General features: G+C 52.8%; 56 protein-coding genes (1 of these 56 running past the window's edge). 16 read left to right on the top strand and 40 right to left on the bottom strand.

The features are described 5' to 3' along the window. From nuoC to lrhA, 4 genes are all read right to left on the bottom strand, one after another. On the bottom strand, positions 1-1,171 hold the 5' portion of the coding sequence (gene nuoC, locus HII27_RS04655; RefSeq protein ID WP_115073849.1) for an NADH-quinone oxidoreductase subunit C/D. Its footprint begins 635 nt before the window's first position; only the first 1,171 of its 1,806 coding nucleotides appear in the window; its start codon is at positions 1,169-1,171; the stop codon falls past the left edge of the window. A gap of 93 nt (positions 1,172-1,264) precedes the next feature. Then, positions 1,265-1,939, bottom strand: coding sequence for an NADH-quinone oxidoreductase subunit NuoB (nuoB, locus tag HII27_RS04650; protein WP_002913178.1), 675 nt, complete (start codon positions 1,937-1,939; stop codon positions 1,265-1,267). A gap of 15 nt (positions 1,940-1,954) precedes the next feature. Next, entirely contained in the window at positions 1,955-2,401 is a 447-nt protein-coding gene (gene nuoA, locus HII27_RS04645) for an NADH-quinone oxidoreductase subunit NuoA (RefSeq protein WP_185666810.1), read from the bottom strand. Between the two features lie 626 nt (positions 2,402-3,027). After that, positions 3,028-3,969 carry a transcriptional regulator LrhA gene (gene lrhA, locus HII27_RS04640; protein WP_185666809.1) on the bottom strand — a complete coding sequence of 314 codons (942 nt, stop codon included), beginning with the start codon at positions 3,967-3,969 and terminating at the stop codon, positions 3,028-3,030. A gap of 907 nt (positions 3,970-4,876) precedes the next feature. On the opposite strand from lrhA, the gene alaA reads away from it, so the two are divergent. Further along, entirely contained in the window at positions 4,877-6,094 is a 1,218-nt protein-coding gene (gene alaA, locus HII27_RS04635) for an alanine transaminase AlaA (protein ID WP_185666808.1), read from the top strand. 84 nt (positions 6,095-6,178) lie between these two features. Further along, positions 6,179-6,778, top strand: coding sequence for a 5'-deoxynucleotidase (yfbR, locus tag HII27_RS04630; protein WP_185666807.1), 600 nt, complete (start codon positions 6,179-6,181; stop codon positions 6,776-6,778). A gap of 84 nt (positions 6,779-6,862) precedes the next feature. Here the strand turns inward: yfbR and HII27_RS04625 are convergent, their stop codons facing one another. From HII27_RS04625 to yfbV, 4 genes are all read right to left on the bottom strand, one after another. Further along, positions 6,863-8,695, bottom strand: a complete 1,833-nt coding sequence (locus tag HII27_RS04625) for an SLC13 family permease (RefSeq protein ID WP_185666806.1) — start codon at positions 8,693-8,695, stop codon at positions 6,863-6,865. A gap of 101 nt (positions 8,696-8,796) precedes the next feature. After that, positions 8,797-9,456, bottom strand: a complete 660-nt coding sequence (locus HII27_RS04620; protein WP_185666805.1) for a sugar phosphatase — start codon at positions 9,454-9,456, stop codon at positions 8,797-8,799. Between the two features lie 11 nt (positions 9,457-9,467). Next, positions 9,468-9,962: a YfbU family protein gene (locus HII27_RS04615; RefSeq protein WP_185666804.1), complete on the bottom strand. Its 495-nt coding sequence runs from the start codon at positions 9,960-9,962 to the stop codon at positions 9,468-9,470. Positions 9,963-10,043: 81 nt separating this feature from the next. Next, on the bottom strand, positions 10,044-10,499 hold the full coding sequence (gene yfbV, locus HII27_RS04610) for a terminus macrodomain insulation protein YfbV (protein ID WP_185666803.1): 456 nt from the start codon (positions 10,497-10,499) through the stop codon (positions 10,044-10,046). 336 nt (positions 10,500-10,835) lie between these two features. On the opposite strand from yfbV, the gene ackA reads away from it, so the two are divergent. Together ackA and pta are read left to right on the top strand one after the other, a co-directional pair. Beyond that, positions 10,836-12,038 carry an acetate kinase gene (ackA, locus tag HII27_RS04605; RefSeq protein WP_035892493.1) on the top strand — a complete coding sequence of 401 codons (1,203 nt, stop codon included), beginning with the start codon at positions 10,836-10,838 and terminating at the stop codon, positions 12,036-12,038. A 76-nt stretch (positions 12,039-12,114) separates the two neighbouring features. Continuing rightward, positions 12,115-14,259 carry a phosphate acetyltransferase gene (pta, locus tag HII27_RS04600; protein WP_185666802.1) on the top strand — a complete coding sequence of 715 codons (2,145 nt, stop codon included), beginning with the start codon at positions 12,115-12,117 and terminating at the stop codon, positions 14,257-14,259. A 95-nt stretch (positions 14,260-14,354) separates the two neighbouring features. Here pta and yfcD read toward each other — a convergent pair whose 3' ends face one another. The 4 genes from yfcD to HII27_RS04580 form a co-directional block, all read right to left on the bottom strand. Further along, positions 14,355-14,900 carry an NUDIX hydrolase YfcD gene (gene yfcD, locus HII27_RS04595; protein WP_185666801.1) on the bottom strand — a complete coding sequence of 182 codons (546 nt, stop codon included), beginning with the start codon at positions 14,898-14,900 and terminating at the stop codon, positions 14,355-14,357. 56 nt (positions 14,901-14,956) lie between these two features. Continuing rightward, positions 14,957-15,508 (bottom strand): phosphodiesterase, encoded by a 552-nt coding sequence (gene yfcE / locus HII27_RS04590; protein ID WP_185666800.1) that lies wholly within the window; start codon positions 15,506-15,508, stop codon positions 14,957-14,959. 55 nt (positions 15,509-15,563) lie between these two features. Beyond that, complete coding sequence (yfcF, locus tag HII27_RS04585) at positions 15,564-16,208, bottom strand: glutathione transferase (protein ID WP_185666799.1); 645 nt, start codon at positions 16,206-16,208, stop codon at positions 15,564-15,566. 124 nt (positions 16,209-16,332) lie between these two features. Then, entirely contained in the window at positions 16,333-17,751 is a 1,419-nt protein-coding gene (locus tag HII27_RS04580; RefSeq protein WP_185666798.1) for an aldehyde dehydrogenase family protein, read from the bottom strand. 103 nt (positions 17,752-17,854) lie between these two features. Between HII27_RS04580 and HII27_RS04575 the strand changes: the two genes are divergently transcribed. The 6 genes from HII27_RS04575 to HII27_RS04550 all read left to right on the top strand — a co-directional run bounded on the left by HII27_RS04575 (position 17,855) and on the right by HII27_RS04550 (position 21,705). Then, positions 17,855-18,763: a LysR family transcriptional regulator gene (locus tag HII27_RS04575; protein WP_185666797.1), complete on the top strand. Its 909-nt coding sequence runs from the start codon at positions 17,855-17,857 to the stop codon at positions 18,761-18,763. 54 nt (positions 18,764-18,817) lie between these two features. Then, positions 18,818-19,180: a dihydroneopterin triphosphate 2'-epimerase gene (folX, locus tag HII27_RS04570; RefSeq protein WP_185666796.1), complete on the top strand. Its 363-nt coding sequence runs from the start codon at positions 18,818-18,820 to the stop codon at positions 19,178-19,180. Positions 19,181-19,201: 21 nt separating this feature from the next. After that, positions 19,202-20,098 (top strand): TIGR01777 family oxidoreductase, encoded by an 897-nt coding sequence (locus HII27_RS04565; RefSeq protein ID WP_185666795.1) that lies wholly within the window; start codon positions 19,202-19,204, stop codon positions 20,096-20,098. A 221-nt stretch (positions 20,099-20,319) separates the two neighbouring features. Further along, the gene (locus HII27_RS04560; RefSeq protein ID WP_185666794.1) at positions 20,320-20,550 is read left to right on the top strand and encodes a hypothetical protein; all 231 of its coding nucleotides are present in this window, start codon (positions 20,320-20,322) and stop codon (positions 20,548-20,550) included. Between the two features lie 17 nt (positions 20,551-20,567). Continuing rightward, the gene (locus HII27_RS04555; RefSeq protein WP_185666793.1) at positions 20,568-21,125 is read left to right on the top strand and encodes a helix-turn-helix transcriptional regulator; all 558 of its coding nucleotides are present in this window, start codon (positions 20,568-20,570) and stop codon (positions 21,123-21,125) included. Positions 21,126-21,192: 67 nt separating this feature from the next. Next, positions 21,193-21,705, top strand: coding sequence for a GNAT family N-acetyltransferase (locus HII27_RS04550; protein WP_185666792.1), 513 nt, complete (start codon positions 21,193-21,195; stop codon positions 21,703-21,705). A gap of 13 nt (positions 21,706-21,718) precedes the next feature. Here the strand turns inward: HII27_RS04550 and hisP are convergent, their stop codons facing one another. The 7 genes from hisP to HII27_RS04515 all read right to left on the bottom strand — a co-directional run bounded on the left by hisP (position 21,719) and on the right by HII27_RS04515 (position 27,667). After that, on the bottom strand, positions 21,719-22,492 hold the full coding sequence (gene hisP, locus HII27_RS04545) for a histidine ABC transporter ATP-binding protein HisP (RefSeq protein WP_185666791.1): 774 nt from the start codon (positions 22,490-22,492) through the stop codon (positions 21,719-21,721). A 7-nt stretch (positions 22,493-22,499) separates the two neighbouring features. Continuing rightward, positions 22,500-23,216, bottom strand: a complete 717-nt coding sequence (locus HII27_RS04540; protein WP_185666790.1) for an ABC transporter permease — start codon at positions 23,214-23,216, stop codon at positions 22,500-22,502. Further along, positions 23,213-23,899, bottom strand: coding sequence for a histidine ABC transporter permease HisQ (locus HII27_RS04535; protein WP_185666789.1), 687 nt, complete (start codon positions 23,897-23,899; stop codon positions 23,213-23,215). Before HII27_RS04535 ends, HII27_RS04540 begins: the two co-directional genes overlap by 4 nt. Before the next feature lie 64 nt (positions 23,900-23,963). After that, on the bottom strand, positions 23,964-24,746 hold the full coding sequence (hisJ, locus tag HII27_RS04530; RefSeq protein ID WP_035892515.1) for a histidine ABC transporter substrate-binding protein HisJ: 783 nt from the start codon (positions 24,744-24,746) through the stop codon (positions 23,964-23,966). A 221-nt stretch (positions 24,747-24,967) separates the two neighbouring features. Continuing rightward, a complete protein-coding gene (argT, locus tag HII27_RS04525; RefSeq protein WP_185666788.1) occupies positions 24,968-25,750 on the bottom strand; it encodes a lysine/arginine/ornithine ABC transporter substrate-binding protein ArgT in 783 nt (260 codons plus the stop codon). Positions 25,751-26,042: 292 nt separating this feature from the next. Further along, on the bottom strand, positions 26,043-26,612 hold the full coding sequence (locus tag HII27_RS04520) for a UbiX family flavin prenyltransferase (protein ID WP_185666787.1): 570 nt from the start codon (positions 26,610-26,612) through the stop codon (positions 26,043-26,045). A 41-nt stretch (positions 26,613-26,653) separates the two neighbouring features. Continuing rightward, a complete protein-coding gene (locus HII27_RS04515) occupies positions 26,654-27,667 on the bottom strand; it encodes a LacI family DNA-binding transcriptional regulator (protein ID WP_185666786.1) in 1,014 nt (337 codons plus the stop codon). A 345-nt stretch (positions 27,668-28,012) separates the two neighbouring features. Here HII27_RS04515 and HII27_RS04510 point away from each other — a divergent pair, with 345 nt between their 5' ends. Beyond that, a complete protein-coding gene (locus HII27_RS04510) occupies positions 28,013-29,416 on the top strand; it encodes an MFS transporter (RefSeq protein WP_185666785.1) in 1,404 nt (467 codons plus the stop codon). 7 nt (positions 29,417-29,423) lie between these two features. Then, on the top strand, positions 29,424-31,391 hold the full coding sequence (locus tag HII27_RS04505) for a glycoside hydrolase family 127 protein (protein WP_185666784.1): 1,968 nt from the start codon (positions 29,424-29,426) through the stop codon (positions 31,389-31,391). Between the two features lie 73 nt (positions 31,392-31,464). Here HII27_RS04505 and purF read toward each other — a convergent pair whose 3' ends face one another. The 9 genes from purF to pdxB form a co-directional block, all read right to left on the bottom strand. Then, positions 31,465-32,982, bottom strand: coding sequence for an amidophosphoribosyltransferase (gene purF / locus HII27_RS04500; protein WP_185666783.1), 1,518 nt, complete (start codon positions 32,980-32,982; stop codon positions 31,465-31,467). Positions 32,983-33,015: 33 nt separating this feature from the next. Further along, complete coding sequence (gene cvpA / locus HII27_RS04495; RefSeq protein WP_185666782.1) at positions 33,016-33,504, bottom strand: colicin V production protein; 489 nt, start codon at positions 33,502-33,504, stop codon at positions 33,016-33,018. 287 nt (positions 33,505-33,791) lie between these two features. After that, positions 33,792-34,469 carry a cell division protein DedD gene (gene dedD, locus HII27_RS04490; RefSeq protein WP_185666781.1) on the bottom strand — a complete coding sequence of 226 codons (678 nt, stop codon included), beginning with the start codon at positions 34,467-34,469 and terminating at the stop codon, positions 33,792-33,794. Beyond that, entirely contained in the window at positions 34,459-35,727 is a 1,269-nt protein-coding gene (gene folC, locus HII27_RS04485; RefSeq protein WP_185666780.1) for a bifunctional tetrahydrofolate synthase/dihydrofolate synthase, read from the bottom strand. Before folC ends, dedD begins: the two co-directional genes overlap by 11 nt. A gap of 80 nt (positions 35,728-35,807) precedes the next feature. Beyond that, positions 35,808-36,722 carry an acetyl-CoA carboxylase, carboxyltransferase subunit beta gene (gene accD, locus HII27_RS04480; RefSeq protein WP_185666779.1) on the bottom strand — a complete coding sequence of 305 codons (915 nt, stop codon included), beginning with the start codon at positions 36,720-36,722 and terminating at the stop codon, positions 35,808-35,810. Positions 36,723-36,917: 195 nt separating this feature from the next. After that, a complete protein-coding gene (locus HII27_RS04475) occupies positions 36,918-37,577 on the bottom strand; it encodes a DedA family protein (RefSeq protein ID WP_185666778.1) in 660 nt (219 codons plus the stop codon). Positions 37,578-37,602: 25 nt separating this feature from the next. After that, a complete protein-coding gene (gene truA, locus HII27_RS04470; RefSeq protein ID WP_185666777.1) occupies positions 37,603-38,415 on the bottom strand; it encodes a tRNA pseudouridine(38-40) synthase TruA in 813 nt (270 codons plus the stop codon). Beyond that, complete coding sequence (locus tag HII27_RS04465) at positions 38,415-39,428, bottom strand: aspartate-semialdehyde dehydrogenase (RefSeq protein WP_035892524.1); 1,014 nt, start codon at positions 39,426-39,428, stop codon at positions 38,415-38,417. Before HII27_RS04465 ends, truA begins: the two co-directional genes overlap by 1 nt. 63 nt (positions 39,429-39,491) lie before the next feature. Then, positions 39,492-40,619, bottom strand: a complete 1,128-nt coding sequence (gene pdxB / locus HII27_RS04460; RefSeq protein ID WP_185666776.1) for a 4-phosphoerythronate dehydrogenase PdxB — start codon at positions 40,617-40,619, stop codon at positions 39,492-39,494. A 109-nt stretch (positions 40,620-40,728) separates the two neighbouring features. Between pdxB and HII27_RS04455 the strand changes: the two genes are divergently transcribed. Next, the gene (locus tag HII27_RS04455; protein ID WP_185666775.1) at positions 40,729-41,838 is read left to right on the top strand and encodes a flagella biosynthesis regulator; all 1,110 of its coding nucleotides are present in this window, start codon (positions 40,729-40,731) and stop codon (positions 41,836-41,838) included. Here the strand turns inward: HII27_RS04455 and HII27_RS04450 are convergent. Continuing rightward, positions 41,818-42,627: an HAD family hydrolase gene (locus tag HII27_RS04450; protein ID WP_185666774.1), complete on the bottom strand. Its 810-nt coding sequence runs from the start codon at positions 42,625-42,627 to the stop codon at positions 41,818-41,820. The genes HII27_RS04455 and HII27_RS04450 overlap by 21 nt on opposite strands. 84 nt (positions 42,628-42,711) lie before the next feature. Beyond that, a complete protein-coding gene (locus HII27_RS04445; protein ID WP_185666773.1) occupies positions 42,712-44,043 on the bottom strand; it encodes a PTS sugar transporter subunit IIC in 1,332 nt (443 codons plus the stop codon). Between the two features lie 338 nt (positions 44,044-44,381). Between HII27_RS04445 and HII27_RS04440 the strand changes: the two genes are divergently transcribed. After that, complete coding sequence (locus HII27_RS04440) at positions 44,382-45,119, top strand: GntR family transcriptional regulator (RefSeq protein WP_185666772.1); 738 nt, start codon at positions 44,382-44,384, stop codon at positions 45,117-45,119. 3 nt (positions 45,120-45,122) lie between these two features. Here HII27_RS04440 and HII27_RS04435 read toward each other — a convergent pair whose 3' ends face one another. Both HII27_RS04435 and fabB read right to left on the bottom strand, forming a co-directional pair. Continuing rightward, on the bottom strand, positions 45,123-46,298 hold the full coding sequence (locus HII27_RS04435; protein WP_185666771.1) for an MFS transporter: 1,176 nt from the start codon (positions 46,296-46,298) through the stop codon (positions 45,123-45,125). A gap of 209 nt (positions 46,299-46,507) precedes the next feature. Further along, on the bottom strand, positions 46,508-47,719 hold the full coding sequence (gene fabB / locus HII27_RS04430; RefSeq protein WP_185666770.1) for a beta-ketoacyl-ACP synthase I: 1,212 nt from the start codon (positions 47,717-47,719) through the stop codon (positions 46,508-46,510). A gap of 160 nt (positions 47,720-47,879) precedes the next feature. Here fabB and mnmC point away from each other — a divergent pair, with 160 nt between their 5' ends. Next, entirely contained in the window at positions 47,880-49,889 is a 2,010-nt protein-coding gene (gene mnmC, locus HII27_RS04425) for a bifunctional tRNA (5-methylaminomethyl-2-thiouridine)(34)-methyltransferase MnmD/FAD-dependent 5-carboxymethylaminomethyl-2-thiouridine(34) oxidoreductase MnmC (protein ID WP_185666769.1), read from the top strand. Positions 49,890-49,931: 42 nt separating this feature from the next. Here mnmC and HII27_RS04420 read toward each other — a convergent pair whose 3' ends face one another. From HII27_RS04420 to HII27_RS04385, 8 genes are all read right to left on the bottom strand, one after another. Further along, positions 49,932-52,376 carry a sulfatase-like hydrolase/transferase gene (locus tag HII27_RS04420; protein WP_185666768.1) on the bottom strand — a complete coding sequence of 815 codons (2,445 nt, stop codon included), beginning with the start codon at positions 52,374-52,376 and terminating at the stop codon, positions 49,932-49,934. Between the two features lie 162 nt (positions 52,377-52,538). Further along, positions 52,539-52,901 carry a hypothetical protein gene (locus HII27_RS04415; protein WP_185666767.1) on the bottom strand — a complete coding sequence of 121 codons (363 nt, stop codon included), beginning with the start codon at positions 52,899-52,901 and terminating at the stop codon, positions 52,539-52,541. 37 nt (positions 52,902-52,938) lie between these two features. Continuing rightward, complete coding sequence (locus tag HII27_RS04410) at positions 52,939-53,472, bottom strand: GTP-binding protein (protein ID WP_185666766.1); 534 nt, start codon at positions 53,470-53,472, stop codon at positions 52,939-52,941. A gap of 268 nt (positions 53,473-53,740) precedes the next feature. Next, a complete protein-coding gene (locus tag HII27_RS04405; protein WP_185666765.1) occupies positions 53,741-54,391 on the bottom strand; it encodes a lytic transglycosylase domain-containing protein in 651 nt (216 codons plus the stop codon). Positions 54,392-54,405: 14 nt separating this feature from the next. Beyond that, positions 54,406-54,927, bottom strand: coding sequence for a vWA domain-containing protein (locus HII27_RS04400; protein ID WP_185666764.1), 522 nt, complete (start codon positions 54,925-54,927; stop codon positions 54,406-54,408). Positions 54,928-54,954: 27 nt separating this feature from the next. Next, positions 54,955-56,193: a TadE/TadG family type IV pilus assembly protein gene (locus HII27_RS04395; RefSeq protein ID WP_185666763.1), complete on the bottom strand. Its 1,239-nt coding sequence runs from the start codon at positions 56,191-56,193 to the stop codon at positions 54,955-54,957. Positions 56,194-56,225: 32 nt separating this feature from the next. Then, entirely contained in the window at positions 56,226-56,825 is a 600-nt protein-coding gene (tadF, locus tag HII27_RS04390; RefSeq protein ID WP_185666762.1) for a tight adherence pilus pseudopilin TadF, read from the bottom strand. Between the two features lie 24 nt (positions 56,826-56,849). Continuing rightward, positions 56,850-57,329, bottom strand: a complete 480-nt coding sequence (locus tag HII27_RS04385; protein WP_185666761.1) for a TadE/TadG family type IV pilus assembly protein — start codon at positions 57,327-57,329, stop codon at positions 56,850-56,852. 210 nt (positions 57,330-57,539) lie between these two features. Between HII27_RS04385 and HII27_RS04380 the strand changes: the two genes are divergently transcribed. Continuing rightward, positions 57,540-57,671 (top strand): IS1 family transposase (locus tag HII27_RS04380; RefSeq protein WP_001635776.1); only part of this gene is annotated, 132 nt, incomplete at its 3' end.

Here is a 57,671-nt window from a genome sequence, read left to right as displayed (position 1 = left end):
GCTTCGGCATCCACTCGAGGAATTCACGCAGCAGACGATCCCAGCCGCGAGGCAGGTCGTGCGCCACGCCGCCGATGCGGAACCAGGCCGGGTGCATACGGAAGCCGGTAATCGCTTCGACCAGGTCATAGATTTTCTGACGGTCGGTGAAGGCGAAGAAGACCGGCGTCATCGCGCCGACGTCCTGAATGAACGTCGAGATGTACAGCAGGTGGCTGTTGATGCGGAACAGTTCGGAGAGCATCACGCGAATCACGTTCACGCGGTCCGGCGTGGTGATACCCGCCAGTTTCTCTACCGCCAGCACGTACGGCATTTCGTTCACGCAGCCGCCGAGGTACTCGATACGGTCGGTATACGGAATGTAGCTGTGCCAGGATTGACGCTCGCCCATCTTCTCAGCGCCACGGTGGTGGTAGCCGATGTCAGGTACGCAGTCGACAATCTCTTCGCCATCAAGCTGCAGAATAATACGGAATGCACCGTGCGCAGACGGGTGGTTCGGGCCGAGGTTGAGGAACATGAAGTCCTCGTTTTCGGTCCCGCGCTTCATGCCCCACTCTTCCGGTTTGAAGGTCAGCGCTTCCATTTCCAGATCCTGCTTGGCTTTCGTCAGCTCAAACGGGTCGAATTCGGTGGCGCGCGCCGGGTAGTCTTTACGCAGCGGATGGCCTTCCCAGGTCGGCGGCATCATGATGCGGCGCAGGTTCGGGTGACCGTTAAAGGTAATGCCGAACATTTCCCAGGTTTCACGCTCATACCAGTTGGCGTTCGGGAAAAGTTTGGTGATGGTCGCGACGTTCAGGTCGTTTTCAGACAATGCCACCTTGAGCATGATATCGCGATTGCGGTCTATTGAGATCAGGTGGTAGAAAACGGAAAAGTCCGCGGCAGGTAAACCTTCGCGGTGCGTACGCAGACGTTCGTCCATGCCGTGGAGATCGAAAAGCATGACGTAAGGCTTTGGCAACCTCTTCAGGAAGTCGACAATTTCGAGCAGCTGTTCGCGCTTAACCCATACAACGGGTATCCCGGTGCGAGTGGCCTGAACGGTAAAAGCATCCGGCCCAAAACGGTTGCGCAGTTCGCCGATGACCGGATCATCAAGGTGATCGCGGGTTTGCCATGCGGCTGCGTCTTGCGCGGTTAAATCGGTCATATTGTTCACCATTGCAAAAGGTCCGTGGTGACTGCCGGGGGTGGCCTTCGCGCTGTTGTATATTGGTTTGCGAAGTCAAAAAGTGCCACCGCCCGCAGGCGCAAATTAAATCTCGTCCGGTGTCCGCAGATTCGTCACCGCAATGCGTTCGCCGCGTTTACGCTCGCGCTCCGACTGCATGTTGGCGCGGTAAACGCCCTGATCGCCAACAACCCACGACAGTGGGCGACGTTCTTTACCAATGGATTCCTGCAGCAGCATCAGCGCCTGCATGTAGGCTTCCGGGCGCGGAGGGCAGCCTGGAATATACACGTCGACAGGAATGAATTTATCCACGCCCTGCACCACGGAGTAGATGTCATACATACCACCGGAGTTTGCACAGGCGCCCATTGAGATAACCCATTTCGGTTCCAGCATCTGGTCGTACAGGCGCTGAATAACCGGAGCCATCTTGGTGAAGCAGGTACCGGCAACCACCATCAGGTCAGCCTGACGTGGGGACGCACGCAGTACTTCCGCACCAAAACGCGCAACGTCATGCACCGCAGTGAATGACGTCACCATTTCAACGTAGCAGCAAGAAAGGCCGAAGTTGTAAGGCCAGATTGAGTTCTTACGGCCCCAGTTGACCATGTCGTGAAGCGCGTGTTCGAGTTTCCCCATGTACACGCTTTTGTTCACCTCTTGCTCCAGGGGATCGGTAACAATCTCCTGTTTTTGCAGGGGGTAACGGTCGTTCTCACCGTTAGGATCTATGCGGGTGAGCGTATAATCCATCTTATTGCCTCGCTTTTACTGCGTATTACGGTTAGTGACGCTGTCGGTTTCTGGGTTAGCCAGCGTGCGGCGAGAACGCGCAGGCGTCCAATCAAGCGCGCCGATGCGAACGAGGTAAACCAGACCAGCCAGCAGCACAAATATGAAAATGGCGGCTTCGATAAAGCCAACCCAACCGCTCTCGCGAATGGACGTTGACCAGGCGTAGAGGTAGAGCGCTTCAACGTCGAAGATGACGAAGAACATGGCGACCAGATAAAACTTAGCCGACAGACGCAAACGAGCGGAGCCAACGGAGTCGATACCCGATTCAAACGGGGTGTTTTTGCTTCTTGCGCGTGCGCGACCACCAAGGTACCAGCCGCCGATTAACATCAGGCAGCACAGGCCAATGGCAATGATCAGAAAGATAGCGAATGCCCAGTGATGAGCGATGATTTCAGTGGATGTTGACATACGCATTGCTTAACCAAATAAGTAGCATTACCACCTCTGCTCTTACCGGCAGATGGACGCTACATCGATTCATGGGGAGGATTAAAAAACCAACAAACAGCCCAATTCGAAACATAGACCGCAAAATGTGGAGGTTTTTTACTCCTTTCTATAACCTTTTGTCAACTTTAACAAAAGTTTCCTCACATTAATTTACATCAAAAGCATTTCATTAACATTACGTGCCCTTTGATTTGATTCAGCTCAATAGACCCTGCGGTTTACCTGTTGTTGAATCGTGTCCGTTTTGTAGCGACAACAAGAATTACCCTTCTATTTTGACAGGATTTTCTAATGATTCCTCCCCCCAATGAGGAGTATTTTCTTGATCTAAGACACGCTTTTGTTAATTCGACCCGCAAAACGGCAACAATCTATCCGTTTTTTTAACATTAGCAGGTGATATGACTTTGCGTTTAATGGTAGGGCATTTGAAGAGGAAAATAATTCTAATTGCATGATTATTATCACATTATTAGATTTATTTTTTTTCTGGCTACGTAGAAGTACGAAAAAAGAACCGCAAACGGATTTTTCTTCGTCTACGATTCTTTTTTGCATTCACATTTTGTTACTACATTTTGAGCGAGTTGTTAATCAAAGTCCCTCTCATGAATAAGGGAATTATCTCCCCCTTCCGAGGTATAACTGCCAGCATTCGGCCACGGATCGTAACGCTGTTCCTGAGACTGGAAAATCATCTGCGCCAGCTCGTTTTCGCTCTCCACGTTGTAGCTGAGCATATATTCCGTTTCCGGTAGGTCTGGCATCCCCTCTCCTTTGCCGAGGGCGCGGAGATCCGGGCTCATCATCTCGGCCGGCCGACCGGTCACGCCAAGACCCGCTTTAACCGCAGCGCGAACGGCGGAGAGCGTTGAGGCAACGTATGCCAGACGCCACGCGATACCGGCGGCATCCAGCGTTTTGATAATCATATCGCGGAACGGACTTGGATCGTCGAGCAACACCAGCGGTACCGGCTCTTCCGGGCGCAGGGTGAAGTCCGCCGCACAATACCAAAGCGTAGGCGACGTACGTAAAATCGTCGACTCAAAACCTTCCAACGGATGCGTCGTCAGCGCCAGATCGACCTCTTTGCTTTTCAGCATCTCGGCCATCACGCAGTGACGTTTAACCCGCACATCCAGCGCCAGCTTCGGATAGGCAGAGCTAATGCGGTTCAACAGGAACGGGAGAATGGTATCAGAGGACTCATCTGATGAGCCGAGCGTTAGCTGCCCCTGCAGGGAGCTAAACATTAGCGACGTGCATGCTTCATCGTTGAAGCGCAGAATTTTTCGCGCATAGCCCAGCAGTTGGATGCCATGTTCGGTGAGGAGCTTATTACGCCCATGGCGGGCAAAGAGCTCTTTCCCCACCAGTTGTTCCAGGCGCTGCATTTGCTGGCTGACGGCAGATTGAGTGCGGCACACCGCCGCCGCCGCCGCCGCGAAGGTGCTCAGGTCGGCAACAGCAACAAAGGTTCTCAGCAGATCGAGATCGAGGTTCAGTATCGGACGATTGGCATTTATCATATTAATCCACTTACAGGTTCGGAGATCCGACCTGCCTAATTGATGCTGCACTCAAAAGTTCAGGCTAATCCTTTAAATCATCTTTCACCAATCATTGACGAATGACTGCCTGATGAGTGTCAGTATTAAATTTTCTGTTACTACCGTGAGTAACAGTTCCTTTTGCAATATATCCTTTGCCCTGAGGCTAATAATCCATTTCGTTCTGGGTTCACTCTCGCGTAAGAAGCTGTAGGGGTGCCACCGCGATAATGCATCAGAATGAAGATTGTATGTATAAAAGAAGCCAATAAATCCAATGAATAACATCAAGTTATGGAATCAGCCTTGATAATCATCAACAAAAACAGCTAATGAGAGTCTGGCGCTCATCCTCATATTAACCGAAAACCATAAGATTTATAAGCCTTAAATAAGTTCTATCTCAATAAAGAAAAAGGTTTAGATTCAAAACAATTTAAGAAATCTAACAATTCACAGGCATTACTTTTCAAAATATAAGAAAATATTAATTTTCATCATCAGTAATCCTTAACATCAACTTCACAAAAATGGGTATCACCCCTAATCCTTATTCGCCATTATTTAATTAAAAATTAAAAATATTGAAGAATGCTTAAAGTATATCGAGCAACCTTAGCACCTAAGCTAAATCATTTTCTTTTTACCAGGCATAAAATCCATACATCAACCAAACTTTAGTGATTTGCACTATTGAACAATAAATTAACAAAACATCCCACAACGATAGCCCTTATCAGACAGTAAAAAACAATGTACCAACAACGCAAGATGAACAAAATCTTCTACTGTTAACCCTTCAAAACCCCGGGGATGCGGAGTACATTGTTCCGTGCTGACTTCCACGGCAGGGAGTGGCAATAACAGCTAAAAAGGTCAACGATTCATGTCCCCCATTGAAAAATCCAGCAAGTTAGACAACGTATGTTACGACATTCGTGGCCCAGTTCTTAAAGAGGCGAAGCGTCTTGAAGAAGAAGGCAATAAGGTCCTTAAACTTAACATCGGTAACCCGGCACCTTTCGGGTTTGACGCGCCGGATGAGATTCTGGTTGACGTGATCCGTAACCTGCCTACCGCTCAGGGCTACTGTGACTCCAAGGGGCTGTACTCCGCCCGTAAAGCCATCATGCAGCACTACCAGGCGCGCGGCATGCGCGACGTGACGGTAGAAGATATTTATATCGGCAACGGCGTATCTGAGCTTATCGTTCAGGCGATGCAGGCACTGCTGAACAGCGGTGATGAGATGCTGGTTCCCGCGCCAGATTATCCGCTGTGGACCGCGGCCGTTTCGCTCTCCAGCGGTAAAGCAGTGCACTACCTGTGCGACGAATCTGCCGACTGGTTCCCGGATTTAGACGATATCCGCGCTAAGATCACGCCGCGCACCCGTGGGATTGTCATCATTAACCCCAACAACCCAACCGGCGCGGTCTATTCCAAAGAACTGCTGCTGGAGATTGTTGAGATCGCCCGCGAGCACAACCTGATCATCTTCGCCGATGAAATCTACGACAAGATCCTCTACGACGAAGCGCAGCACCATTCGATCGCCGCGCTGGCGCCGGATCTGCTGACCATTACCTTTAACGGTCTGTCCAAAACCTATCGCGTTGCCGGTTTCCGTCAGGGCTGGATGGTGCTGAACGGGCCGAAGAAACACGCCAAAGGCTATATTGAAGGGCTGGAAATGCTGGCTTCCATGCGCCTGTGCGCTAACGTTCCGGCGCAGCACGCTATTCAGACCGCGCTGGGCGGCTATCAGAGCATCAGCGAGTTCATCACACCAGGTGGTCGACTGTACGAACAGCGCAACCGCGCGTGGGAGCTTATCAACGAGATCCCAGGCGTCTCCTGCGTGAAGCCGAAAGGCGCGCTATATATGTTCCCGAAAATTGACGCTAAGCGCTTTAACATCCATGACGATCAGCGCATGGTGCTCGACTTCCTGCTGCAGGAGAAAGTGCTGCTGGTTCAGGGTACCGCCTTTAACTGGCCGTGGCCGGATCACGTGCGTATCGTGACTCTGCCGCGCGAAGATGACCTGGAGATGGCGATTACCCGCTTTGGTCGTTTCCTGTCGGGCTATCACCAGCTCTGATGCTACTTATGGCCGCTGGTATTTGCATCCAGCGGCCATCTCTGCGCACAATGCCTTTACTGTTGTTAACGCGTAAGGGTCGTTATGAATCAGAGTCATTTTTTTGCCCACCTCTCCCGCCTCAAGTTAATCAACCGCTGGCCGCTGATGCGCAACGTGCGCACCGAAAACGTCTCTGAACACAGTCTGCAGGTCGCGATGGTCGCCCACGCGCTCGCCGCCATTAAAAATCGTAAGTTCAACGGTCAGGTTAACGCCGAGCGTATTGCGCTGCTGGCGATGTATCACGACGCCTCTGAAGTCTTAACCGGAGATTTACCTACGCCGGTGAAGTATTTCAACTCGCAGATTGCGCAGGAATATAAAGCGATCGAGAAAATCGCCCAGCAGAAGCTTATCGATATGGTGCCGGAAGAGCTGCACGATATTTTTGCGCCGCTGATCGACGAACATCAGAGCAGCGATGAAGAAAAAGCGATTGTGAAACAGGCTGACGCGCTGTGCGCATACCTGAAATGCCTGGAGGAACTGTCGGCGGGAAACAATGAATTCCTGCTGGCGAAGGGCCGTCTGGAGAAGACGCTGGCCTCACGCCGCAGCGAAGAGATGGACTATTTTATGGAGGTGTTTGTGCCAAGCTTCCATCTTTCGCTTGATGAAATAAGCCAGGATTCGCCGCTGTAGCTGTCTGTATTCCCGGCGTCGCATTCGCTCGGCCGGGCTACGTTCAATGTGTAGCCCGACCGAGCGCAGCGACGCCGGGGAAAATCAGAACGGGAACAAAATCGGCACCAGCACCACGCAGACAATCATCACCAGGACGGTAAACGGCACGCCGATTTTCACAAAGTCGCTAAAGCTGTACTTCCCAGGCCCCAGCACCAGCGTATTCACCGGTGAAGAGACCGGCGTCATAAACGCAGCGGACGCCGCCATCGCCACTATCATCGCAAACGGATAGGGAGACACCCCCATCGATTTCGCCGTCGCCAGCGCAATTGGCGCCATCAGCACCGCCGTTGCGGTGTTGGAGATAAACAGGCCAATTGCCGCGCACATCACGAACAGGCAGCCCAGCATCAGATAAGGTCCCTGCCCGCCGCCGATGTCCATCAGCCCTTTCACCACCAGATCGACCCCGCCGGTTTTTTGCAGCGCCAGCGCGAACGGCATCATGCCGACAATCAAAATAATGCTCGGCCAGTGAATAGACTTGTAGGCGCTCTGGGCGTCGATACAGCGGAATTTCCCCATCAGCAGGCAGGCAATAATCGCCGCAATCGGGTTTGGAATTTCATCGGTCAGCATCAGCGCAACCATCAGCACCAGGCAGAAGATGGCGTGGGGAGCCTGGCTGTGCGCCGGTGAGGCATCGCTCACTTCTACCGGCAGATTCAGCACCACGAAGTCGCGGCCGTTTTGCGCCAGTTGGCTAATCAGCTTCCAGTTGCCTACCACCAGCACGATATCGCCCAACTGCAGCGGTTCATCCACCACCGAGCCGTCCAGCGCCTCGCCGTCGCGCTTCATGCCAACCACGTTCAGGCCGTAGCGGGTACGAAAGCCCATTTCACGCACGCTTTTTCCGAGCAGTTCAGATTCAGGGATCAGCGACACCTCAGCCATCCCCACGTCCAGCGCCTGGTCGGAGAAATACTCACCGCGCAGTACCATCGGCTCCAGCATCTGCTCGCTGCAGAACTGGCGCAGGTCAATTTCCGCCGCCGACATATCGATCAGCAACACATCGCGGGCGCGGAATTCCGACACCCCGTTCACGTTCACAATCACCCGACGAAAACGACGCCAGCGCTCAACGCCGATAATGTTCGCGCCGTAACGTTCGCGCAGCTTCATGTCGTCCAGACGCTGACCAATCATCGGCGAGCCGGGGCGAATCGCCAGACGACGGGCACGCCCGGTAAGGTGATAATCGCGGATAAGGTCACGGAAAGTGCTGCGTTTGCGGCCATCGCGCGACGTATTGCCGTCGTCACCTTTCAGCATAAAACGCATCACCAGCATGTAGAAGATGCCGAGCACCAGCACCACAAGGCCAATCGGCGTAACGCTGAAGAAACTAAAACCTTCCAGGCCTTCGCGAATCAGCTCACTGTTAATCACCAGGTTTGGCGGCGTGGCGACCAGCGTCATCATGCCGCTAATAAGCCCGGCGAAGCTGAGCGGCATCATCAGGCGAGAGGGAGAGATATTCATGCGCGCAGAGACGCTGAGCACCACCGGAATGAATATGGCCACGACCCCGGTGGAGCTCATAAACGCCCCCAACCCGGCCACCGTCAGCATCAGGAAAACCAGCATTTTGGTTTCACTGCTTCCCGCGGCCTGCACCAGCCAGGAGCCCATATTGGTTGCCACGCCGGTTCGCACCAGGCCATCGCCGATAATAAACAGCGCGGCAATCAGAATAACGTTAGGATCGCTAAAACCAGAAAACGCTTCGCTGAGCGTCAATGTACCGCTGAGAACAAAAGCGACAATAATGCCCAAAGCGATCGCATCCATGCGGACTTTGCCGGTGGCAAAAAGGACAACCGCAATCGCTAACAGACAGAGCACCCAAATCAGTTCACCGTTCACAACATTTCCTTGTCATCAATTAAGCGGTTAGAGAATCAACTAAAAGGCGTTCACCATAGTGACAGAAAAAAGCCCCAACGGTGTGGGGCTAAATCATAAGATCAGGCATTCTGCGTGACGTTGACCGTGCCATCCGGCAATTTCTCAACGCGTAGCGCCGAGAGCGTGGAGAGTACAAAATCAACCTCAAGCAGCTCCGGCGTTTCCGGCGGCATGTTAACAGCAGCCACGTGACAGCCAGCCGCGAGGCCAGACTGCACGCCCGCGGGCGCATCTTCCACCACCAGACATGCCTGCGGTGGTAGCGCCAACTGTTCAGCCCCTAGCAGATAGGCATCCGGCTGCGGTTTACCGCGCTTCACCTGTTCGGCGGTAACAAAGGCGTTCGGCTGCGGAAGCCCGGCGGCGCGGTGGCGCGCATAGGCCACCGGAATCGACCCCGAAGTCACAATTGCCCACGGAATCGCGTTGGCTTCCAGATGCTCCAGCAGTTCAACGGCGCCCGGCAGCGCGCGGATACCGTTAAGATCCCCCGCTTCTATCTGCTCCAGCCGTAAGAACTCCGCCTGAATTTCCGCTTCCGATTTTCCGGGCATAAAGTGGCGCAGCGTGGTGATCGCCTGTTTGCCGTGGATGTAGTCCAGCACCGCTTCCGGGTCAACGCCGTAGCTGTCGGCCCACAGACGCCAGGAGCGTTCAATCACCGCCAGCGAGTCCACCAGCGTGCCGTCTAAATCAAAGAGGAAACCTCGACACTGCACGGTAGCCTCCATCAGGCGTTGATGATTTGGTTAATTTCGTTGCTGCTCAGGTGATACTGGCGCGGGCAGCTATGCCAGACGTTCAGCATGCGCTGGTATTTATCCCACATTGGGGTTTGCGCGTTAAAGCCGTGGGTGCCGGCATCAAAGTGGGTGTAGCGGCCTTCAATGTTGACCATAAAGCGAACGTAGCCGAGGAATCGCGCTTCGGTAGCCGCATCAAAGCCGAGGAAGGTGACGCGGCGTTCGTCGATGGTGCTGGCGTCTTTCAGGTTGGTCCAGGAGACGTGCAGCGCGTGGTACATTTCCATGATGTCGATAACAATACGACAGGTCTCTTCTTTGAGTTCCCCAAATTCCCTATCCAGTTCACGCATCTGTAAACCATAACCACGTTCGATGATGGTCTGCAGGCGGCGGTAGCGCTCAGCGTTGTCGGGATCAAGCATAGTCATCATTTTGTATTGGTTAGACAAAATCAGACGTTGAGCATGGGTCATTTCCATTTTTCGACTCCTGTTGCGCTTTGCAGCATAAAAAAAGACACAATGATTGTGTCTTCTTTTATATGCGTTTTTCGCCCTCAATTACAAATCATCGAGGAAAGTTTTATCCAGTTGTTTGAAGGCGCGCTTAAGCGTGTCAGCCAACGCCTGGTAATCCGGCTTGCCTTCAACCGGCGCCAGCGCCTGCCCTGACTCCTGCAATTTACCGCGCACTTCATAAAACCACTGCAATATAGAAGGGGGCAACGGCGTCACCGAGCGTTTACCCAGCCACCATAGCCCCTGCATTGGCAGGCTCAGCGCAAACAGCGCGGTAGCAACCGCGGGACCAAGCTGGCCGCCAAGCGCGATTTGCCAGCACAGCGTAAAGATGGCCAGCGGCGGCATCAGACGGATGGCGTGGCGCGTTGCACGGATGACGCGGTTTTCAACAAACACCGGCGCGAGCCGTTTTTCCAGCGGCCACGTCTTTGCATAATACTGCCCCCGGCTAAACAAACTGAAGAAACTGACCGGGCGTTGCTCGGGTGTCGACATGGCTTACCTCAACTTCACATATAAAAATTAAAATATTTTTTAAAACAACAACTGACTATGACATCGTTCAAAAAATTTTGGCATAACACCTGCGATCGGGTATTCTGTGCCAGCCTGAGATAACCAGATTCTATCCGCTCCGGCATATCAAATTATCGCATATTCTGCCATCGGCGGAAAATTGTGCAAAATAGCTTAGAATCAATATGTATTTCTTAGATCATGCCTGAAAAGTGTCTCGGGCATGATGTTAATCATAAATGTCGGTGTCATCCTGCGCTACGCTTTATGACTCATTGACGTTTTTTTAGCCACGTATCATAAATAGGTACTTCCATGTCGAGTAAGTTAGTACTGGTTCTGAACTGCGGTAGCTCCTCCCTGAAATTTGCCATCATTGATGCAGTTAACGGTGAAGAATACCTCTCTGGTTTAGCCGAATGTTTCCATCTTCCAGAAGCACGTATCAAGTGGAAAATGGATGGCGGTAAACAAGAGGCCGCTTTAGGTGCAGGCGCCGCTCACAGTGAAGCGCTGAACTTCATCGTTAATACTATTCTGGCACAAAAACCAGAACTGTCCGCTCAGCTGACCGCTATCGGCCACCGTATCGTACACGGCGGCGAGAAGTACACTAGCTCCGTTGTGATCGACGATTCCGTAATCCAGGGCATCAAAGACTCTGCGTCCTTCGCACCGCTGCACAACCCGGCTCACCTGATCGGTATCGCTGAAGCGCTGAAATCCTTCCCTAACCTGAAAGACAAGAACGTTGCTGTGTTCGACACCGCGTTCCATCAGACCATGCCGGAAGAATCTTACCTTTATGCTCTGCCGTACAGCCTGTACAAAGAGCACGGCGTACGTCGCTACGGCGCACACGGCACCAGCCACTTCTATGTGACTCAGGAAGCCGCTAAAGTACTGAACAAGCCGGTTGAAGAAGTGAACATCATCACTTGTCACCTGGGCAACGGTGGTTCTGTTTCTGCTATCCGTAACGGTAAATGTGTTGATACCTCCATGGGTCTGACCCCACTGGAAGGTCTGGTAATGGGTACTCGCTCTGGCGACATCGACCCAGCCATCATTTTCCACCTGCATGACACTCTGGGCATGAGCATCGACCAGATCAACAAGATGCTGACCAAAGAGTCTGGCCTGCTGGGTCTGACCGAAGTGACCAGCGACTGCCGTTATGTAGAAGATAACTACAAAGAAAAAGCTGACGCTAAACGTGCAATGGACGTTTACTGCCACCGTCTGGCGAAATACATCGGTTCTTACACTGCGCTGATGGAAGGTCGTCTGGACGCAGTTATCTTCACCGGTGGTATCGGTGAAAACGCGGCAATGGTTCGTGAACTGTCCCTGGGCAAACTGGGCGTTCTGGGCTTCGAAGTTGATCACGAACGTAACCTGGCAGCCCGTTTCGGCAAGTCTGGCTTCATCAACAAAGAAGGCACCCGTCCTGCCATCGTTATCCCGACCAACGAAGAACTGGTCATCGCACAAGACGCGAGCCGTCTGACTGCCTAATATCACACCGCCAGCCTAGCTGGCGGTGCTGTTTTGTATCCCGCCTGAAACTGGCGGTAACGAAAGAGGATAAACCGTGTCCCGTATTATTATGCTGATCCCTACCGGAACCAGCGTCGGCCTGACCAGCGTCAGCCTTGGCGTTATCCGTGCTATGGAACGCAAAGGCGTTCGTCTGAGCGTCTTTAAGCCAATCGCTCAGCCACGCACCGGTGGCGATGCGCCTGACCAGACCACCACTATCGTTCGCGCGAACTCATCTACCACGACGGCAGCTGAACCGCTGAAGATGAGCCACGTAGAAGCCCTGCTCTCCAGCAATCAGAAAGATGTGCTGATGGAAGAGATCATCGCTAACTACCACGCGAACACCAAAGATGCTGAAGTGGTTCTGGTTGAAGGCCTGGTCCCAACCCGTAAACACCAGTTTGCTCAGTCTCTGAACTACGAAATCGCGAAAACGCTGAACGCGGAAATCGTCTTCGTTATGTCTCAGGGCACCGACACCCCAGAACAGCTGAACGAGCGTATTGAACTGACTCGTAACAGCTTCGGCGGCGCGAAAAACACCAACATCACCGGCGTTATCGTTAACAAACTGAACGCACCGGTTGATGAACAGGGCCGTACTCGCCCAGATCTGTCCGAGATCTTCGACGACTCTTCCAAAGCGAAAGTTGTTAAAATCGATGCCGACCAGCTGAAAACCTCCAGCACCCTGCCTGTTCTCGGCGCGGTACCATGGAGCTTCGATCTGATCGCCACTCGTGCTATCGATATGGCGCGCCACCTGAATGCGACCGTGATCAACGAAGGCGACATCAACACTCGTCGCGTGAAATCCGTCACCTTCTGCGCACGCAGTATCCCGCACATGCTGGAGCACTTCCGTGCAGGTTCCCTGCTGGTCACTTCCGCAGACCGTCCTGACGTTCTGGTTGCAGCGTGCCTCGCCGCAATGAACGGCGTGGAAATCGGTGCCCTGCTGCTGACCGGCGGCTACGAAATGGACGCGCGCATCACTAAGCTGTGCGAACGTGCATTCGAAACCGGACTGCCAGTATTCATGGTGAACACCAACACCTGGCAGACCTCTCTGAGCCTGCAGAGCTTCAACCTGGAAGTTCCGGTTGATGACCGCGAGCGCATCGAGAAAGTTCAGGAATACGTGGCGAACTTTATCAATCCAGAGTGGATCGATTCCCTGACCGCAACTTCCGAACACAGCCGTCGTCTGTCTCCACCAGCGTTCCGCTACCAGCTGACCGAGCTGGCGCGTAAAGCCGGCAAACGCGTTGTTCTGCCAGAAGGCGACGAACCACGTACCGTGAAAGCGGCTGCTATCTGTGCTGAACGCGGTATTGCAACCTGCGTACTGCTGGGTAACCCAGACGAAATCACCCGCGTTGCAGCGTCTCAGGGCGTTGAACTGGGCGCTGGCGTTGAAATCGTTGACCCAGAAGTGGTTCGCGAAAGCTACGTTGCTCGCCTGGTCGAACTGCGTAAGAACAAAGGCATGACCGAAACCGTTGCCCGCGAACAGCTGGAAGACAACGTGGTTCTCGGTACCCTGATGCTGGAACAGGACGACGTTGACGGTCTGGTTTCCGGTGCCGTTCACACCACTGCGAACACCATTCGTCCACCGCTGCAGCTTATTAAAACTGCTCCGGGCAGCTCTCTGGTGTCCTCCGTGTTCTTCATGCTGCTGCCAGAACAGGTTTATGTTTACGGCGACTGCGCGATCAACCCGGACCCAACTGCAGAGCAGCTGGCAGAAATCGCTATTCAGTCCGCTGAATCCGCGATTGCCTTCGGTATCGAACCACGCGTTGCGATGCTCTCCTACTCCACCGGTACCTCTGGTGCAGGTAGCGACGTAGAGAAAGTTCGCGAAGCAACTCGTCTGGCACAGGAAAAACGTCCTGACCTGATGATCGACGGCCCGCTGCAGTACGATGCTGCGGTAATGGCTGACGTAGCGAAATCCAAAGCGCCGAACTCTCCGGTTGCAGGTCGCGCTACCGTGTTCATCTTCCCGGATCTGAACACCGGTAACACCACCTACAAAGCGGTACAGCGTTCTGCCGACCTGATCTCCATCGGGCCGATGCTGCAGGGTATGCGCAAGCCGGTGAACGACCTGTCTCGTGGCGCGCTGGTAGACGATATCGTCTACACCATCGCTTTGACCGCGATCCAGTCTTCACAGCAGCAGTAATCCTTAGGCCACCCGTTCGCGGGTGGTTTAAAGGCAAAAAAAATCCGGAGACGGGAAACCGCTCCGGATTTTTTGTATCTGGTGTTTAGCCGCGCTTATTCCGCTTCCTCTTCAACGTGGGCTTCGTTGTTGGCATTGCGGGTCATCCACAGCGCCAGCGCCTTCAGCGAGTCGTCGGTAAACTCATCGCAGCGCGCGGTGATCTCTTCCGGCGTCATCCAGCGAACTTCGCTCACTTCTTCTTCCTGTAGCGCGAATGGCCCGTGAGAAACACAGCTGAACAGGCTTCCCCAAACGCGACAGTGCTTATCTTCAAAGTAGAACTGCCCGTGATCGGCAAACGGTACGCCAGCAATACCCAACTCTTCTTCCGCTTCGCGGCGAGCAGACTCCAGCAGCGGTTCATCAGCCTGAACAACACCCCCAGCGGTGGCATCCAGCTTACCCGGCTGATAGTCTTTCGTCTCCGTACGGCGCTGCACCAGAATGTTGCCCATACCGTCGTGGACGACGATATAGGTTGCCCGGTGCCGCAGACACTGCGCGCGCATCTGCTCACGGCTCGCTTGCGCGATGACCTCATTGTCTTCGTTGACAATATCGACCCATTCCGTGCTTGCCAAATGATTCTGCTCGACCATCCGTAAACCTTAAATTGAAAGCGCTCTTACGGCGCGTTTTATGATTGATGGGTAACTTACGGGTTAATGGCAACCTCTGCAATAACCTGTTGATCATTGAGTGCGAAAACCTGCAGCCTACCCTCGTCAAGCATCCCATAGCTTGCGGCAAAACCGCCTTTGGGAATGCTAACCGAACCGGGGTTAAATAAGAATATGTCGCCGCGTTTTTCTGCCACCGGCAGGTGGGTATGACCATACGCCAGTACATCTCCAGCCGACAGTGGCGGCAGATTATCAGGATGATAAAGATGGCCGTGGGTCAGAAATAGGCGCTGTGAATCGGTGAGCACCTGTTGCCAGGACGCAGTGATGGGAAACGAAAGCAGCATCTGGTCAACTTCGCTATCGCAGTTGCCGCGCACCGCAATAATACGATCGGCTATGGTGTTCAGTCGCTCTGCCACCTGCGCCGGGGCATAGCCTTCCGGTAGCGCATTGCGCGGCCCGTGGTTCAGCACATCACCCAGAATAATCAGCCAGCGCGCGCCGCTCTCGGCAAACCGCGCCAGCACGCGTTCGGTAGCCGGTAGCGAGCCGTGAATATCCGATGCAAACATCAGTTTCATGAGTCAATTCCCCACAATGATAACCTTGCCATCATAATGGATTTTCACACTTTTTTCAGCCTGTGCGTTTTGCCGAAAGAGCAACATAGCGCTGCACGGAAGCCCGCTGCCACTGGAACGTGGCGTAGTCGGCGAGACGTTCCGGAACATCGTCACCGTTCAGCACCAGACGATTAATCATTAGCGCCAGGTCAGTATCGGCAATACACCACTCGCCAAAAAGATTAGGCCGCTCATCAACCAGTAATGCGCTGGCGGTGTCAAACAGTTTAGCCGCGCTTTTGCGTCCTGCTTCGGTCAAAGGTGCTTTTTTCTCTCCGGCAAAAATCACCGCCGTAGATCGCTCCTCACGAATGGGCATCAGGTCGCTGCGCAGCCACGCCTGAATCTGGCGCGCACGGGCGCGTTTTTGCAGGTCGTGAGGATACAAACGCTCCCACTCTGGCGGCGCAAAGCGTTCATCAAGGTATTCGGTTATCGCGGAGGATTCGCTGAGCTCAAAGCCATCAACATCCAGCAGCGGCACGCGACGGGTAGCAGAGTAACCGCGCCAGCCCGGCTGGAGGTGTTCGCCAAGGCCGAGATTGACGGTTTTGAGGGTAAACGGCAGCCCCTTTTCCTGCAGGGCAACGTAGACGGACATCACGTAGGGCGAGAAAAAATCGGAATCAGACCAAAGCGTTATCACAGGCTGGCTCATAGCGTCCTCAATCACGGGCAGGAGATGCACGAACGATGGACGCAGAACGCGTCCATCTAACATGCTGTCAACATAGCCTGTCTGGCGGGCGATGTCACTTGCCCGCAACATGAGGATTTTGCAATCAGCCAACCACCAGCGTTTTCGGTTCCAGATAGGCCTGCATCCCCCATTTGCCCATCTCACGGCCCAGACCGGACTGTTTCACGCCGCCAAACGGCGCCAGCGGCTCATGTTCAAGCGTATTGACCATCACTCGGCCGGATTCAATCCGCAGCGCCAGCGCCTCACCGCGTTCGCGTGAGCCGCTCAGCACCATAGCGTTAAGCCCGTAGTCAGTATCGTTAGCAATCGCCAGCGCTTCCGCCTCGTCGTGATAAGGGATAATCACCAGAACCGGTCCAAAGATCTCTTCGCGGGCGATACGCATCTGGTTGTTCACATCGGTAAAAATGGTCGGCTTCACGTACCAGCCTTTTTGCTGACCCGCAATACGCCCCTCTCCGCCGACCAGAATTCGCGCCCCTTCCTGCTGGCCCAGTTGGATATAGCCCTGCACGCGCAGCCACTGTTTCTGGCTGACCATCGGGCCAATCACCGTCTGGCTGTCTCGTGGGTCGCCGGTGGTGAACCCGCTAACCGCCTCGATAAACGCCTGTTCGAACTCAGCCTGACGAGAAGCGGGAACCAGGATTCGAGTCCCGGCGATGCACGCCTGCCCGCTATTCATAAACCCGGCCTCCAGCGCCAGATGTACCGCCGTCTTCACGTCCGCATCATCGAGGATCACGGTCGGTGATTTGCCACCCAACTCCAGCGTGACGCGCTTAAGCGTGCGAGCACCGCTTTCTACAATGTGTTTTCCCACCGCCGTCGAACCGGTAAAGGAGATTTTGGCGATGTCGGGATGGTGATTGATGGTGTCGCCCACCACCTCGCCCCGCCCGGTGACAATGTTAAACACGCCCGCCGGAATCTGCGCGGCGTGCAGCGCTTCGGTGACAATCTGCGTCTGCCAGGCGCTCATTTCACTCGGTTTGATAACCGCAGTACAGCCAGAAGCCATCGCGGTCGCCAGCTTATTGCAGATAAATCCAGCATCGCTGTTCCACGGCGTAATCAGCCCAGCAACACCGACCGGCATCATCACCACTTTGGCGCGGCCTACCCGCTCTTCAAAGCTAAATTGTGTCAGCGCATCGATGGCGCAGCGAATGGTCTGCGCCGGCCAGGCCGCCATCCAGTGTGCGCGTGCCGATGGCGCGCCGTATTCGGTGATAAGCGCTTCCAGCAGGTCCGCTTCTCGCGCCTGTACCGCGAGGTACATTCTTTCCAGCACAGCAATACGTTCTTCACGCGTGGTCTGCGACCAGGCCGGGAACGCGGCTTTCGCGGCGGCAATGGCACGCAGGGTGTCCTCTTCATCCGCCAGCCGCACCTGGCCAATCACCGTTTCGGTTGCTGGGTTAAACAGGTCAAAAAGCTCGCTGCCGTGTGGGGTAACAAACTCGCCGTTGATATAAATCTGGTTGATGTGCAGCATGATTCGGTCCTTTCATCGTGGGATGTCGTGCAGTATAGGAGCCGCGCATCGTTACGATAAGAGGGTATAATATGGACGACCTGTCACGAAAATCGGAACAATCATGCACCGCAGCGGCCTTACCGAACTTGAAATCGTCCTTGCCGTCACCCGTCAGCAAAGCTTTCGCGCCGCCGCGCGCGAGTTGGGAATGTCGGCGACAGCCGTCAGCAACGCCGTCGCCGGGCTGGAGTCACGGCTTAACGTTCGGCTTTTTAACCGTACCACCCGCAGCGTCGCGCTAACGGAACAGGGCCAGCGCTACGTGGCGCGTATCGCTCCGGCACTGGCGGAAATACAACGTGCCGCCGAGGAGATTGCCACCGAGCCGGGAAATCCGACCGGGACGCTACGCATCAACGCCCCGCGTGAATGTGTGTCGTTGCTGTTCCGGCTGTTTGATACCTATCTGCAGCGCTACCCGCAGATGCGCCTGGATATCACCACCGAGTCACGGCTTATCGACATCGTGTCAGAGGGATTTGACGCGGGTATTCGTCTCGCCGAGTCCGTCCCGCAGGATATGATTGCCGTCGCCCTGACGCCAGACGCGCGGATGCTAATTGTCGGCTCGCCGGACTATTTCGCACGCTACGGCACACCGCGTTCACCTGACGACCTCCAGCAGCATCAGAGCATCGGCATGCGCATGTCACATGGCGGCGTTTACCACTGGGAACTGGAGCACCATCAGCAAAAATTTACCGTGAATATCCCACCACGGATCGTTGTCAGCGAGATGCAGGCCATCCATCGCGCGGCGCTGGCTGGACTGGGGCTGGCCTTTATTTCGGAATGGTTTATTCAGGACGAACTCCGCAGCGGCAAACTGGTCAGCGTCCTGGATGAATGGTGCCCAACCTTTGGCGGCCTGCGCCTTTATTATCCGGGGCACCGGCATGTGCTCCCGGCACTGCGCGCGTTTGTTGAACTGGCGCACGAACTGAACGCGCGCCAGACCCTGCCGCGATAAAGATGCTTTAGTGTATGATGCACAGGAAAACAAAAATTACGGAGAACACCTGCAATGTCTCAGTCTGACGCCATCATTCGCATCAAAAATTTACGCCTGCGTACGTTTATCGGCATTAAGGAAGAGGAGATTGCCAACCGCCAGGACGTGGTTATCAATCTTGAAATTCGCTACCCGGCGGAAAAGTCACGCAGCAGCGAAGATATTAACGACGCGCTGAACTATCGCACCATTACCAAGAGCATTATTCGTCACGTAGAGAATAACCGCTTCTCTTTACTGGAAAAATTAACTCAGGATGTGCTCGATATCGCACGCGAACATCACTGGGTCACTTATGCTGAAGTGGAAGTCGATAAAGTTCACGCGCTGCGCTACGCCGATTCGGTATCCATTACCCTGAGCTGGCAACGCTAAGCGCTCCCTTCGGGAGGTGGCATGAAAATTCTGATTACCGGCGGTACCGGGCTGATTGGCCGCCATTTAGTTGCGCGTTTACTGACGCTCGGGCACACGGTCTGCGTGGTGACCCGCTCCCCGGAAAAGGCCCGCCAGACGCTCGACCCACGCGTTGAGCTGTGGCCTGGGCTACAGAACATGTCATCGCTCGACGGCATTGACGCCGTTATCAATCTTGCCGGCGAACCCATCGCCGACAAACGCTGGACGGCGCAGCAAAAGCAGAAACTGTGCGACAGCCGCTGGGGCATCACCCAGCGAATCAGCGATTTGATTCAGGCGAGCGCGACGCCCCCTTCGGTGCTGATTTCTGGCTCGGCCACCGGCTATTACGGCGACCTCGGCGAGGTCGTGGTGACGGAAGAGGAGCCACCGCATAACGAGTTTACCCATAAACTGTGCGCGCGCTGGGAGCAGATAGCCTGCACGGCGCAGAGCGAACACACCCGCGTCTGTCTGCTGCGCACCGGCGTGGTTCTGGCGCCGAAAGGCGGCATCCTCGCTAAACTACTGCCACCTTTCAGACTCGGTCTCGGTGGCCCTATCGGCAACGGCCGACAGTACCTGGCATGGATCCATATCGATGATATGGTCAACGGCATTCTCTGGCTGCTGGATAACGATTTGCGCGGGCCTTTCAACATGGTTTCACCCTACCCAGTGCACAACGAGCAGTTTTCCCATGCGCTGGGTCAGGCGCTCAATCGCCCGGCCATTCTTCGCGTTCCCGCCACCGTGATACGCCTGCTGATGGGCGAATCCTCGGTGCTGGTGTTAGGCGGACAGCGCGCGCTCCCCAAACGGCTTGAAGCCGCCGGGTTCGCGTTTCGCTGGTACGATTTAGATGAGGCGTTGGGCGATATTCTCGCCCACTAAGTTCATACGACGGTGGTGGCGTCTGGCTATCACCGTGCTTTTCCCCACTTCTGGAATTCGCCACGCAATTCGGTCATCGAGCACATATCCCTCTGAAACAAACGTGAAGCCGATTCCAACGCGTTACCTCCCGCTTTGTCATAACAGCCCAATGCACATTATTACGTCAACTTACCGTTGACACTTGTCAACAAAATATCGATACTCTGCGGGAAACATTGATGAAGGAACATCCAGATAAGCATATCAGGGCGGCCATTGATTACGCGCTACAACGTGGTTGGTTGTTTATCACCAGCGGTAGAAGCGCCCATTGTTTTGGTCGGTTGCAGTGCGGCACGGCTGAGCATCGGGATCATATGATGAGCATATGGTCGACACCTGCCGTACCGCTGCATCACGCACGGCAAATCATGCGCATGGTCGATCGCTGCCAGCCCAAACATTCGTAGAGCAAGGGAGAAACGGAATGCCATTATTTAACTTCACGCTGACGCTATCGGGCGTCAGTCGCAGCACGCCAAATCTTGAAGAGGCGTTCTATCATGCACATTGCGATGATGCACTGATCTGCTTTTACGGGACGGCGGTCTATCTCGATTTTGACCGGGAAAGCGACACACTGGAGCAGGCCATTCTTTCCGCCATTCGCGACATCGAATCCGCCCCCTCACTCAATGCGCGGGTCGAATCGGTCGACTCGACCCTGGTCGGGCTTAGCGATATCGCCGAACTCACCGGCGTCTCCCGCCAGGCGATTTCACTGCTTAAAGACGGCGCTCGCGGCGGCGGTCAGTTTCCCGCACCCATTCAACGCGTCAAGGGTAACTCCCCGCTTTGGCGGTGGCAGACGGTCGTGCAATGGCTGGTGACGGAGGGTCGCATCGCCGAGACTTCACCAATGGTTGCGCATGCCCGCACGTTGGATAGCCTGAACCTGGCACTCCAGCTTCGCGCCTCTCAGGAGAGCAAAATGGTATTGCACTATTTCCAGCGTCTGGAACACACGACCGCCTTCAGTGGCTAATTCCGTACTATTCCATCATCTCGAGTGCTAAAGTACAGCCTCAGATTTGGCTTAATGGCATAGGAAAATGGTAACCCTCACCACCCGGCGACTACGGCTTTCTCCCTTTAATGACAGCGACTGGCCCTTCTTCCTTCAACTGCGACAAAATCATGAGGTAATGCAGTTTATGGGGGAAATGCTGGAGGAAGCAGCGATACGTGCAATTTTTGCCCTACGCTGCAACTCCCCCGCGATCTTTGTTATCCGCGATGAAAACGGTATGCCGCTTGGCGATATAGGGCTGCAGATCAGCAGTAAAAATCCCCACGAAGCGGACGTTGGCTACGCGCTATTGCCAGAGGCGCAAGGCAAAGGGTTTGCCAGCGAGGCGCTCCGTGCAATATGCGATTATGGCTTTCAACAACTTGGTCTATGGGCCATTAATGCCTGGGTACTGGGCGATAATCAAAGTTCGGCAAGGCTGCTGGAAAAGCACGGTTTTATCCGCACGCAGGTGCTGACAAAAGCCTATAGGCTGAACGGCAAAGATTACGATGACTGGGTCTATCGGCGGGAAAACGCCCCCACGCACGCGTGAGGGCGAGTGAAGCTTACTTTAATGCGCCGCTCAGGAACTGCTGCAGGCGTGGGCTTTTCGGATTACCAAACACCTCTTCTGGGTTGCCCTCTTCCTCAATTTTGCCCTGATGCAGGAAAATCACGTGCGATGACACATGGCGAGCAAAGCCCATTTCGTGGGTCACTACCACCATGGTTTTCCCCTCTTCCGCCAGCTTCTGCATAATGCGCAGCACCTCGCCCACCAGCTCAGGGTCAAGCGCTGAAGTGGGTTCATCAAACAGCAGCACTTCCGGCTCCATCGCCAGCGCACGGGCGATGGAAACGCGCTGCTGCTGGCCACCGGACAGGTGCACCGGGTATTTGCCCTGCTGGCGTTCATCAATACCGACTTTCGTCAGGTATTTCACCGCGCGATCGCGCGCTTCCTGCTTGCTCAGGCCCAGCACCTGAATCGGCGCTTCCATCACGTTTTCCAGCACCGTCATGTGGCTCCACAGGTTGAAGTGCTGAAACACCATCGTCAGGCGCGTACGCAGCAGGCGAAGCTGGTTTTTATCCGCCACCTTCAGTTGGCCGTCGTTATCACGCACCAGGCCAATATTCTCGCCATTGACGATAATGGTGCCTTCACTTGGCTTCTCAAGGAAGTTAATGCAGCGCAAAAAGGTACTCTTGCCGGAACCGGAAGAGCCGATGATGCTTATCACATCCCCGGCGTTAGCCTGCAGCGACACGCCCTTCAGCACCTCGTGCTCGCCATAGCGTTTGTGCAGGTCGATTACGTTTAGTTTTTTATCAGACATCATATTCTCAGTGCGTAGAAGACGGTTTCATGTGCTGTAGCCAGCGCTTTTCCGCTTTGCGGAACAGACTAATCAGTACATAAGAGATGGCCAGATAGAGCACCGCCGCAATGCCGAAGGCGGTAAAGGGTTGATAGGTCGCCGAGTTAATATCGCGCGCAATCTTCAGCAAGTCAGGCACGGTGGCGGTAAACGCCAGCGCCGTCGAATGCAGCATCAGGATAACTTCATTGCTGTAAGCTGGCAGCGCAATGCGCAGCGCCGATGGCAGAATGATGCAGCGATAAAGCTTAAACGACGAGAAACCATAGGCGCGCGCGGCTTCCACTTCTCCCGCCGGAACCGAGCGAATTGCCCCGGCAAAAATTTCGGTGGTATAGGCGCAGGTATTTAACGTTAAGGCCAGCACCGTACAGTTCAGGCCGCTGCGGAAGAAGGCGTTTAACAGCTCCGTGCCTTTGACGATTTCCAGCGTATACATGCCGGAATAGAACACCAGTAGCTGCACGTAGAGCGGCGTACCGCGGAAAATATAGGTAAACAGCCAGACCGGGAATTTGATGTATTTATTGCTGGAGACGCGAGCAATAGCCAGAAACAGCGCTAACACGCCGCCCATCACCACCGACAGCACCAGCAGCCATAGGGTAATCGCCACGCCGGTAAAACGATAACCGTCGGTCCACAGCAGCGCTTTCCAATACTCCTGAATGATCTCAATCACAGGTCAGCCCTCTTCACGCCCACGGAGTAGCGGCGTTCGAGCAGCAGCAACACGCCATTGGAAACGGTAGTAAACAGCAGATAAATCAAGCCACAGACGATAGCAAAGTAGAACGGTTCCCAGGTGCTTTTTCCGGCAAGTTGGGTCGCTTTAACCACATCTTCCAGACCCAGCAGCGAGACCAGCGCGGTCGCTTTGAGGATAACCTGCCAGTTATTGCCAATGCCCGGCAGCGCATAGCGCATCATCGCGGGAAACAGAATACGACGGAAGGTTTGTGCCCCGGTGAAGCCAAAAGCCGTCGCGGCTTCAATATGACCTTTTGGCACCGCCATAAACGCGCCGCGGAAGGTTTCGGTGAAATAAGCGCCGTAGATAAAACCAAGGGTGATGATACCGGCGATCATCGGGTCGATATCAAACTGCGCCAGCCCGAGCGCATCGGTCAGCACGTTGAGCGCCATCTGCAGCCCGTAGAAAATCAGCAGCATCAGCACCAAGTCTGGCACGCCACGAATCAGCGTGGTGTAGCCCTCAAAAATTAACGCCAGTACGCGATTTCGGGAGAGCTTCGCTCCCGCGCCTACCAGACCTATAAGCACGGCAAGAACCACTGAGCTGATAGCCAGCTCAAGGGTGACAAGAGCGCCCTGAAAAATTACCTGTGAAAACCCGTACAGCATGCTGCCAGTCCTGTCTTTACGCCCACCGTTTTGTGCGTGCAAAACGGTGGGTTACTCGTGATGATTACTCGCCGTAAACGTTAAAATCGAAGTACTTCTTCGCCAGCTTGTCGTAGGTGCCGTCGGCACGCATGTCAGCAAACGCTTTGTTCAGCGCGTTCAGCAGCTCGGTATCGTCTTTACGCAGACCCATACCGGTACCTACACCGAACAGCTTCACGTCTTTAATGGACGGGCCGCCGAACTGGTAGTCTTTACCGATAGGCTGCTTCAGGAAACCTTCACTCGCCGCCACTTCGTCCTGGAACGCGGCGTCAATACGGCCAGCGGTCAGGTCAGAATAGATATTGTCCTGTCCCTGGTAGGAGACAATTTCAATACCTTTCGGCGCCCAGTGTTCGTTACCGTACGTCTCCTGAGTGGTACCCTGCAGTACGCCCACGCGCTTGCCTTTCAGCGTGGCGAGGTCTGGCGTAATTGGAGAACCTTTTTTCACCACCAGACGGGAGTCAGCGGCATAGAGTTTGTCGGTAAAGGCGATTTCCTGCTGACGTTTTTCGGTGATCGACAGCGAGGACATGATGGCATCGATTTTCTTCGCTTTCAGCGAGGGGATCAGGGCGTCCAGCGGGTTTTCCACGAAGGTACATTGTGCCTGGATGCGCTTACACAGCTCTTTTGCCAGATCAATGTCGAAACCCACTAATTCACCCTGTGCATTCTTTGATTCGAACGGTGCATACGTTGGGTCAGTACCGATACGCACTTTTTGCGGGATTGCTGCAAATGCGCTTGATGCAGAAGCAAGCGCTAATACCAGAGAAAAAGACAACGCCAGTTTTTTCATATCATCCTCTACAAGCTGTGATTCTTGTGTGTTTTTTAGAAATAATCTGAGCAGTTATCGTGCCATCTTTCGGCCCTTCAAGGCAAAGCATTCTGCCCTTCAGGCTGGCTTTTTTCTCATTTAAAATGCTTAATTATGCAACCTCGCGCAACTTTCGAACAAAAAACGCACCATCGTGGTGCAAGGGCAAATATATGCACCACGATGATACATGCGACCGGTTAGTCGCCGTAGACGTTGAAGTTAAAATACTTCTTCGCCATCTTGTCGTAGGTGCCGTCCGCGCGCAGTTCCGCTAACGCTTTATCGAACGCCGCTTTCAGCTCGACGTCATCTTTACGCAGCCCAACGCCGGTGCCGTCACCAAAGTACTTTTTGTCTTTAACTGACGGGCCAGCAAACTCAAAATCTTTACCGGCAGACTGTTTCAGGAAGCCTTCGCTGGCGGCGACTTCATCCTGCAATGCCGCGTCCAGACGGCCTGCGGCCAGGTCTGCATAGATCAGATCCTGGTTTTGATAGGCCACCACGTCCACGCCTTTGCTGCGCCAGTTTTCATTGGCGTAAGCTTCCTGGGTAGAACCCTGAAGCACGCCGATGTGCTTGCCTTTCAGCCCGTCCAACGTCGGTTTAACCGAGGAGCCTTTAGCGGCAATCAGGCGGGAGTCTGCCGCGTACAGCTTGTTGGAGAAGGCAATCTCCTGCTGGCGCTTTTCGGTGATCGACAGCGAAGAGATAATCGCGTCAATTTTCTTCGCCTTCAGTGAGGGGATCAGCGCGTCAAAATCGCTGCCAACCCAGGTACACTTGATGCTGGCGCGTTTACACATCTCGTTGCCCAGATCGATATCAAAGCCAATAAAATCGCCTTTGGCATCTTTCGATGAGAACGGTGCGTAGGTGGTATCGGTACCGATGCGGATGCTCTGTGGCAGTGCGGCAAATACGCTGGAGGCGCTGCTGAGACCCAGCAGCAAAGAGAGAGCCAGAACCGTCTTTTTCATACTTTCCCCTATTAAACCGTGATGTCGTTAACTGCTAATAGTTATGTTGTGTTGTGTTTGCAAAACCTACTCTGCATCTTCCGTGCCATTTTTAACGTTGCGAAACCCCACAATGTTAAAAATGTTAACAAAAAGATAACGAGAGGTGATCATCAGGAAAGATATCAGCCACAGCGTATAAATCGAGCACAAAAGTGCAAACGGGATGATTAAATATCGAGGATTTGATCGGTGTTACACAATTGCCCTGAAACAGGGCAAAAGCGACATCATGCACAAGGGTGGCGCAGCGCTATGCGCCGGTCCAGCGGGTAAAGAGATCTTCAGGCAGGGTGATATCAAACAGATCGAGTACGCGGTTAACGGTCTGGTTAATCACGTCGTCCAGCGTTTGTGGGCGATGATAAAACGCTGGCACCGGCGGCATGATCACCGCGCCGATTTCCGCTGCCTGAGTCATCAGGCGAAGATGGCCTAAATGCAGCGGCGTTTCGCGCACGCACAGCACCAGCGGGCGGCGCTCTTTGAGCACCACGTCAGCGGCGCGGGTCAGCAGGCCATCGGTATAGCTGTTCACAATGCCGGAGAGCGTTTTTATCGAGCACGGCAGGATAACCATACCGGCAGTTTTGAACGAACCGGAAGAGATGCTAGCGGCAATATCGCGCGCATCGTGCACCACGTCCGCCAGCGCCTGAACCTCACGCACAGAGAAGTCCGTCTCCAGCGCCAGCGTCTGTCTTGCCGCCTGACTCATCACCAGATGCGTTTCGACGTCCGCCACGGTTTGCAGCACCTGCAACAGGCGCACGCCGTAAATAGCGCCGCTTGCGCCGGAAATACCAATGATGAGTCGTTTCACACGGACCGTCCTGTAGCCATAATGGGGCAAACTTTGCCGGATTACGGTGCCAGACGCAACCGCAACGCGTCGCTATCCGTCACCGAACTGCCGCGCGCCACCAGCCTAACCGGTAGCAGCAGGTTACGTTCACTTTCATCGTTCATCAGTAACTGGAAGGCATCGCGCCCCAGTTCACGTTTATCGACCGCTACCGTGGTCAGCGGCGGGTGGGCCCAGGCCGCAGCGTCGATGTCATCGAAACCGACGATGGCCACCTCTTCCGGCACGCGAATTCCCCGACGGGCACATTCGCGCATTGCCACCAGCGCGGCTACGTCGTTGTAGGCAAAAATCGCATCCGGCGGCTGTGGTAGCGCCAGCAATCGAGACATTCCTTCGACCAGCGCCTGCTCAATCTCTTTTATCGGCGGCACCTCAACGCAGTATTCTGGCGCAAGCGTCAGCCCGGCATCAAACAGCGCCTGCTGATAGCCCTCGACGCGCTGACGAATACTGTAGTGGCGCTGTGACGTTCCCAGAAACGCAATACGGGTTCTCCCCTGCTCCAGCAGATGACGCGTGGCAATGAAGCCGCCGTGAAAGTTATCCGGGTTAACGCAGGGAAAATCCGCCGCCCATAAATCGACCAGCGCCACCGGCAGCGCGGTCTGGCGAAGTTCGGCCAGCACTTCCGGCTCAAGGTAACCCGCGCACACCAGCGCATCCGGCTGGTGTAATTGAATCAGTTCAGATACCGAATCCTGCGGGCCAATTGGCTGAAAGCTCATAGCGATGTCATTTTCCCGGCAGGCATCCGCCACGCCCAGCATCACCGTTGAGTAGAACGGCAGCGCGCTGGCGATATTGTGCTCCCGGTGGAGTAAAAACATCAGCCGCTTGATACGCCCGGTGCGCAAGCGGCTAAAGTCATAACCTTCCGCCTGGGCAATCGACAAGATACGTTGCCGCGTTTCATCGCTCAGCCCCGGCTGCCCTTTCAGAGCGCGGGAGACCGCCGCAATGGAAACGCCGCACGCCGTGGCAATATCTTTGATTCTAATTTTCTTCGCCATTCCGTTCGCTTCCGACTGTTAGCTATCACGCCCGACAGAGGATACCACGCGACTCTTTCGGTCCGTAGATTAAGTTTTATATTTACTAAACAAACTTACGGAAAAACGCCAATAACCACCAGAAATGACTTTTAAATCGACAATATCAGTTAAATTTGTGACACATACCTCTAATTAATATTTATTTATAGTAAAAATAAGATCGAATTCACCCTTTAAAACGTACGCTATATACCCGAACTTCGCTCAGGATCTATGCTCAGCGCCGTTAGTTATTTACTAAAAATCGTCAGAGATACGCCGTAATGACTTTTTGAATCATCACACCCTGTTCGAGGATTGGTTATGACCATTGCTGATAACCTGGATACTGATGTACAGACCGTTGATGCGGGAGAGACGCTCTCTACCCGCGAAAAGATAGGCTATGGATTAGGCGATGCCGGTGGGCATTGCATCTCAGATTTGATTAGCGGCTTTTTACTCTTTTTCTACACCGACGTTTTTGGGCTAAGCCCGGCCATCGTCGGTGCCATGTTCTTTACCCTGCGTATCTTTGATGCCGTTTCCGATCCCGTAATGGGGGTGATTGCCGACCGTACCCGCAGCCGCTGGGGGCGCTTTCGTCCGTGGCAGCTGTGGACTGCCGTACCGCTTGGCGTGATCGGTATCCTGACCTTTACCGTTCCGGACATGAGCGCGAACATGAAAATCGCGTGGGCGTTCGGCACCTACTTCCTGCTCTCCATCGGCTATACCGCCAACAACGTGCCTTACTGCGCGCTGATTAATGCCATCACTAACCGCCACGATCAGGTGATGTCCTGCCAGTCCTGGCGCTTCGTGTTAAGCGGCATTGCCGGTTTCCTCGTCTCCGTCGGCCTGCCGTGGATGGTGGAGTTCTTTGGTCAGGGCAACCTGGCGAAGGGTTATCAGTATGGTGTCACAGTGCTGTGCACCATCGGCATGGTGCTATTTCTGCTGTGCTTCTTCTGGGTGAAAGAGCGTGTACCGCTATCGCTGGCGGGTAACTTTACCCTGCGCGAACACCTGGCTGGTCTGCGCAAAAATGACCAACTGCTGATGATGCTGATCATGTCTTTCCTGCTGGTGAATATTCTCTGTATTCGCGGCGGCGGCTACATGTACTTCATCTCCTACGCGCTTGAGGGCGGTGCCGGGTACATGTCGATGTTCTTCGGTATCCTCACGATCTCCGGGATTGCCGGGGCGATCGTCGTCAACCCGCTCTCTCGCCGCGTTGATATGGTGCGTCTCTACTACTGGACTAACCTGGTGCTGGTCGCGTTCGGGATTGGCATGTACTTCCTTCCGGTTGGCCCGCAGTATCAGGTGCTGTGGCTGGTCTGCATTGCGGTTAACAGCGTGATTCAGGGCTTCACCCTGCCGCTGCACTTCTCGATTATGGCCTTCGCCGACGACTACGGCGAATGGAAAACCGGCGTACGCTCCTCCGGGATGAACTTCGCCTTTAACCTCTTTTTCATCAAGCTCTCCTGGGCCTCTTCCGGCGGCATTATCAGCCTGATCCTGATTATGGTGGCCTATCAGCCGGGGCTTGGGAACCAGACGCCAGCATCTATCCATGGCATCACCCTGCTGCAAAGCCTGGTGCCAGCCGCATTCCACTTCGTGCTCGCCATGTGCCTGCTGAAGTGCCGTCTTAACGGCCCAATGATGAACCGTATTTCTACCGACCTTCACCAACGCCATTCACACATTTCCTGAGGTAAACATGATGCAGTCTGATGTGATTGAAGCCGATCTGAACCGAATCACCATTACCGACCCGTTTTTAGGGGAATATCAGCGCCTCATCCGCGACGTGGTTATCCCTTATCAATGGGAAGCGCTGAATGACAATCTTCCGGAGGCGGAACCGAGCCACGCGCTGGCAAACTACCGCATTGCTGCCGGTATTGAGCAGGGTGATTTTTATGGCATGGTCTTTCAGGACAGCGACGTCACCAAATGGCTGGAAGCGGTTGCCTGGTCACTCAGCCAGAAGCCTGACGCCCAACTGGAAAAGACCGCCGATGAGGTGATTGAACTGCTGGCGCAGGCGCAGTGTGAAGATGGTTATCTGAATACCTGGTATACCGTAAAAGAGCCGGGCTTACGTTGGACCAACGTGGCAGAGTGCCATGAGCTTTACTGCGCCGGGCACCTGTTCGAAGCGGCGGTGGCGTTTTACCACGCCACCGGCAAGCGCCGCCTGCTCGATATCTCCTGCCGCTTTGCCGATCACATCGACACGGTTTTCGGCCCCAACCCCAATCAGCTGCGCGGTTATCCGGGTCATCCGGAAATTGAACTGGCGCTGATGCGTCTGTATGAAGTAACAAAAGAACCGCGCTATCAGGCACTGGCCCGCTTCTTCGTTGAAGAGCGCGGTCAGCAGCCGTACTACTACGATATTGAGTTTGAAAAACGCGGCGGCACTCGCCACTGGGTGGGCTGGGGCGATGCCTGGCCGGGCATGATTAAGGACAAATCGTACACCCATGCGCACAAGCCGCTATCCGAACAGCACGAAGCAGTAGGCCACGCCGTCCGCTCGGTCTATCTGATGACCGGGCTGGCGCATATCGCCCGCATGACCCACGACGAAGATAAGCGCCAGACCTGTCTGCGCATCTGGGACAACATGGTGCAGCGCCGCATGTATATCACCGGCGGCATCGGTTCACAGGGGATTGGCGAAGCGTTTACCAGCGACTACGACCTGCCGAACGACACCGCCTATGGTGAAAGCTGCGCCTCGATTGGCCTGATGATGTTCGCCCGCCGGATGCTGGAAATGGAGGGCGACGCCCATTACGCCGACGTGATGGAGCGGGCGTTCTACAATACGGTGCTCGGCGGGATGGCGCTGGACGGTAAGCACTTCTTCTACGTCAACCCATTGGAGACGCACCCGAAAAGCATTCCCCATAATCATATCTACGATCACATTAAACCGGTTCGCCAGCGCTGGTTCGGCTGCGCCTGCTGCCCGCCGAATATTGCGCGCACGCTGGTCGCCATCGGTCACTACATTTTCACTCCGCGCCCGGATGCGCTGTTCATCAACTTCTACGCCGGTAGCGAAGCGCAGTTCACGGTGAACGAGCAGACGCTGGCGCTCAAAATCGAAGGCAACTACCCGTGGGATGAAGAGGTGAACATTCGTTTCGCGCATCCGCAAGCGGTTGAACACACCCTGGCGCTGCGTCTGCCGGAGTGGTGTGAAGCGCCGAAGGTGCTGGTCAACGGTCAGCCGGCGGTGGGTAACACGATCAACGGTTACCTGCATCTGCACCGTGAGTGGCAGGAAGGTGACGTGATTACGCTGCACCTGCCGATGACCATCCGCCGCGTCTACGCCAACCCGCTGGTACGCCATGCAGCCGGAAAAGTGGCCATTCAGCGCGGGCCGCTAGTCTACTGCCTGGAAGAAGCGGATAACGGCAGCGAACTGCATAACCTGTCGCTGCCAAAAGAGAGTGCCTTCCGTGAAATTCAGGGCGTGGGGGTATTGAAGGGTAAAATTCTGTTGCAGGCGGAAGGGTTACGCGTGCTGACCGCGCAGGAGGACAAGTCGCTCTACAGCTTTGATAATCGCCAGACGGCGGTAGAAAAGCAGACGTTAACCTTTATCCCGTGGTTTAGCTGGGCCAACCGTGGCGAAGGCGAAATGCGGATTTGGGTGGACGAGGCGTAAAACGCCTCGGCCGGGCTACGTGGGGTGCGTAGCCCGGCCGAGCGAAAGCGACGCCGGGAAAGTACCGTCGTACTTACCCTTCGTTATGCATCTCTAAATTTTCCACTTCATTCTGCAGCTGTACCGCTTTCGCGTCGTCATTGCGCAGAGAGTCGAGGAAATCGAGATAGGTCTGGTCAACGTCTTTGGTCACGTACACGCCGTTGAATACCGAGCATTCAAACTGCTGAATATCCGGGTTCTCCGCGCGAACCGCGTCAATCAGATCGTCCAGATCCTGGAAGATAAGACCGTCGGCGCCGATGATCTGGCGAATCTCATCCACTTCACGCCCGTGGGCAATCAGTTCGGTGGCGGTTGGCATATCGATACCGTAGACGTTCGGGAAACGAATTTCCGGTGCCGCAGAGGCCAGATAAACCTTCTTCGCCCCGGCTTCACGCGCCATCTCAATAATCTGCTCAGAAGTGGTACCACGCACGATGGAATCATCCACCAGCAGCACGTTCTTATCGCGGAATTCAGCGCGGTTAGCGTTGAGCTTGCGACGCACGGACTTACGGCGCAGCTGCTGGCCCGGCATGATAAAGGTACGGCCCACGTAGCGGTTTTTCACAAAGCCCTGACGGTATGGTTTACCGAGAATACGAGCAATTTCCAGCGCGATATCGCAGGAGGTTTCCGGAATTGGAATCACCACGTCGATATCCAGATCTTCCCATTCACGCGCAATCTTCTCGCCGAGCTTGGTACCCATGTTCACACGGGCGCTGTAGACGGAAATTTTGTCGATAAAGGAGTCTGGACGCGCGAAGTAGACGTATTCGAACAGGCACGGGTTGCTCACCGGGTTGTCAGCGCACTGACGGGTGAACAGCTGGCCGTTTTCGGTGATGTAGACCGCCTCGCCCGGCGCAACGTCGCGCAGGAATTCAAAGCCGAGGGTGTCCAGCGCCACGCTTTCGGAGGCCACCATATATTCGGTGCGGCCATCGCCGATATCACGCTTGCCCAGCACCAGCGGACGAATACCGTTCGGGTCGCGGAAGGCCACCATGCCGTGGCCGATAATCATCGCGACGCAGGCATACGCACCGCGAATCTGGCGGTTGGTTGCGGCGATAGCAGCGAAGATATTGTCGGCTTCCAGCGGGTAATGACGGAAGTTATCCAGCTCGCTCGCGAAGATATTGAGCAGGATTTCAGAATCGGAAGTGGTGTTGATGTGGCGGCGTTTTTCTTCAAACAGCTTTTGACGTAACTCGTGCGCATTGGTCAGGTTACCGTTATGCGCCAGCGTAATGCCGTACGGGGAGTTAACGTAAAAAGGCTGGGCCTCAGAGGCGCTGGAGCTGCCCGCCGTTGGGTAACGCACGTGGCCAATACCCATGTTGCCCTGCATACGCTGCATGTGGCGGGCTTCAAAGACATCGCTCACCAGACCGTTCGCTTTACGCAAGCGGAAGCAGTTGTTGGCATCAATGGTGATGATGCCAGCGGCATCCTGTCCACGGTGCTGCAGCACCGTTAGCGCATCATAAATCGACTGGTTTACCGGCATGACACCGGCGATACCGACAATACCGCACATACGTCTTTTCCTCGTTAAGCAACGACCCAAAGCTTATACTTTGGGCAAGAAACTTGACGAGCTTTGAAGGTATTCAAAAAACCATCTGATAACCGGTGAGAAATAGGGAATAAACTGCGAATGCTGCCAGTCATCGCTTTTGGCCATCCCGGTAAAGGTGTCAAGGAAGAACAAGATAGCGGCGATAATCAGCACCCCACGTAATGCGCCGAAGCAGATCCCCAATACCCTGTCTGTACCCGACAGACCGGTCTTTTCCACCAGCTGGCCTATCACAAAGTTGACGATAGCGCCGACGATGAGCGTCGCGATGAACAGCGCCGCAATAGCAATCCCATTTCGAACCCGTTCGTCCTCAAAGCCCGTAAACCAGACTGACAGGTCAGTGTAGTAATGGCTGGCAACGTAGAAGGCACAGCCCCATGTTACCAACGATAATGCTTCACGAACAAAGCCGCGGATGAGGCTCACCAAGCAAGATAAGCCCAGCACCGCGATAATGGCGTAATCAATCCAGACCATATATGTCCCACGATTTTACGCCCTGTCATCCAGTTCGGGCGCATTCTAACAGAAAAAGAAAACGTTTGCGTAGGGATTTCCTTCCCCGGCGTAAATAAAAAATGGCGCTGAAAAAATATTCAACGCCATCGTTTTTTGGTCGTTTTCGGCGTTGTTCAACACCCCTCACCCTAACCCTCTCCCCTAAGGGGAGAGGGGACCGTTGGGAGACGGCGACAAGCCCGGCACCGACTTTCTCCCTCGCCCCTCTGGGGAGAGGGCCGGGGTGAGGGGAAAAGACCCACGCCTTAGTTCGGCGTATATCCCATCACCACGCCGCTGAGCCCCGACAACCGATTCAGTTCACCAAGTGAACCTTTCAGCTTATCTTTCGAGGCATCCGGGCCGACCAGAATACGGGTGATTTTACCCTGAACGGGCGTCGAAGGCGACGTGTAGGCGTGATATCCCGCACCACGCAGACTCGCCACAATTTCGTTCACCTTATCCGCATTCTTCAATGCACCAAGCTGCACCACGTACGCTTTACCTACCGGTGCCGGTTTCTCTTCCGGCGCGGCTTTCGGCGGTGGCGTCGTTGCTGCGACCTGTTCAGCAACAGGCTGCGGTTTTGGTTTCGGTTTTTCTACTGGTTTTGGCTTCGGCAGTTCGGCGGCCGGCGGGATCTGTTCAAGATCGCCGTTGCCGTTAACGGCCAGACGGCTGGAGTCCAGCGACGGCGCTGCCGCGTCGCCTGCCCTCACCTCTTCTGCCGCCCCTTCAGGCGGCTGAGCAGGCAGCGCCTGCGTTGCCGTCGGCAGCATATCAGGTTCATCACGGTCCCCCGGTTTTGGCACCAGCGGAATCGCCGCAAACTCATCCTGATAATGCTTTTTTTGCCCGTCAAGCAGCCCTGGCAGCACAATGACCCCCAGCGCAACTAATACTATCGTCCCGACGAGACGGTTTTGAAACTTACTTGCCACCGGCACTCCCCGCGTCCAACGCTTCCATCACATGCGCTACCGTGTGGAACGAACCACACACCAGCACCGTATCTTCGGGCGCTGCGTCAGCCATGGCGGCATGCCACGCCTGCTCGACGCTGGTAAAGACGGCCCCTGCACGCAGATGCTCGCGCAGCTGTTCCGCCGTAGCACCGCGAGGTCCCTCGAGCGGCGCACAGTACCAGCTATCTACAACGTCCTCCAGACACGCCAGCGTACCGGCGATGTCCTTATCATGCAGCATACCAATAACCGCCAGCACTCGCCCAGTTTTCGGCAACGATTTGAGACGCCCGGCAAGATAGGCCGCGGCGTGCGGGTTATGTGCAACATCAAGAATCACGCGTGGCTCAAGCTGGAGGGTCTGGAAACGGCCCGGCAGAATCGCGCTGGCAATGCCTTCACGAATCACCGCTTCACTCACCTCAAGCCCGCTGGCGCGCAGCGCGGCAAGCGCCGTGGCGGCGTTAGGCTGCGGCACGTTTGGCAACGGCAGGTTACGCAGTTCGCCCTGGGCGTCGCTGAAGATCCAGCTATCGCCTTCGACGGTATAGCGCCAGTCAACGTTACGCTGCAGCAGCAGTGCGCCCTTTTCATGGGCCACGTCGGCAATGGTATGCGGCATATCCGGCTCACCAACCACCGCAGGGCGGTTAGCGCGGAACACGCCCGCTTTCTCACGACCAATGCTTTCACGGTCCGGCCCCAGCCAGTCGGTATGGTCCAGCGCAATGCTGGTTACCACGGCGACGTTAGCATCAACGATGTTAGTGGCATCAAGACGACCGCCTAAGCCTACTTCCAGGATAACAACGTCAAGCTTTGCCTGCTTAAACAACCACAGCGCCGACAGCGTGCCGTATTCGAAATAGGTCAGTGAGGTATCACCACGCCCGGCTTCAATCGCCGCAAATGACGCGGTATGTGCGCTTTCGGCAAGCTCTGCGCCCTGCACGCGTACCCGTTCGGTGTAGCGCACCAGATGTGGAGAGCTGTAAACCCCTACCTTATAGCCCGCCGCCATCAGGATAGTTTCCAGCGTGCGGCAGGTGGTGCCTTTGCCGTTGGTTCCGGCGACGGTAAAGACGAACGGCGCAGGCTGCAGCACGTCTAACTGACCGGCAACGCGGCTAACACGTTCAAGGCCGAGGTCGATGGTTTTTGAGTGGAGGTTTTCCAGATAAGAAAGCCACGTAGCCAGGGGCGACGTGGCCTGAGGAATAAGATTTTTGTCCATAGTGCCCGCAACGTCCAACAACGGTGAATCGGTGAATAAAAGTAAAAAGGGCAGAGCCACCCGGCCCTGCCCTTACACTATCAGGCCTCTGGTGCCTGATCCGGTACCGGTGGCACCACCACGCTTTCGCGCGGCGCGTCCGGGTTCGGTGCCGGGAGATTCATCAGCTTCGCCAGAATGCTAGCAAGCTTCAGACGCATTTCCGGGCGGCGCACGATCATGTCGATAGCGCCCTTCTCGATGAGGAACTCACTGCGCTGGAAGCCCGGTGGCAGTTTCTCACGAACGGTCTGTTCGATTACGCGCGGGCCAGCAAAGCCAATCAGCGCTTTTGGCTCAGCGATGTTCAGGTCGCCCAGCATCGCGAAGCTCGCGGAGACGCCACCCATGGTTGGGTCGGTCAACACGGAGATATACGGTAAACCGCGTTCCTGCATTTTCGCCAGCGCCGCAGAGGTTTTCGCCATCTGCATCAGGGACATCAGCGCTTCCTGCATACGCGCCCCGCCGGAAGCGGAGAAGCAGATCAGCGGGCAGTTGTCTTCCAGCGCCTGTTCAACGGCACGGACAAAACGCGCACCGACAACAGAACCCATTGAGCCGCCCATAAAGGAGAACTCAAAGGCCGCACCGACAACCGGCATCCCGTGCAGGGTGCCTTTCATCACGATCAGCGCATCTTTTTCACCCGTCTCTTTCTGAGCGGATGCCAGACGATCTTTGTATTTTTTAGAGTCACGGAACTTCAGCACGTCTTTTGGCTCAAGCTCACTTCCCAGTTCTACCAGGGACCCTTCATCTAACAGGCTATGCAGGCGATTACGCGCTGACATACGCATGTGATGATCGCACTTCGGGCAAACCTCGAGGTTACGCTCCAGCTCGGCGCGATACAGAACCTGACCACAGCTATCGCATTTGGTCCACACCCCTTCAGGGATGCTCGCCTTACGGGTAGGTGTGATATTGCTTTTAATTCGTTCAATCCAGCTCATTGATAACCTTTCTGCCTGAACCTGGTCGATGCCAGTTTTGCCATAAGGGGGCGCGCATAATGCCACTTTTGCCCCTCATAGACCATGAATGTTGCACATTAAAACATAACAGCCCGAAACTTGGCATAAAAAAGTGGTCGAACCGCGAAACATGTCGTAACAGGGCACGGCTGAATCGTGCCCCGCGTGCAGGGTTTATTTTGCCGCTTTTGCCGCCTTACAACGGTGGCGAATCACTTCAATTACGCCCGGCAATATCGACAGCACAATGATAGCGACAATCAGCAGCTTCAGGTTTTCCTGAACCACCGGTAGATCGCCAAACAGGTAGCCCGCGTAGGTGAACAACAGCACCCACAGCAGCCCGCCGGTCACGTTGTAGAGCGCAAAGTGACGATAGGACATATGGCCCATTCCCGCCACAAATGGCGCAAATGTTCTGACGATAGGCACAAATCGCGCCAGAATAATGGTCTTTCCACCATGCTTATCGTAGAACGCATGGGTCTTATCGAGGTAGCTGCGACGGAAGATTTTCGAGTTTGGATTGCTAAACAGCTTCTCGCCGAACAGCCGCCCAATGGTGTAGTTCACCGCATCGCCGACAATCGCCGCAATCACCATCAGCACCACCATCAGGTGGACGTTGAGATCGTTGGTTGGCAGCGCCGACAGCGCACCGGCAACAAACAGCAGCGAGTCGCCCGGCAGGAACGGTGTCACCACCAGCCCCGTTTCGCAGAACAAAATCAGGAACAGAATGGCGTAGACCCAGATGCCGTACTGCGCAACCAGTTCCGCCAGGTGCACATCAATGTGCAGGATGAAATCAATCAAAAAACGGATGAAATCCATATTGTCTTAGCCCTAAATGACTTCGTTAGTCCGCCAGGAAAAGCGGGCCCATCGGCGCGGCGGGCAGTGCAAAGTGAGCGGGATAATCTACCGCCACCAGGTACAGCCCTTCCGCTTTTGCCGTTGCGGCGGCAAGCGTCCTGTCTTTTGCCGCCAACAGTTCTGCAATCCAGCTCTCCGGCTGGTTTCCTGCGCCAACTTCCATCAGGCTGCCAACAATGTTCCTTACCATGTGATGCACAAAGGCGTTCGCTTTGATGTCCACCACAATATAGTTGCCATAGCGCGTCACGTTGATATGCATAACGTTACGCCATGGCGTACGCGACTGGCACTGCACCGCACGAAACGAGGTGAAGTCATTCTCGCCCAGCAGGCTCTGCGCGGCGCGGTGCATCCGCTCCGCGTCCAGCGGCTGGTGATAATGGGTCACCCCCTGACTCAACACCGCCGGACGCAGCCGGTGATTGTAGATAACGTAGCGGTAACGGCGCGCCGTCGCGCTAAAGCGCGCGTGAAAATCATCGGGAACAGCTTTCACCCAACGTACCGCGATGTCACCAGGTAAATTCGCATTTACACCCAGCGTCCATGCGGCGTCTTTACGCAGCGCGCGCGTTTCAAAGTGCACCACCTGGCCCGTGCCGTGAACGCCAGCGTCGGTACGCCCGGCGCAGTACACGTTGATAGGTTCGTTTGCCACCTGTGAGAGCGCTTTTTCAAGCTTCTCCTGCACGCTGCGCACTTCGTTTTGCCGCTGCCAGCCGTAGTATTTGCTGCCGTCGTACTCAATACCCAGCGCAATTCGATAAACCGGCAGCAGCTCTTTGTCAGACATTAGTACAGATACTCCTGCACCAGTTTCTCAGCGGTTTTGACCGCCATCAGCGCGCCGCCGAAGCGAACGTTGTCGGCGACGGACCAGAACTGAACCTGCTCCGGCATGCCGTAATCGTTACGGACGCAGCCGATGGAGAGATGCGCGCTGCCGGTGGCATCGCCAACCTGAGTCGGGAATTCACCCTCTTCAGACAGCACGATGTCTTCGCCGCGGGAGAAAGCATCACGCGCTTCTTCCGCAGACAATGGACGCATGGCTTCAAAGCTCACCATCTGCGCATGGCCGTAGAATACCGGCGACTGCACGCAGCTAGCAGAAATCATCAGGCCTTCGTCCTGCAGGATTTTGCGAACCTGGTCGACGATACGACGCTCTTCACGCACGCTACCTTCACGATCCGGCAGCAGCGGCAGCATGTTGAACGCCAGCTGGCGACCAAAGAAATCATCTTCATCAATCGGAATACCGTTCAGCAGCTTGGCGCTCTGCCCTGCCAGCGCATCAACGGCTTTCTTACCGTGCGCGGAGGCGGAGATCAGGCTGGTCACGTTGATACGCGACAGGCCGCCGTCATCAATCAGCGGCTTCAGCGCAGCCAGCAGTTGGCTGGTCTGGCTATCAGCCACGGCAATCAGGTTACGGTTGCGGTAGTCCGCCATCACGAATGGGTTAACGTCCGGCACCACCAGCGGTACGTCCGGCTCCAGCGCGAACAGACCGCTGAGGTCGATAACCAGGCAGCCCGCGTTGGTGGCTTCTTCCGCGTAGCTTGCCGAAGCTTCCTGACCAGCGGCAAAGAACGCCAGCTGGGCCTGAGTCCAGTCGAACTCTGCGGCGTCCTGTACCCTGACCGATTTACCGTTAAAACGCAGATGTTCGCCCGCGCTGTCGGTGCGCGCCAGCGCATAGATATCACCCACCGGGAACTGACGTTCAGCAAGGGTTTCAAGCAGGGCTTCGCCTACGGCGCCGGTTGCGCCCAGGATGGCAATATTCCAGCCTTCAGACATGGTGATTTACTCCAGAAAAAATGCGACTCTGCCGGAGTATCCAGCAGAGTGATTAAGAAGACATTAACAGTGTACGGCGTTAAACCCGAGTTTTTGCAGCAGCTCGGCCGCATCGGCATCATCACACTCAACGGTCAATGATGACCATTCGCGACGCTCGAGATAGTTCTTGCGCAGTTTGTCGAATTCGCCGGGGATACCCGCCACTTTTCGCAGCGGCGCGTCATCGCGGCGCACATCATACACTAAATGGACCAGTCTTTTCAGCGTAGGCTGATCGAGCGGGCCATGCAGGCTAATGCGGCCAAACTCGGGCGCCGGCAGCAGCGTCGAAAGTGCCACTTCCTGTGGTTGGCCAATAAACTGGCTATAGGCTTCAAACACCTGAGTGGTGCCGCGCGCTTTACCTTCCAGCGTGTAGCCGGCGATGTGCGAGGTGCCCAGATCGACTTTATCGAGCAGCGCCAGGTTGAGATCCGGCTCGGGCTCCCAGACGTCCAGCACCACGCTCAGCGCCTGCCCCGCTTCCAGACATTTCAGCAGCGCGGTGTTATCCACCACTGGGCCACGACAGGCGTTGATCAGAATCGTCCCCGGCTTCAGGCTGCGAATCAGCGTCTCGTCGGCAAGATGCAGCGACTTATACTGCCCTTCTTTATATAACGGCGTGTGGAAGGTGATAACGTCAGCTTCGGCAACCAGGTCGTCGAGCGAGCGGAAATCGCCTTCGTCGCCGTTGTCCGCACGTGGCGGATCGCAAAGCAGCGTTTTAATACCCAGCGCTTCAAGACGTTTTTGCAGACGGCCACCGACGTTACCCACGCCGACGATACCGACAGTGCGGTCAGCCAGCGCAAAACCGTCGCGCTCGGCCAGCATCAGCAGCGCTGAGAAGACATATTCCACCACCGCAATGGCATTACAGCCCGGCGCGGCAGAAAAACCGATGCCCGCCTGCGCCAGCCACGGCTGGTCGACGTGATCGGTGCCCGCGGTGGCGGTACCGACAAACTTAATCGCCTTGTCGCCAAGCAGCGCTTCATTCACCTTCGTTACCGAGCGCACCATCAGCGCATCGGCATCGGTCAACGCATCGGTCGGGATCGGGCGGCCAGGAACAGCCCTCACTTCGCCCAGACGACTAAAAAGCTCACGGGCGTAGGGCATATTTTCATCAACAAGGATTTTCACGGTTCAGTACCTGTCTGAGAACGAGAGTAAACCGGGGAAGTGTGCCATAATCTTGCCGCCAGGAATACTCGCGCCTGGCATCAGTACCGCTTTACAGAAAGGATGAATCATGACGCAACCCATCTCAGGTATGCCTGCGCGCCCTCCGGGGGCCGGTCCCACTCCGCTTTCCAGTGCCGGAGAGCAGCCGCTTAACCTTCAGCAACGCACCGTGCTGGAGCGTTTGATCACGCGCCTTATCACCATGACGTCGCAGCAAAATGCCGAAGTGTGGGCGGGCGTAAAACACGATCTGGGACTGAAAGGTGATACGCCGCTGCTGGCGCGTCATTTTCCGGCGGCGGAACAGAATCTGAACCAGCGCATCGGCACCGCCGAGCAGAACCTGAGCATGAGGCAGACGCTCTCACAGCTCACCGAACTGCTGGGCCAGGGCAATAATCGCCAGGCTGTCAGTGATTTTATCCGTCAACAGTACGGGCACACCGCCCTGAACCAGCTTACCCAGCCGCAGCTTAATAATGTGCTGCAGCTGCTCCAGCGCGGCCAGCTATCGATTCCCCAGCCGCAGCAGCGCCCGGCGACCGACCGTCCGCTACTACCGGCGGAGTACACCACGCTTAACCAACTGGTCAGCAAGCTGTCGGCGGCGACCGGCGAGTCGAGCAAGCAAATCTGGCAGTCGCTGATTGAGCTCGCCAGCGTGAAGCCCGACGCGCTCTACTCCGATAAAGCGCCATCGTCGTCCAGTGACGCCAATAAACCGCTTTGGCAGTCGCTACAGGAATTTTCGCCGGTGAAGACAAGCGAACTGATCCCCGCGAAGTACTTCACCTCGCTGGTGACGTTATTGCAGGCGCGGCTGACGCTGAGCACGCATCCGGCTCCTACGTTTAACGTGCTTCAGGCCGCACTTAAGCAGCCGTTGGGCGATCAGGAGCTTCAGGTGCTGCGTGATTACGGGCAGCAAAACTGGAATATGACGCCGCAGACGGTGCTCACCACCGTTCAGGTTCAGGAGTTGCTCAACCTCCTGTTCCTCAAGCGTATTGAGCGTGAGCGTGTAGCGCATGCCGAGGCGCTGGAGGCGCGGAACATTCAGCCGATTTACGCGCCGTTTGCGCCGATGATTACCTCAATTAAGTCACTGTCGGCACGCCCTGGGCTGGCCTTTGTGGTGCTGATTGTGGTGGCGGTGCTACTTTGGGTGCTGCTGTAAACTCAGCACCTGGGCAATGGTCGTCATAACCGCATCGTCATCATTGGTGCCGGTAATAAACCGCGCGGCCTGCTTGGTTTCGTCAAACGCATTACGCATGGCGAAGCTCCAGGTGGCGCGGGTCATCAGTTCGATATCGTTCAGCCCATCGCCAAAGACCATCGTTTCGTCTTTGTTGACGCCCAGCCTCTCCTGCAGGATTTCCACCGTATGGCCTTTGTGCACGCCCACGTCAGCGATATCAATCCACGCATCTTCTGAGACCACGATATAAGCTTTATCAACGTAATCTGCGAGATGCGGCTTAATCTGCGGGCAACGGCCTTTGATGTCGAAGAGGGAAATTTTAACGAAGTCGTGCCCGACCTCATCGAACGTCGCAACCTGCACCACATTGGCGTAGGACATTTTCACTTTCTGCAGCATCTCTGGGGCAATAGTATTTTTGACATACGCGCCAAACGGCGTGCAGGCGATGATCACCGGCTCGCTGTTGACCTCCTCAAGCGTGTGGATGATTTCTCGCCCCAGCGCATTTTTGATCAGCGACTGATAGACATACTCTCCGTCATGTTTAATCCGCGTGGCGCTGTCGCCCAGGATCCAGAAATCACGCACCTGGTCACCAAACAACTCCTCAACGCGCTCGCACTGCTTGCCAGTGCACAGCGCAAAGGCGACGCCCTGCTGCTGCATCAATGCCTTAATCTGCGGGAACAACTCGCGGTTGTAATCACCATGGCGGTTTAAGAAAGTGCCGTCGAGGTCGGTAATAATCAGCTTAATCATCTTTATCTCCCGAAAAATGGTGCGCGTATGCCCCCTGTCCCCTCCCCAGTGGGGCGAGGGGACCGTTTTGTGCCGTGACCTTCGTTAAGCATTCTGTTCCGCTGCGGCCGACATATTGACTTTGTTGGCGGCAATCACGAACGGCAGGTAGATAAGCGTGGCGACGACCAGGCATAGTATGCCGACAAAGAGCGCCATCCAGTTCCCCCCCGTGCCGAAGAAGGCAATCAGTGGCCCAGGCGTGGTCCACGGCACCGCGTAGGCAATCGGCGGAATGATTTCCAGGGTAATAAAGAAGTAACCAATCAGCGAGTTAACAAACGGCACCAGAATAAATGGAATCACCAGAATTGGGTTCAGTACGATAGGCAGACCAAACATCACCGGTTCGTTAATGTTAAACAAGCCAGGCACAAAGGCCATTTTGGCGAGGTCACGGTAGTCCTTGCGGCGAGAGGCAATAAAAATAGCCAGCAGTAGACCCAGCGTCATCCCGGAGCCGCCGCAGTTGGCGAAGGCGTCGTTAATACCGGTCCAGGTAATCGGATACGGCGCGCCCCAGGTGGAACCGTGGGAGGCCGCATAGGAGAGGTTCTCCAGATTCGCTTCTGAGAAGATGGTTTCACGAATCGCTGCCACGGTGTTCGGCCCATGAATGCCGAGGATCCACAGGAAGTTTGCCACCAGCCCCAGAATCAACACGGTCACGATGTTGGTGCCCATATCCTTCAGCGGCGCCTGAATCAGCGTGTAGATCAGGTCGTTCAGGCCGTTTGGCGAGATTTTTAACAGCAGGTAGTTCAGTACCGAGAAGAAGATCATCACGAAGAAGATCGGCAGCAGCACCTTGAAGGAGCGTGCTACAGCAGGCGGTACTGCGGCTGGCATATTGATGGTCACCTTCGGATTACGCGCCAGGCGACAGAATATTTCACTCGCCAGCAGCGCGACAATAACCGCCACAAACAACCCCTGCGGCCCCAGATATTTGGTGCTCAGGTAAGCCTGCCCGTCGATAATCGTATACGGCGTATAAACCACAAAGAACGCGCCAATAGCGGTCAGGCCACACAGCAGATCATCCTGCTGGTAGCTTATCGCCATATTACGCGCCACGAGGAAGGTAATGAGCACCGCCATAATATTGACCGAACCGTTCATCACCGGGGTAAATATTTGCTGCGCATCGGCCAGGTTCGGGAATATCGTCCCCAGATGCAGGATGCTGGCGATAAAACCGTCCGGCGAGAGGATGGCGAAGTTAATCAGAATAATCAGCGAACTGGCCATGACGATGGGAAAGGACAGAATAAAGGCGTCGCGAATGGCCGAAACGTGGATCTGCGAGTTTAATTTTATGGCTATCGGAACGAGGATTTTTTCCATCCCGCGTTCAAATGAATTCATTAACCCCATAATGGTCCCTTAATTTTATAAAAAAATGACTCATTCAATAATTGGAAAGATAATTAAAATACCGACTAGTTATCCAGACGCTCCCGTTTTTTTATTCTTTTCGATATTCCAATCGCGCAGTCAAATAATATATTTCGCATCCCATTTCCTTTCTCAGTAAAATATGTCATTCATTGACGTTCACTTTAATAATTGTTAATTTTCTTAACCTGCATTGCGATCACAGTTAACGGTGCTAAAGTTGTTCAATAATCGACTTGTTGCTGAACGTGTTGGCGCATCCTTACGAGAATGGATTCATAACCTTTTGTTTAAAAAGGATTTAAGGAGGTTCAAAAGTGGTTTACCAGAACGTCATCAATCTGCTTAAAAACAGATTAAACAGCTCAATCTACAATATCGGCGATCTTCTGCCATCGGAAAAAGAGTTGGCAGAGCATTATGATGTTTCGCGTAATACGTTACGCAAAGCGCTAAAAACGCTGGAAGAGGAAGGGATGATTGAACGGCGGCATGGTTCTGGCACCTATCTGCGTAATAAACATTTCCAGGCCTCCGTGACCCACCTCGATAGCTTTACCGAAATCGCCCGCAACGAGGGCAAAACCCCCACCAGCCAGATCCTGAAGTTTGAGCTACAGACCGCCTCTGAAGAGATTGCCAATAACCTGCGGGTGATGCTCGGCGAACCGGTGTACTACGCTAAACGTCTGCGTTTAATCGACAATATTGCCATGCAGATTGAGGAGACGTGGCTTTCCGCCAGTCGGTTCCCGGACCTGACGCTCGCCCATATGAAGAAGTCGAAATTTGCCTATATTGAGAATGAGTGCGGCGTGAAAATTCTTGGCTGCTACGAGTCGATTCAACCCATTCTACCGTCGCCGGACGTGGCCAACCTGCTGCACATCAGCGCATTAGACCCGATTATTCGGATGCAGACACAGGCCATTGATGAACAGTCTAACCCTATCGATTACTCGATTCTGTACACCAACATGTTTGAATTCCAGGTGAAATATTTCCTGCCGCGCAAAGCGGTTGCCGGCCCCCAGACGCGCGGAGCCGGGCAATAACGATTACTTACGGAATGACCAGAGGGTGACCACAATCCCCAGCACGGCAGAAATCGCTCCACCCAAAAAGACGGACGGATAGCCGAATGAGGTCGCCAGCATGCCAGCCAGCGGCCCGGATACACCCAGCGCAATATCCTGGAACGCGGCGTAGCCGCCCAGCGCCGTCCCGCGAACCTGCTGCGGCACACGTTTTACCACTTCCACACCCAGCGCCGGGAAAATCAGCGAGCAGCCGGCTCCGGTCAGCGCCGCGCCGGAAAGCGCCACCCATGCACTCGGCGCCTGCCACAGCAGCAATAGACCCACGGTTTCCACCAACAACGAGACCACGGCCACCTTCACGCCACCGAAGCGATCCGGCATCCAGCCAAACAGAATACGCACCAGCACGAAGGTGCCGCCAAAGGCCGTCAGCGTGAAGCCCGCCATCGACCAACCTTTGCTCATAAAGTAGAGCGATACGAAAGTGCCAATCACCGCGAAGCCCACGCCCTGGAGCGCCAGCCCCATGCCCGGTTTCCAGATAAGGCCAATCACGCTAAACAGCGACGGACGTTCCCCGGCCATCGCGGCGACCTTACGTACCGAGCCGTTGAAGGCCCATGCCAGCAGCGGCAGCGCCATCGTGACCCCAGCCAGCACGGCAAAACCGTAGCGCGCATTGATAAACAGCCCAAGCGGCGCCCCTGCGGCCAGCGCGCCAAATATCGCCATGCCGTTCCAGGACATCACCTTGCCGGACTGCTTCGGCCCCACCAGTCCCATCCCCCAGGTCAGGGTACCGGTTAACAGCTGACTTTCACCAAAGCCGAGAATTAAGCGTCCGACGATAAGCAGGCCAAATTTAACCATCGCATCCACCGGCAGCAGCGCCGCACCAAGCCAGGCTGCCCCGGCAAACGCACAGGCGGCCATGCCCTGCAATGCTGAGCGCTTACCGCCATACTGATCCGCCAGACGCCCGGCATAGCCGCGCGTCAGAACGGTAGCAAAGAACTGAATACCGACGGCAATGCCCACCATGGTGTTGCCGTAGCCCAGCTCCTGGTGCACAAAGAGTGGGATGACCGGCAGCGGAATGCCGACAGTGAAATAGGTCAGAAACACCGCAAACGCGATGCGGAATAACGACCCGTTCGAAGAAGATGTTGGTTCAGTTTGAGTGACTGCTGTCATGCTTTACTCCAGAATGCTGAGTAAGGCGAGGTACTGTGGCCACGCCCCCTCTACCTGTGAATCAGGATTAAGGTGCGTTGGTTGACGTTGAACGCTTACGCATTATCGTGATGATAATGTTGAGCCAGGAGTTTGCCTGTTATTTCAGGCGATTGTCAACGCATAAAAAAAGGAGCCTGGAGGCTCCCTTTTCTCACCAACTGTAAAAATTACAGCTTGCGCATGACCAGCGTGGCGTTAGTGCCACCGAAGCCGAAGCTGTTGGACATGACGGTAGTCAGTTCGCGGTCGGTTGGTTCCGTCACGATGTTCAGACCCGCAGCCTGCTCGTCCATCTCGTCGATGTTGATGCTTGGGGCGATAAAGCCGTGTTCCAGCATCAGCAGAGAGTAGATAGCTTCCTGCACGCCAGCGGCGCCCAGAGAGTGACCGGTCATCGCTTTAGTTGCAGAAATTGCTGGGCTGTTGTCGCCGAACACTTCCTGAATCGCACCCAGTTCTTTCACGTCGCCGACTGGAGTAGAGGTACCGTGGGAGTTCAGGTAGTCGATTGGCGTATCAACGCCGTGCATCGCCATCTTCATGCAGCGCACTGCGCCTTCACCGGACGGAGCAACCATATCTGCGCCATCGGACGTTGCGCCGTAACCAACGATTTCTGCATAAATATGCGCACCACGAGCCAGTGCGTGTTCCAGTTCTTCAACCACAACCATACCGCCGCCGCCTGCGATGATGAAACCATCACGGTGCGCGTCATAGGTACGGGAAGCTTTCTCTGGAGTTTCATTGTATTTAGTAGACAGTGCACCCATCGCGTCGAACTCACAGGCCATTTCCCAGCCCAGCTCTTCGCCGCCGCCGGCAAAGACGATGTCCTGTTTGCCCAGCTGAATCTGCTCGACTGCGTTACCGATACAGTGTGCGGAGGTAGCACATGCGGAGCTGATGGAGTAGTTCACACCGTGAATTTTGAACGGCGTAGCGAGGCACGCGGAAACCGCAGAACCCATCGCCTTGGTCACAACGTATGGACCCACCGCTTTCAGGCCACGTGGGCTACGCATTGCGTCAGCACCAAATACCTGCGCTTTAGAAGAACCACCGGAGCCGGCAATCAGGCCTACGCGCGGGTTGTTCTGATAATCTTCTGCTTTCAGGCCAGAGTCTTCAACCGCCTGCTGCATGGAGAGATAAGCATAGATAGAGGCATCGTTCATGAAACGGACCACTTTGCGGTCGATAAGACCGGTGGTGTCCAGTTTGACGTTACCCCATACGTGGCTACGCATACCAGAATCTTTGAACTCTTGAGAGAAAGTGATCCCCGAGCGTCCTTCACGCAGAGATGCCAGGACTTCCTGCTGGTTGCTACCGATGCTGGAAACGATACCCAGGCCAGTAATCACTGCACGTTTCATTCAATACCTCTGTAAGTCATCACTATTTTAAAGTTTCGAGTCGCAAGATAGCGTACACTTGTACGCCGAACAAGTCCGATCAGCAATTTTATGCAGAAATTTGCGCCATTGAGCCCGCATCGTTAAGATCCTCAGACTCCTTGCCGCACGAGTAACTTACGTGAAACATAACGCCATACAATCTGCCAACCTCGAATTCAACAGTGAGGGTACACCTGTTTCCCGAGATTTTGATGATGTCTACTTCTCCAATGACAACGGCCTGGAAGAGACGCGCTACGTCTTTCTCGGCGGTAATCAACTCGAGGAACGCTTCCCAAACCACCCTCGCCCGCTGTTTGTGGTGGCAGAAAGTGGTTTTGGTACCGGCCTCAATTTCCTGACGCTGTGGCAGGCGTTCGACGCCTTTTGCCGCCAGCATCCTGACGCTACACTACAAAGATTACATTTCGTCAGTTTTGAAAAATTCCCGCTGAAGGCCGAAGATTTGCGTCTGGCGCATCAGCATTGGCCGGAACTGACACCGTGGGCTGAACAGCTCCAGGCGCAGTGGCCGCTGCCGCTGGCAGGCTGTCATCGCCTGTTGCTCGACAAGGGTCGCGTCACGCTGGATTTATGGTTTGGTGATATCAACGAGCTCGCCGATAAACTCGACAATAGCGTTAATCAGCAGGTCGATGCCTGGTTTCTTGATGGCTTCGCTCCCGCTAAAAACCCGGATATGTGGACCCCGACGCTGTTTGCCGCGATGGCGCGAACCGCCAGACCGGGCGGTACGCTTGCCACCTTCACCTCAGCAGGATTTGTTCGCCGTGGCTTGCAGGAAGCCGGGTTCACCATGCGCAAGACCAAGGGCTTTGGGCGTAAGCGTGACATGCTCTGCGGGACGATGGAGCAGGATTTAGCGCCACCATCAAAAACCCCCTGGTTTGCACGCAAAGGGACAGACAAGCGAGAAGTCGCCATCATTGGCGGGGGGATTGCCAGCGCTGCGCTTTCGCTCGCACTGCTTCGTCGCGGCTGGCAGGTGACCCTCTACTGCGCGGATGATAAACCCGCTCAAGGGGCTTCGGGCAACCGCCAGGGAGCGTTATACCCGTTGTTGAGTAAACAGGATGGCAGCATCAACCGCTTCTTCCCGGCAGCCTTTACCTTTGCTCGCCGTCTGTATGATGCACTGCCAATCCCTTTCTCGCACAGCTGGTGTGGCGTCACCCAGTTGGCATGGGATGAGAAGAGCCAGCAAAAGATAGCGCAACTGCTGTCATTAGATCTTCCATCGGCGCTGGCGACAGCGGTGGAAGCTGATGAGGTTGAGCAGATAGCCGGCGTGGCAACGGACTGTGGGGGAATAACCTATCCGCAAGGCGGATGGCTGTGCCCTGCCGAATTGACAGCAGGAATTCTGACGCTGGCCGAGCAGCAAGGATTGCATACCGTCTACCGACATACCGTCTCGTCATTAACAGAACAGGAAAACGGCTGGCAGGTGGCCTTTGCGCATAACGAAACAGCGCATCATCAAACAGTGGTTTTAGCCAATGGGCACCGGATCAATACCTTTGTTCAAACGGAGGCGTTACCGGTCTATTCCGTCAGCGGGCAGGTCAGCCATATTGAGACCACGCCGTCACTTGAAGCCCTTAAGCAGGTATTATGCTACGACGGCTATCTCACGCCATACGCTCCGCAAACACAGCAACACTGTATCGGCGCCAGCTATCGTCGTGGTAGTGAAGAGATTGACTACCGCGATAGCGAGCAACAGCAGAATCGACAACGACTGATTGACTGCTTCCCACAGGCTGAGTGGGCGAAGACGATTGATGTGAGCGCAAAGAATGCGCGCTGCGGCGTGCGCTGCGCCTCACGCGATCATATGCCGATGATCGGCAATGCCCCGGACTACAACGCAACATTAAGCGTCTATGCACAGCTTGCAAACCATAAAGAAGCAGCAATGCCAGCCCCTTACTATCGCGGTTTATTCCTCATCGGCGCTCTCGGGTCGCGAGGGCTATGCTCTGCCCCGCTTTGTGCAGAAATTCTGGCAGCACAAATGAGCGAAGAACCGATCCCAATGGATGCAGAAACATTGTCAGCGCTGAACCCAAACCGTCTTTGGGTCCGCAAGTTGCTGAAAGGCAAAGAAGTGAAGAAAAAGGCGTAGAGAGTAGAGATAAGGGAGGGCTAGTTCACAGCCCTCCCTGTGCTATTGGCCTTTATTAAAGATAAGCTTCACGCCAATGGCCTGGTCCGCCGGGCCATGATCTTCATACACCATGCTGGCGTCTTTATCCCAGATCGCAATATAGCTCTCTCCTGGTTTTAGACGCTGGACCAACGGGGCGGATAAATGTTCAGGTAGATGCTCAGCATAACCGCGACTTTCTTCATCGACATTGCCTGCCAGTATGTAGAACAGGAATGTCCATTCACTCTCAGCGATTTCTTTGCCGGCTGTCGTTGTGGTAGGCGATTCTTCTTTAGTAGCAAGAGACCGGGAAGATGCTTTCACCAGATTTTCAGTATGGAAAAAGACACCTTTTTTTAAATCGACTTTATAGGATACGCGGGAAAGGTTTAAACCAGGGTTGGGAAAATCAGTGCCAATGATATTTGAGTGCTGCAAAAGGGACCGCTCGCCGACGGCAATAACGCCCGTTCGCGGTAGGCTTAATGTTTCGGGTGTATTCCAGTTTACCCCCCCCCACTGAATAATATTTTTCTCTTTCAGTTCCTTGCGTCGGGTATCCACCTGAGTTCTGGAATAGGAAATCCCCTCATTGCGGCTCACATTTATCGTGTGAGTGTCTTGTGAAACCAGACCAGTAGAGTAGGTCGAAGACAAAGACCCATTATAGTAGCAATAGTCATTGCCATATTTTTTCACAGAAGGGGCTAACGTCGAAATTTCTATACAGCGATCAACCCAGAGAAATGGTTGGCTATTACCAAAATCATTGGCTAAATAAGATGCAGGAAGTAAACTATTATCACCATAGGCAACTAAATCATCGTAACGAAAGTAAACATTTTCAACTTTTCCAGATTCAGCATAGCCGATGAGCAAGGGGAAATTATAAGATTGTCCGCCAAATGAAATCTGATGGCCAGTTTGGTCGATAGCAACGACCTTTTCTAAAGAGGGGTACCCCCAGAACTTGGAGTCGATTATCTTTCGCCAGGAAAACATTTTTAAATCGATCACTTTCTCACTCAGAAAACGTTCTGGAAGTGTCGGTAACGTGCCATTTAAATCACGGCCAAAAGCAATGGGATGAGAACCATAGTTTAAAAAACGTAATAATGTTGAAGAAATATCAAGAGTGGTACCCGGACGCGCATTTTTTGAAGGCCTAATGCCGGCACCTGTGATCATAAATAGATTATGCCGTTCTTTTTTTTGCAGCGTCTGGTATGGGCGAACCATCGCAGGTGCAAGATGATCTGAAGACAAAACGATCATCGTATTCTCCAATATACCAGCCTTTTTCAATGACAGATACAACTTACCAATGAGCATATCAGTACAGTGCACTGCATTTAATAGTTTATCTTTGCCATCTGCATATTTCACATCGAGGCATGAATGAGCAAGATAGCCATCAGGTTGATGAGTACCAATATTAATTGAGAACATTCCCCAGGGCTTGGTCTGGTCGTTTAAGTTTTTAACTTGTGAAAACAACAACTCATATAGTTTATCATCAGATATACCCCAGTTATTAATAAATTTATCATCGGTAATATCTTTAGCAAATTCATCTTTCCCCTTCACAATAGGAAAACCATGGTTTTTATAGAACAGGCCTTTTCCTGCAAAAGCGCTGTCCGCACCACCAAAATATTCAAGGTGATACCCTTTAGATTTCAATATATCACCCAGGCAAACTGCATTTGGCATAAAATTGCTAATACTAAAGTGGTCATTAGCGAACGTCGTCAATAATGGTATACCACATTGACTAGAGACCATACCAGCCATAGTCCAGCTAGCACCAACCGTTTGGCCTATATTAGTAAATGATACACTTTCTTTTTCTATCTTATGCAATTCAGGGGTCAAGCCAGGGAAAATGGATTCATCCATATAGTTATATTCAAGGCTTTCAAGATAGAGATATATTATATTTTTTGGCTTTTCAACTGCAGAATCAACCTGAGGAGGAATAAAATACTCAATAAAATCATCAGAATACTGCGTATTAAACAGATACCACAATAAGTTAGATGATGCGGGATGAACCACGAAGGCACAAAATATCATTATCGCGCCTTTGACTATCTGAGAAACAGAATTTTTGAAGCATCGATATTTATGCAGGAAGGTTCGCAGATAGAAAACAAGTGCAACCGCAAAAATCAATTGTAGGAAAACAAACAAGACTATTAAGAAGTAGAAATCAGCATATCCCGCACCCTCGACACCAAATTTAAGATGGTACAATATTGAATCATCAAATCCAATGCCGGTGAACCAGTTTGCAACAAAATAACTACCGATAAATATACTGAATATCACTGTAGATACAGTGACCAGTAAAACAATGACACTTCCTACTATTCCTCTGCCGGTTCCCTTACAAAAAAAGAATATTGCTGACAAATAAAAAAAGAAAGATAAAAGAGAAAAAAGATCAAACCCCATATTCATAACGTAAAACCTTATAAATAGAAATAGGTATACAGCGATATACACGTATCTGAGATTAGCAGGAGTGAAATGGTCAAAGACCATATTTTATACTGCAGAAAGAGGTAAAGCGGGGATACTAAAAAATAACCCCTGCAGGAAAGACCTACAGGGGTAAATATTTTACACAACTAACTGATGTTGAACTTCCTGAACATGATGGCGAGCAAGAGCTAAGTTAGCTTTTGATTTATCCAAAACAAAATAAATAAACAGACCCGGGGTTTTATCGATAGGATGAATAATATGATACTGTTTTCCTAATGTGATCAGGATATCTTCAATTTGATCATTAGTCTTCAATGTTTCCATCGTTCTCAACTTAGCGCGAACCACCTCAGTATTACCTGCAGACGCTAACTCGAGATCAACACCAGAACCAGTTGTTTGCCCTAACATCATACCACTATTTGAATCAACAACTGACGCAGCAATTGCACCTGAAACTTCCATCAATGAGTTCAAAGACTCAGTAATATTACTCATTTATTAATCCCTTATAAGATATAAAAATCCAACCGACTTACTTGACAAGCATAGCAAGCAACTTCAGTACATCTTCCTTATCCCTGATATCTACAGCAATAACAGGAACAGAAATAGTTATAGCATCCATGAAATTTAAAAATTCAGCAACACGAGACTTATAACAATCGCTATATTTACTAATGCCTATGATGCATTTCTCAGTGAGCAATGCGTCCTTAAACCTATTAATAAAAAATTCCATTTCTGACATATAAGCATTACTAGATATATCAAAAAGAATTATTATTCCATGACTGCCTTTATGGATAAGATCCCATAAAAACTCAAACCGATTTTGTCCTGGGACACCGTAAAGACGAACTCTTTTGCCATCTTCAAAACTAAACTCACCATAATCGATACCAATCGTGACCATATTTTTTGGTATCAGTTGACTCTTTTCCGACTCCGTATCCAGTGAAGAACGAAGCGCCTCAGTACTCACAACGGTAATTTCACTGACAGCTGCTATAGCCGTTGTTTTACCCGCACCGGTTGGTCCGACAAACAATATTTTAAATTCATCCATAAATAAAAGCACCGAATGTTATAAAGGCACCTTCTCGTCTATCCGCTTTCGGTATAACACGAAGGAAATTATAGTCATAAAAAAAACCAATGACCAGTAAAAAAAACAAATAACATAATTAAATACGTTTCCAAAAGACGTAAAAATATAAAAGTGCAATATCATATTAAAAATCACTAATATTGATAAAACATATAGCACACGATGTTAAAAAATTTCAAAATGATAAAACTCATCTTATTTTTTATTAAAACAACAGAAGAGGATCTCAATCGCCTCTCAATTGCTTAATACCACCATTATAAGACCGAGACGGAACATTTACCTTTTGAATGCGTCCTTCAGATTTAGTATGAACGCCTGAGAGTCTTTGTTTTTGGTTATCCACATGCTGCGCTTCTGGTCTCTTTGTGTTGGATATGACGGGTATTGGCATTACGGGTGCCGTAACAGTCTGCCCAATATCAACATTAGCAATCCGTTGAACATAACTACTTTTCCCTCCAGCATCAGCCATAAAACCGCGGTGAAAGTTTCCACTGTAGTAACAGGAAAACGCTTTCAACCTTGCATCATTATAGTCTGAGGTCTTCAACGCCCTGGTAAAACATTCCTGATAGATAGACGCAGCGGCACGAAGATTCGCACAGGGTTCAAAAACTGAATGATAGTTCAAACCATATTTAGCCAAATTATATCGATTGACTTGCGCAAGGCCCATCGAAAAGTTCCAGCCATTATCAGCCAGGAATTTAGCCGTAACGACTGCTTCGTCCTTCGTTTTCGGCTGTCGTTGAAGACGCCCTCCAACCACTCCGATAGCGTAAGGATTAAAGGAGGATTCTACGCTGACGATACGGTGGATGACTTCAGTGGCGACATCAGGCCCACACTGATCGATAACTGGTGGAAGATCCATATCCACACCTCAATTCAATCCTTATCGGAATAATTTTCTTCTGAAGAACTTTCATCAGAAACTTCGGCAGGGTTAATATACTCAATAGTGTTCTTGAACATTATGCTACTGAGGATTTCAATTAATTCATCAAGCTTTGTGGCTACAAAGGAATTATCGGTACCTACACACTCATCACCCCATTGCTTTACAGTATAATTATTAACAAGGGAGATATAAAAAATATCCGACTCCGTTGCTTTTCTATCTTCAGGGTATTTCTTTAAGCCATCTTTAATAACACCGCATAGGTTGTAGCTTTTCATTAGAGTTCTTCTAAAACCTTCATGGCTATCTTCACCATCGGAGATAACAAATATATATTTTCTGGGGTTTTTACCATTAGCTAACAAAGGAATAGATCTTAATAACCCCGAAAGACTTTCCGTATACCCTTGTGGATACATAGAGTCAAATTCATCGAATACCGTTGAATCATCAGTAAGGTCAAGTAGATAATAGGCAGGTTTCTCTATTTCTTTAATTTTTTTATACATCGCGGTTTTATGGGAATAAGTATTGTCTTAGGCATCAGCACAGGTCCAATAAAAAGGAATATCTGTTAATGGGTTTTGAAAGTTAACCAATGTCTTTACGTTGTCTTCGTTGAATAAATAATCTCCAGAAAGTGTTCCCTCGATATCCATCGTGTTTTCATTCATTATCCCGTATTTAATATATTCGTAGTAACTCACATCCAGGAAATTTTTTAGATTTTTCTCAAGTTCCACCTGATTTCTATCATTATGTATAGATGATTTATCATCAGCATCACATATTAATTCACCTTTAGCATTTGCGTAACAATATCCTTTATCGATAAGCCAATTGTCAGCCGCAGGATTTTTTGTTGAATTGACATATCCATTAGCTTTAGCGATTATATTAATATAATAACTTCTAAGATCTTTGTCATTTCTGGTAATAAAATCATTTAACGTTATAGTCCGTCCAGTATTTGCACCAGTAGGTTTATTGTACCAAAATGACCAGTCAAGACTTTCATAACCATCCTTCATTTTACCGGCATAAGTACAACCAATTTCCTTACTCGATGCACTCGCATAGTTTGTTTTATCAAGACGGGTTGGAACACCGATTGAATAGGGGACAATACCTATTGTGCTACCATTATTTAATTCAAAAACTTGCTCACCTAAACGTCTAACGACGCTTTTAAGCAATTTTTCCCTTGTATATCCTGATTGTGCTGAGGCGTACGTCATTGAGGTCGAAAAATCAACGACGAAAACATAATCTGTAGCCCCTTTTTTAGGTACGGATGTCGTACGCCTGGCAGTTCCTGAGGTCTCATTGCCGCTGATGGTGACATTTTTATCAAACCCCATATTATTATCTGTCTTACTAAATTCAAATACTGGATGATTTATTTTATTTGCTGTTACTTGATAATCAACTGCAGCTAGCAGATTATCCTCATCATAAACAGTGGTCGCATTAACAGTAACATTATCAGCATTGATCGTTTCTTTCGGAAAATAATATGAAATATAATTATTGGCAAGTTGATTATTCGCAGCTTTAGCTTCAGGTGTTTCGTTACGATTATCAACTACAGCCAGAGCATAGACGCTATTATTAATTGCATCATTTAGCCTTGCGCGATCGGAGTTAAAGCGAGATCCATCAATTGCAATCGAATAAAATCCGAGTAATGAAGGAAACATTATCGCGGTTGAAATAGCAATCGTGCCTTTATTAATTTTTAAAAATGCTTTGCACAATGAGACAATATTTTTCATGATAATTACCCGAGATATAGCCGTAGATAGTATTACAACCGTGGTAGCCCCGCATCCCTAATATAAAGACTATCCAGGTCATTGTTAAACACCCCCATCGCCCGGTGAAAATAGCTGATAGCACCAGGAATACATAAAGTAACCTCATACACCGGATACCAGGATGCGGCCGCTCTAGACGATGTTGTAGGAGGACGCCCCCAAACCGATAACGCACTTAAGTTAGCGATAGGCAATAAGTTATCATCAATAGCGCATCCTTTTAAATTATCCGTTTTAAAGCTAGTAGCGGTGGTCCTTTGAATAGTAGATGTGGAATTTGCAGCAAAAGTGATCTGCCTAATATTGAGTTGATATGGTTCAACGGTACCATCACTTTTCATTAAAAAATGATCGGCAACACTTTTCAATGTAGCAAGATCATTTTGAGAAAGATTAGCAGCGCTATCAAAAAAAGTACTACGTTCACGCAAAATTGAAAATAAGGAATTATTAAGTCTCTCAACGTTATTTTTTTTCACAATGGAAAAACTCATGTCCATGATAAAACCACATAGTATGGTAAAAACAAAGATATACATAGCGAACTCAATAGCTGAAGCTCCCTTTTCAGAGGGTATAAATTTTTTCATGCTAATCACTTCTCCATATCAACGCTATCGAGATAAATTGTGCTCCTGCACAAAAACCACTCTACGAATCATTTCATTTTGTATCAACGAATCCGGAAATGGAAAAAAAACAGGTTCATATGGAACCGTTATCTGATAAATCCCTAACAGCGCATCAGTTGAAAAGGATGACGCGCATTGATCATTTGCCAGTTGCGTGATTGAAGTACAATATTGGATGCTCGTTTTTACTTTTACGTTCTTGCTGTATAGTAAAAAAGGCCAATTACTGGCCATTTTGTTAATCAAATTTTCAAAATATTCATCGGCTTTTGAGTTATTGGTTAATGTCACCGATGCACTTCCTGCCTCAGAAATAATCAAATCGACTGATGACATCACATAGACAACTCTACACAACTCCATAATAAACAATATGGATATAATGAACGGAATTACAACAAATCCAAATTCGATGGCTACGGCACCATCATTTTTGAAAAATAAAATATTATGATGTTTCATACAACTCCCCCATGCCATATTGTGAAGATATACCCAACAGATATGGCAACACCAAACGGTACGGTTTGGTGTTTTTTCTTTAAAAACAAATTAAACAACACCATTGCCATTATTGAGACCGGTGCACCTAAACAACAAACAGAAAAGAAAAATTCGGTAATGCTGCCAACTTACTGATTTAGTGTATGATGGTGATTTTAAGGTGCTTGCGTGGCTTCCATTTCCATCAGATGTCCTTCCTGCTCCGCTACTGAAGGCGTGGTGCGTAACGGCAAAAGCACTGCCGGACATCAGCGCTATCTCTGCTCTCATTGCCGTAAAACATGGCAACTACAGTTCACT

Origin of the sequence: Kluyvera sichuanensis, assembly GCF_014218705.1 — a bacterium.
In the GTDB taxonomy this organism is placed as follows: domain Bacteria; phylum Pseudomonadota; class Gammaproteobacteria; order Enterobacterales; family Enterobacteriaceae; genus Kluyvera; species Kluyvera sichuanensis.
Note: the sequence above shows the minus strand (reverse complement) of the source record. Positions and strands in the feature narration are given on the sequence as shown.

Coding starts and splice junctions, on each gene's coding strand:
- nuoB (WP_002913178.1), bottom strand. CDS start 1,939: ATGGATTATACGCTCACCCGCATAGATCCTAACGGTGAGAACGACCGT.
- nuoA (WP_185666810.1), bottom strand. CDS start 2,401: ATGCGTATGTCAACATCCACTGAAATCATCGCTCATCACTGGGCATTC.
- lrhA (WP_185666809.1), bottom strand. CDS start 3,969: ATGATAAATGCCAATCGTCCGATACTGAACCTCGATCTCGATCTGCTG.
- alaA (WP_185666808.1), top strand. CDS start 4,877: ATGTCCCCCATTGAAAAATCCAGCAAGTTAGACAACGTATGTTACGAC.
- yfbR (WP_185666807.1), top strand. CDS start 6,179: ATGAATCAGAGTCATTTTTTTGCCCACCTCTCCCGCCTCAAGTTAATC.
- HII27_RS04615 (WP_185666804.1), bottom strand. CDS start 9,962: ATGGAAATGACCCATGCTCAACGTCTGATTTTGTCTAACCAATACAAA.
- yfbV (WP_185666803.1), bottom strand. CDS start 10,499: ATGTCGACACCCGAGCAACGCCCGGTCAGTTTCTTCAGTTTGTTTAGC.
- ackA (WP_035892493.1), top strand. CDS start 10,836: ATGTCGAGTAAGTTAGTACTGGTTCTGAACTGCGGTAGCTCCTCCCTG.
- yfcD (WP_185666801.1), bottom strand. CDS start 14,900: ATGGTCGAGCAGAATCATTTGGCAAGCACGGAATGGGTCGATATTGTC.
- yfcE (WP_185666800.1), bottom strand. CDS start 15,508: ATGAAACTGATGTTTGCATCGGATATTCACGGCTCGCTACCGGCTACC.
- yfcF (WP_185666799.1), bottom strand. CDS start 16,208: ATGAGCCAGCCTGTGATAACGCTTTGGTCTGATTCCGATTTTTTCTCG.
- HII27_RS04580 (WP_185666798.1), bottom strand. CDS start 17,751: ATGCTGCACATCAACCAGATTTATATCAACGGCGAGTTTGTTACCCCA.
- HII27_RS04575 (WP_185666797.1), top strand. CDS start 17,855: ATGCACCGCAGCGGCCTTACCGAACTTGAAATCGTCCTTGCCGTCACC.
- folX (WP_185666796.1), top strand. CDS start 18,818: ATGTCTCAGTCTGACGCCATCATTCGCATCAAAAATTTACGCCTGCGT.
- HII27_RS04565 (WP_185666795.1), top strand. CDS start 19,202: ATGAAAATTCTGATTACCGGCGGTACCGGGCTGATTGGCCGCCATTTA.
- HII27_RS04560 (WP_185666794.1), top strand. CDS start 20,320: ATGAAGGAACATCCAGATAAGCATATCAGGGCGGCCATTGATTACGCG.
- HII27_RS04555 (WP_185666793.1), top strand. CDS start 20,568: ATGCCATTATTTAACTTCACGCTGACGCTATCGGGCGTCAGTCGCAGC.
- HII27_RS04550 (WP_185666792.1), top strand. CDS start 21,193: ATGGTAACCCTCACCACCCGGCGACTACGGCTTTCTCCCTTTAATGAC.
- hisP (WP_185666791.1), bottom strand. CDS start 22,492: ATGTCTGATAAAAAACTAAACGTAATCGACCTGCACAAACGCTATGGC.
- HII27_RS04535 (WP_185666789.1), bottom strand. CDS start 23,899: ATGCTGTACGGGTTTTCACAGGTAATTTTTCAGGGCGCTCTTGTCACC.
- hisJ (WP_035892515.1), bottom strand. CDS start 24,746: ATGAAAAAACTGGCGTTGTCTTTTTCTCTGGTATTAGCGCTTGCTTCT.
- argT (WP_185666788.1), bottom strand. CDS start 25,750: ATGAAAAAGACGGTTCTGGCTCTCTCTTTGCTGCTGGGTCTCAGCAGC.
- HII27_RS04515 (WP_185666786.1), bottom strand. CDS start 27,667: ATGGCGAAGAAAATTAGAATCAAAGATATTGCCACGGCGTGCGGCGTT.
- HII27_RS04510 (WP_185666785.1), top strand. CDS start 28,013: ATGACCATTGCTGATAACCTGGATACTGATGTACAGACCGTTGATGCG.
- HII27_RS04505 (WP_185666784.1), top strand. CDS start 29,424: ATGATGCAGTCTGATGTGATTGAAGCCGATCTGAACCGAATCACCATT.
- purF (WP_185666783.1), bottom strand. CDS start 32,982: ATGTGCGGTATTGTCGGTATCGCCGGTGTCATGCCGGTAAACCAGTCG.
- cvpA (WP_185666782.1), bottom strand. CDS start 33,504: ATGGTCTGGATTGATTACGCCATTATCGCGGTGCTGGGCTTATCTTGC.
- folC (WP_185666780.1), bottom strand. CDS start 35,727: ATGGACAAAAATCTTATTCCTCAGGCCACGTCGCCCCTGGCTACGTGG.
- accD (WP_185666779.1), bottom strand. CDS start 36,722: ATGAGCTGGATTGAACGAATTAAAAGCAATATCACACCTACCCGTAAG.
- HII27_RS04475 (WP_185666778.1), bottom strand. CDS start 37,577: ATGGATTTCATCCGTTTTTTGATTGATTTCATCCTGCACATTGATGTG.
- truA (WP_185666777.1), bottom strand. CDS start 38,415: ATGTCTGACAAAGAGCTGCTGCCGGTTTATCGAATTGCGCTGGGTATT.
- HII27_RS04465 (WP_035892524.1), bottom strand. CDS start 39,428: ATGTCTGAAGGCTGGAATATTGCCATCCTGGGCGCAACCGGCGCCGTA.
- HII27_RS04455 (WP_185666775.1), top strand. CDS start 40,729: ATGACGCAACCCATCTCAGGTATGCCTGCGCGCCCTCCGGGGGCCGGT.
- HII27_RS04450 (WP_185666774.1), bottom strand. CDS start 42,627: ATGATTAAGCTGATTATTACCGACCTCGACGGCACTTTCTTAAACCGC.
- HII27_RS04445 (WP_185666773.1), bottom strand. CDS start 44,043: ATGGGGTTAATGAATTCATTTGAACGCGGGATGGAAAAAATCCTCGTT.
- HII27_RS04435 (WP_185666771.1), bottom strand. CDS start 46,298: ATGACAGCAGTCACTCAAACTGAACCAACATCTTCTTCGAACGGGTCG.
- fabB (WP_185666770.1), bottom strand. CDS start 47,719: ATGAAACGTGCAGTGATTACTGGCCTGGGTATCGTTTCCAGCATCGGT.
- HII27_RS04420 (WP_185666768.1), bottom strand. CDS start 52,376: ATGAATATGGGGTTTGATCTTTTTTCTCTTTTATCTTTCTTTTTTTAT.
- HII27_RS04415 (WP_185666767.1), bottom strand. CDS start 52,901: ATGAGTAATATTACTGAGTCTTTGAACTCATTGATGGAAGTTTCAGGT.
- HII27_RS04410 (WP_185666766.1), bottom strand. CDS start 53,472: ATGGATGAATTTAAAATATTGTTTGTCGGACCAACCGGTGCGGGTAAA.
- HII27_RS04405 (WP_185666765.1), bottom strand. CDS start 54,391: ATGGATCTTCCACCAGTTATCGATCAGTGTGGGCCTGATGTCGCCACT.
- HII27_RS04400 (WP_185666764.1), bottom strand. CDS start 54,927: ATGTATAAAAAAATTAAAGAAATAGAGAAACCTGCCTATTATCTACTT.
- HII27_RS04395 (WP_185666763.1), bottom strand. CDS start 56,193: ATGAAAAATATTGTCTCATTGTGCAAAGCATTTTTAAAAATTAATAAA.
- tadF (WP_185666762.1), bottom strand. CDS start 56,825: ATGAAAAAATTTATACCCTCTGAAAAGGGAGCTTCAGCTATTGAGTTC.
- HII27_RS04385 (WP_185666761.1), bottom strand. CDS start 57,329: ATGAAACATCATAATATTTTATTTTTCAAAAATGATGGTGCCGTAGCC.